Below are 57056 nucleotides of genomic sequence, written 5' to 3'. Positions count from 1 at the left end.
ACGGGTGAAAATGATCATGCAGGTCCACGATGAACTGGTGTTTGAAGTGCATCAGGACGACGTGGATGCGGTTTCGAAAAAGATCCATGAGCTTATGGAAAGCAGCACCACGCTGGATGTGCCTCTGCTGGTGGAGGTAGGAAGCGGGCAAAACTGGGATCAAGCGCACTAAGTGTTCGTGTTACAAGGCCATTTTTCTGTAAGTAAGCAACATAACTTACAGGTTTTGTGACGATCATTAGAATTCCCTATGTAAAGGTTGAAAAAAAACTACAAAAAGTGCTTTGTGCGAAAACGAAAAGGGAGTAGAGTTAAAGACGTAGGGTACAGAGGTAAGATGTTCTATCTTTCAGACCTTTTACTTCACGTAATCGGATTTGGCTGAATATTTAGCCGCCCCAGTCAGAAATGACTGGGGCGTTTTTTATTGCGCGAAAGAAAGGAAAGCGCGGTCAAATGCCGCGCAGAAAGGTTATTCTTGAGGGGATTGTTCGGTAACGGGTGGGATGGTGTTAAACCAGTTATCCAGCTTTTCGCGCAGTTTATCCACGCCGATCTTCTTCAGTGAAGAGAAGGCTTCAACCTGCACATCACCGTTAAATGCGATCACCGCTTCACGAACCATATTCACTTGTGCTTTACGCGCACCGCTTGCCAGCTTGTCTGCTTTGGTCAACAGCACCAGAATCTGCACATTACTTTCAACTGCCCACTGGATCATCTGCTGATCAAGATCCTTGAGCGGATGACGGATATCCATCAGGACAACCAGGCCCTGCAGACACTGACGTTTTTCAAGATACTCACCCAGCGCGCGCTGCCACTTGAGCTTCATCTCTTCCGGGACTTCTGCGTAGCCATAACCGGGCAGGTCAACGAGACGCTTGCCGTCGGCAACCTGAAACAGGTTTATCAATTGGGTGCGCCCTGGGGTTTTTGAGGTGCGAGCCAGGCTTTTCTGATTGGTCAGCGTATTCAGTGCGCTGGATTTTCCTGCATTGGAGCGGCCTGCAAATGCCACCTCAATGCCTGTATCAGAGGGTAAGTGGCGAATATCAGGCGCACTGGTCACAAAGTGCGTCTGTTGGTAGTTCCAGTTAGTCAAAATGGTCGTCTCCATAATCTATAGCTTGGGTGGATTATACCTGAACCCACGTAAAAGGCTGTTTTTCTCGCCAGATTACGCACGAACGAAACTTTCCCTTATTCCTGTAAGACATTTGCCATAAAACATCTGCGACTTTTCGGAGAAATTGCAGGGTCAAAAAAAGGTAAAGCAAAGTAAATCAATGAGTTGGTTTTATAGAATTTTCTGAATTTATCTTTTTTGGCCCTTTTGTTGCTTGTGAGTTTGAATTTAGCAGGTAAAGTATCTGTCAAGGCGAGGAAGCCAACAGGATGAAGACTTAAGGACAAGGGGTCGGGAGCGCCAGGAGGCGAAGACCAGGAAACTGTCAGGATGGCAGGCAAAAAGGAAAAAGGACCACGACACGGACTGTTAAATGCTAAGGGAAAAACAGGGTACGTTGTTAGCAAACAAGGAATGTCATACCCAATGAGGGTAGAGGGTCAGAAAAAAAGGCGACAGATTGCTCTGTCGCCTTTTTTCTTTGCTTGCTTTCTGCTAGATTCCGCCGCAATTCTATACTGATTGAAACCATCAAAGCTGAGCATCATGAAAAAACCTTCGACCACATCGCGCGCAAAAACGCACCGTAAAACCCGTGAAGAACTGAACCAGGAATCGCGTGACCGCAAGCGCGATAAAAAGCATCGCGGTAACGCGGCGGGTAGCCGTGCGAGTGGCGCAAGCGAAAGCTCAGGTTCTGGCAAACGTTCGCAGCAGAACGATCCGCGTATTGGCAGTAAAAAACCGATCCCACTGGGCGTGACTGACGCGCCAGTTAAAAAGCAGCAAAAACCCAAGAGCGAGAAACCTATGCTTTCACCGCAAGCTGAACTGGATTCGCTGGAAACTGATGAGCGCCTGGATGCGCTGCTGGAACGTTTAGAAGAGGGCGAAAGCCTGAGTGCCGAAGAACAAAGTTGGGTGAATGCCAAACTTGATCGTATTGATGAGCTGATGCAACAGCTGGGGCTCTCCTACGATGATGAAGACGACGAAGAAGAGGAAGAAGGGCGGGAAGATATGATGCGTCTGCTGAGAGGTGGCCAGTAACGGCTAATGCATGGGCTTACCCGTCCTGCTTATAACCCTTCCGGTTATGTGTTATCTGGTGTGGTTATTCGTTAAACTACAGCGGTTGTCGCAGCGCAAAAGGTGGCTGCGCAACCGGCTTATGACCCGAAAAGCGGTCAGGCCGGGCCGCCGTAAACGACAGCGGCATCATCGGAAGGAGTGAGCATGTCTGAGCAATGTATTGACTGGGATCTGGCCCTCATCCAGAAATATAACTATTCCGGGCCGCGCTACACGTCCTACCCTACCGCGCTCGAATTTTCTGACGCCTACGGTGAAGACGATTTCCGTACTGCCGTTGCCCGCTATCCGGGCCGTCCCCTTTCGTTGTACGTTCACATCCCGTTTTGCCACAAACTCTGCTACTTCTGTGGCTGCAATAAGATTGTCACTCGTCAGCAGCATAAAGCCGATCAATATCTGGATGCGCTGGAGCAGGAGATTATTCATCGTGCGCCGCTGTTCACTGCCCGTCGGGTCAGCCAGTTGCATTGGGGTGGCGGGACGCCAACATACCTGAATAAAGCGCAAATAAGCCGACTGATGACGCTGCTGCGTAAGCATTTCCATTTTGATGCCGACGCGGAAATCTCCATTGAAGTGGACCCGCGTGAGATTGAACTCGATGTGCTTGACCATCTTCGGGCCGAAGGTTTTAACCGCCTGAGCATGGGCGTGCAGGACTTCAACAAAGAGGTGCAGCGTCTGGTCAACCGCGAGCAGGATGAGGCGTTCATCTTCGCGCTGATTAAGCGTGCCCGTGAGATTGGCTTTACCTCGACCAATATCGACCTGATTTACGGCCTGCCAAAGCAAACGCCTGAAAGCTTTGCCTTTACCCTGAACCGGGTGGCAGAGCTCAGCCCGGACCGCCTGAGCGTGTTTAATTACGCCCACTTGCCGACCCTGTTTGCCGCTCAACGTAAAATTAAAGATGCTGACCTGCCGTCCGCGCAGCAAAAGCTGGATATCCTGCAGCAGACCATCACCTCCCTGACCACTGCCGGTTACCAGTTTATTGGTATGGACCACTTTGCCCGCCCGGATGATGAACTGGCCGTAGCGCAGCGAGAAGGCGTGTTGCACCGTAATTTCCAGGGCTATACCACCCAGGGAGATTCCGATCTGTTAGGCATGGGTGTTTCTGCGATCAGCATGATGGGTGACAGCTATGCGCAGAACCAAAAAGAACTCAAAAGTTACTATCAACAGGTCGATGAGAACGGCAATGCACTGTGGCGGGGTATTGCACTTACGCAGGATGACTGCATTCGTCGCGATGTCATTAAAGCACTGATTTGCCATTTCAGACTGGATTTCGCCGCCGTCGAAAAACAGTGGGATCTGGATTTTGAAACATACTTTGCTGAGGATTTAGGGCTGCTTGCCCCGCTGGCGAAAGACGGGCTGGTGGCAATAAACGAGCAGGGCATTCAGGTGACGGCGAAGGGGCGATTGCTGATTCGTAATATCTGCATGTGCTTTGACGTCTATTTACGTCAGAAAGCACGGATGCAACAGTTCTCTCGGGTGATTTAATCAGTGCCGCTTATCAGGCCTACAAACTGCAAACGTTCGTAGGCCTGATGCGTTTAGCTAAACAGCCCAAACAGCGCCGCGCAAAGTACGGCGGCAATGGCGGCTTGTGGTGTATGACCTGCAGCAGCGCTGATCTCAGCACCGCTCGACACCATGTTAATTAATGATTGCAGCATGATTCAGTTCCCCCGTGAACGGGCGAGATCTTACTGAACTCATCGGAACAGTAAAGCGCAAAATTGCAGCAATTTGCGCTCACTATTCATTCTTTACAAATTAGCCAGCTCTTACTCCATTCCCAACTCTTTCAACTTACGGGTCAGGGTGTTACGACCCCATCCGAGCAGGCGAGCAGCCTCTTGCTTGTGCCCTTGCGTGTGCCGAAGGGCGGTGGTGAGCAGCGTACGTTCCATCTCGGGCTGCGCTTCAGAAAGCAAATTTTGATGACCGGAACGCAGGGCACGATCGGCCCACTGCGCCAGTAAGGTTGCCCAGCTGTCCGGTAGCGTTTGGGATGGGCTGTCCGGCACGGTCGTTTCAAACAATTCTGCGGGTAAATCCTGGATTAATACTTCCTGCCCTGCGGCCATCACGGTTAGCCAGCGGCAGGTGTTTTCCAGCTGGCGCACGTTACCTTGCCAGGCCAGACGTGTCAGAGCAGCTTCCGTTTCCGGATGCAACAGCTTCGCTTCGACGCCCAGTTCGCGGGCGGCAACCTGCAAAAAGTGGCGTGCCAGGCGAGGAATATCTTCACGGCGCTCACGCAGCGGCGGTAAATGCACGCGGATGACGTTCAGGCGGTGGAACAAATCCTCACGGAATTTCCCCTCCTGCACGCGCAGTTCGAGGTTCTGATGGGTTGCGGCAATAATGCGCACATCGACTTTCACCGGTGCGTAACCGCCCACGCGGTAGAACTGACCGTCTGCCAGTACGCGCAGCAGGCGCGTCTGTACATCCAGCGGCATGTCGCCGATTTCATCCAGGAACAGGGTGCCACCGTCCGCCTGCTCAAAACGGCCCTGGCGAATGGTATTCGCGCCGGTAAACGCCCCTTTTTCGTGACCGAACAGCTCCGATTCAATCAAATCTTTGGGGATAGCCGCCATATTCAATGCAATAAACGGGGCTTTGACGCGTGGGCTGTGGCGATGCAGCGCATGGGCCACTAACTCTTTACCGGTCCCGGATTCGCCGTTAATCAGCACGCTGATGGAAGAGCGAGACAGACGGCCAATGATGCGGAATACGTCCTGCATTGCCGGCGCTTCACCAATGATATCGGTGGTTGGCCCGCTCACCTGCACATTACGCGGCTGCTGCTGTTCCTGATAGTGACTGATGGCTCGCTCAACCAGCGCCACCGCTTCATCAATATCGAAAGGCTTTGGCAGATAATCAAACGCCCCTTGCTGATAGGCGCTAACGGCAGCATCCAGATCCGAATGAGCGGTCATTATGATGACCGGTAGCATCGGATGGCGCTGTTTTATCTGCTTTAACAGAGCGAGGCCATCCATTCCGGGCATACGGATATCAGACAGCAACACGTCCGGTGTTTTGGTGGTCAGTGCATCAAGCACTTCGTTCGCATTTTCAAAGGTCGTGCAGTTCAAGCCAGCACCGGTGAGCGCGCGTTCAAGCACCCAACGGATGGAGCTATCGTCATCAACGATCCAGACTATCCCTCGTTGCATAAACACCTCTATTTCCGAATAGGCAGGAACACCGAAAACTCGGTATGGCCTGGCCAACTGGTGAATTCAATTTTGCCAGAATGTTGATCGATCAAACTGCGAGCGATAGATAAACCCAGTCCGGTGCCACCTTCGCGCCCGCTAACCATCGGGTAGAAGAGCGTGTCCTGAAGATGCGACGGAATACCCGGGCCGTTATCTTCCACATCAATGCGTGCCGCCAGGCGATAACGAACACCGTGCAGCGTCAACTGGAAGGCCGTGCGCGTCCGCAGAATGATTTCACCGCCTTCCTGGCCGAGGGCCTGTAAGGCGTTGCGGACGATATTCAGTAAAACCTGTTCAATCTGATCGGGATCGTGCGCCAGCTCAGGCAGGCTTGGATCGTAATCGCGCACCAGCGTGACGTTTTCAGGCAGCTCCATCGACACCAGTTTCACCACGCGCTCAGCCACCTTATGAATACTTTCGGTGACGTGCATGCCGGGATGCTGTGGTCCTAACAGCCTGTCGACCAGATTACGCAGCCGGTCAGCCTGTTCGATGATCACTTTGGTGTATTCCGTCAATGACGGGTCCGGTAAAGCTTTTGCGAGCAGCTGCGCCGCGCCACGTAAGCCACCCAACGGGTTTTTAATTTCATGTGCCAGGCCACGAACCAGATCGCGTGCAGCAATCTGCTGAGCGTGCTGTAACTGTTCCTGACTAAGACGTCGCTGATTATCCATCGGTGCCATTTCCAGCAGGATCAGGCCTTCAGGTAAGCGTTGCGCCGTTAACGAAAGAATGTGTGAGCGACCGTCAATCACGAGGGTCACTTCGTTATCCGTAAATCCCTGCCCGGCATTCAGGCTCTCACGCATCAGGGCGATATTGAGTGAAAAATAGCTCAGCAGTTCCGGCAGCGGGGTGCCGAATAATTTACGCGAACTTTGTGCCAGAAGCTGTTGTGCGGCCGGGTTGGCGTAATGCACCGCCAGCTCATCATCAACCAGCAAAATACTGTTGATCAAAGAATTGAGGATCTGCCCAGCATCGGGCAACGAGCCACTCGCCATTAAGCAGTCTCCCAAAGGTTGCACTGTTTTAGTGCATTATAGCGTTTTGTTGATAAAAAATGCCGATATTCAGGTCGTTGGCGGAGAAAAAAGCCCATCCGAAGATGGGCTGAAAGTTTCCACGGCAACTAAATATCCTGCGTCTTTCTCGCCCCTGCTGCGCTGGCCGCTTTCACTCACCCCAGTCACATAGGTTGCTATGCTTCTGGGGACTCGCTCAGTTGCCATCTTGCCGGGACAAGAAATACGTTGGCTATTATTACTAATGTATTAAACGCTGTAGTACAGTTCGAACTCTACCGGGTGCGGCGTCATGCGTACGCGGTCGTTTTCTTCAATGCGCAGTGCGATGTAAGCATCGATAGCGTCGTTGGTGAATACGCCACCCGCTGTCAGGAACTCGCGGTCTTCGTTCAGAGCATTCAGTGCTTCTTCCAGAGAGCCGGCAACCTGTGGGATCTCTTTCGCTTCTTCCGGCGGCAGGTCATACAGGTTTTTGTCCATTGCTTCGCCCGGATGGATTTTGTTCTTGATACCATCAAGACCTGCCATCAGCAGGGCAGCAAAGCACAGGTACGGGTTAGCAGCCGGGTCCGGGAAGCGCACTTCGATACGGCGTGCTTTCGGAGAGGCAACCACTGGAATACGGATGGAAGCAGAACGGTTACGGGCTGAGTAAGCCAGCATAACAGGCGCTTCATAACCCGGGACCAGACGCTTGTAGGAGTTCGTGGTCGGGTTTGCCAGGGCGTTGATGGCTTTAGCGTGTTTGATAACGCCGCCAATGTAATACAGCGCCTGCTCAGACAGACCCGCATATTTGTCACCAGAGAACAGGTTTACGCCGTTCTTGGACAGAGACATGTGGCAGTGCATACCGGAACCGTTATCGCCAAACATTGGTTTTGGCATGAAGGTTGCCGTTTTGCCGAAGCGATGAGCGACGTTGTGAACCACATATTTGTAGATCTGAATTTCGTCCGCTTTTTTGGTCATGGTGTTGAAGCGGGTTGCGATTTCGTTCTGACCAGCAGTGGCTACTTCGTGGTGGTGAGCTTCAACAACCAGACCCATTTCTTCCATGATCAAGCACATGGTAGAACGGATGTCCTGTGATGAATCGACTGGCGGAACCGGGAAGTAACCCCCTTTCACACCAGGACGGTGGCCTTTGTTGCCGCCTTCGTATTTGGTGGAAGAGTTCCATGCGCCTTCGATGTCATCGATAGCAACATGAGAGCCGGAGATGGACGCACCAAAACGAATGTCGTCAAACAGGAAGAACTCTGGTTCTGGCCCGAAAAGCACGGTGTCAGCAAGACCCGTAGAACGCAGGTATTCTTCAGCACGTTTAGCGATAGAACGCGGGTCACGATCGTAGCCCTGCAGGGTGCCTGGTTCCAGGATGTCGCAGCGGATGATCAGGGTCGACTCTTCGTAGAACGGGTCAATGAGAGCGGTAGAAGCGTCCGGCATCAGAACCATGTCAGATTCGTTAATGCCTTTCCAGCCGCCAATCGAGGAGCCGTCAAACATTTTGCCTTCTTCAAAGAATTCGGCATTAACCTGATGAGCTGGAATGGTGACGTGCTGTTCTTTACCTTTGGTATCGGTAAAGCGCAAATCAACAAATTTCACTTCGTGCTCATTCAGCATCGTCAATACGTGTTCAGCGGACATACTTAAACTCTCCCGGATTTTCATTGTCGTCGTGGTAACGAGGTCTGCAATACTGCGTCAATCTGACGGTGTTGCCATAAATTTTATTAAGCGAAATCTATGCCAACTTTTAAATGTCACTAAAAAGGCGCTATTATGCGCACCATAGTGCAAATGGGCTGCACCATGTTGGTTATCTTGCACCAATATAGTGCTTTAATGTGAACATTGAGCACCGCATTGGTGCAATTTATGGTAAAGCGGCCCAATTCCGCTCCGTGAAAGTGATCACAAAGCATCTCTGCAATACTTGTTTGCGGGGGATGTTTGTGATCCTGTTTTGTAGTGCGATTAATCCGTGTACAATAACGCGCTATTTCTAAATGCCTGAGGCAAAGTTGTGATCGAAAATCTGCGTAATATCGCCATCATCGCGCACGTTGACCATGGTAAAACTACCCTGGTTGATAAGCTGCTGCAGCAATCTGGTACCTTCAGTAACGAACGTGCTGAAGCCACCGAACGCGTGATGGACTCCAATGACTTGGAGAAAGAGCGTGGGATTACCATCCTCGCTAAAAACACCGCTATCAAATGGAATGACTACCGTATCAACATCGTTGATACCCCAGGGCACGCCGACTTCGGTGGTGAAGTTGAACGTGTAATGTCCATGGTAGACTCCGTTCTGCTGGTCGTTGACGCAATGGATGGCCCAATGCCGCAGACCCGCTTCGTAACCAAAAAGGCATTCGCCCATGGTTTGAAGCCAATCGTGGTTATCAACAAAGTTGACCGTCCTGGCGCGCGTCCTGACTGGGTTGTCGATCAGGTATTTGACCTGTTCGTAAACCTGGATGCGACTGACGAGCAGCTCGATTTCCCTATCATCTATGCATCCGCATTGATGGGTATCGCGGGTAACGATCACACTGAGATGGCGGAAGACATGACCCCGCTGTATCAGGCGATTGTTGACCACGTACCGGCGCCGAATGTTGATCTGGATGGTCCGTTCCAGATGCAGATCTCTCAGCTTGATTACAACAACTACGTTGGTGTTATCGGCATTGGTCGTATCAAGCGCGGTAAAGTGAAACCTAACCAGCAGATCACACTGATCGACAGTGAAGGTAAAACTCGTAACGGTAAAGTCGGTAAAGTGCTGACTCACCTCGGTCTGGAACGTATTGAGTCCACCGAAGCCGAAGCGGGCGACATCATCGCTATTACCGGTCTGGGCGAACTGAACATTTCTGATACGCTTTGCGACACGCAGAACGTAGAAGCTCTGCCAGCGCTGTCTGTCGATGAGCCGACCGTTACCATGTTCTTCAACGTCAACACCTCTCCGTTCTGTGGTAAAGAAGGTAAGTTTGTTACCTCTCGTCAGATCCTTGAGCGTCTGAACAAAGAGCTGGTACACAACGTTGCACTGCGCGTTGAAGAAACCGAAGACTCTGATGCGTTCCGCGTATCCGGTCGTGGTGAGCTGCACTTGTCTGTTCTTATCGAAAACATGCGTCGTGAAGGCTTCGAACTGGCTGTGTCCCGTCCGAAAGTTATCAACCGTATGATCGACGGCCGCATGCAAGAGCCGTTCGAGAACGTGACGCTGGACATCGAAGAACAGCATCAGGGTTCTGTCATGCAGGCGATGGGCGAGCGTAAGGGCGATGTCAAAGACATGATCCCTGACGGCAAAGGCCGTATTCGTCTGGACTACCTGATTCCGGCTCGTGGCCTGATCGGCTTCCGTACCGAGTTCATGACTATGACTTCCGGTACCGGTCTGCTGTACTCCACCTTCAGCCACTATGATGACGTTCGTCCGGGTGAAATCGGTCAGCGTAACAACGGCGTGCTGATTTCCAACGGCCAGGGTAAAGCAGTGGCGTTTGCACTGTTCAGCCTGCAGGACCGCGGTAAGCTGTTCCTGGGTCACGGTGCTGAAGTCTATGAAGGCCAGATCATCGGTATTCACAGTCGTTCTAACGACCTGACTGTAAACTGCCTGACCGGTAAGAAACTGACCAACATGCGTGCGTCTGGTACAGACGAAGCAACGGTTCTGGTTCCACCGATCAAAATGACGCTGGAACAGGCTCTGGAATTTATTGATGACGACGAACTGGTAGAAGTTACTCCTACCTCCGTGCGTATCCGTAAACGCCACCTGACCGAAAACGACCGTAAACGTGCGGGTCGTGGTGCGAAAGAAGCGTAATTTACGTTTCCTTCAGTAAAAAAAGCCGGGCAACGCTGTTGTCCGGCTTTTTTGTTTTATAAATACCGTGATGTTTACCGTTCCCCTCCTGTGAGTAACCTTCCTCTCGCCCGCGTGAGTGGGCGAACTATTCAACCTCAGACTTTCCCGCTACAGTTAACTTTCCACGGCAAACAAGGAGAGGGAAATGCTCTATATCTTTGATTTAGGTAATGTGATCGTCGATATCGACTTCAACCGGGTGTTAGGTGCATGGAGCGATTTTAGCCGCGTGCCGTTGGCAACATTGAAGCAGAGTTTCACCATGGGTGAGCCGTTTCATCAGCATGAGCGCGGTGAAATAAGCGATGAGGCGTTTGCAAAAGCACTGTGTGAAGAGATGGAACTGCCACTCAGCTATGAGCAGTTTTCGACCGGCTGGCAGGCTGTCTTTGTGTCATTGCGTAAAGAGGTGATTACCATCATGCAGAAGCTGCGTGAGCAAGGGCACCGCGTTGTTGTGCTCTCCAATACTAACCGTCTTCACACCACCTTCTGGCCCGATCAATATCCAGAAATTCGCGCTGCCGCTGACCAGATTTATCTCTCGCAGGAGATGGGAATGCGCAAACCGGAGGCAAGAATTTATCAGCAGGTGTTGGCGCTTGAAGGATTTAGCGCGGCGGATGCGGTTTTCTTTGATGATAACGCCGACAATATTGAAGGGGCTAACCAGTTGGGGATAACCAGCATACTGGTTGTCGATAAGCACACCCTTCCGGACTATTTTGCGAAGCAGCTATGTTAAAAATTTTTCGTCGCAAAGCGAAACACCACACCCGAACCCTCTGGGCGTGGCTGAAGTTACTCTGGCAGCGCATTGATGAAGACCATATGACCACGCTGGCGGGCAACCTTGCCTACGTCTCGCTACTGTCTCTGGTACCGCTGGTGGCCGTGATCTTCGCTCTGTTCGCCGCGTTCCCCATGTTTTCAGATGTCAGTATTCAGCTGCGGCATTTTGTCTTTGCTAATTTTATTCCCACTACCGGCGATGTGATTCAAAACTATATTGAGCAGTTCGTAGCAAACTCCAGCAAGATGACGGCAGTAGGGGCGTGTGGTCTGGTCGTCACCTCGCTGCTGTTGATGTACTCCATCGACAGTGCGCTGAATGCCATCTGGCGCAGTACCCGGGTGCGCCCACGGGTTTACTCCTTTGCCGTTTACTGGATGATATTAACGCTGGGCCCCCTGTTGGCCGGGGCGAGTCTGGCCATCAGCTCCTATTTGCTTTCATTGCGTTGGGCCAGCGAGCTGAACAGCGTTATTGATGATGTGCTTCGTATCTTCCCGCTGATTTTATCGTGGCTCTCTTTTTGGCTGCTCTACAGCGTGGTGCCGACGACTCAGGTACCCAACCGGGACGCGATTATTGGTGCTTTTGTCGCTGCGGTACTCTTTGAAGCGGGTAAAAAAGGGTTCGCGCTTTATATCACCACATTTCCTTCTTATCAGCTTATTTACGGCGTACTGGCTGTCATTCCCATTCTGTTTCTGTGGGTCTACTGGACCTGGTGTATCGTCTTGCTTGGCGCGGAAATAACTGTCACTCTCGGAGAATACCGAAAACTAAAAATCGCAGCAGAACAAGAAGAAGCAGACCAACCATGATTGCATTGATTCAACGCGTATCTCAGGCCAGCGTGTCCGTGGCGGGAGAGGTGACGGGCGAAATTGGCCCGGGACTTTTGGTGTTGTTAGGTGTCGAAAGGGATGATGACGAACAAAAAGCGAACCGCCTGTGCGAACGCGTTATGGGGTATCGCATTTTCAGCGACGCTGACGGCAAGATGAACCTGAATGTTCAACAGTCCGGTGGTAGCCTGCTGGTCGTGTCACAATTTACGCTGGCGGCGGATACGGAGCGGGGTATGCGCCCAGGCTTTTCCAAAGGTGCCGCCCCGGAAAAAGCTGAAGCGCTTTACGACTACTTCGTTAGCCGTTGCCGCAGCCAGCAGATAGAAACACAAACCGGACGATTCGCTGCAGATATGCAGGTCTCGCTGGTCAACGATGGCCCCGTAACGTTCTGGTTGCAGGTATGAGCCAACTTGCGGTGTTGCCCCGGGTCACAAGAGAGAATACAGCTATGTATCACCTTCGCGTACCGCAGACAGAAGAAGAGCTAGAGCTTTACTACCAGTTCCGTTGGGAGATGCTGCGCAAGCCGTTGCATCAGCCGAAAGGCTCCGAACGTGATGCCTGGGATGCCATGGCCCATCATCAAATGGTTGTGGATGAAGAAGGTCGGCTGGTGGCGGTTGGTCGGCTTTACATTAATGCTGATTATGAAGCTTCGATCCGATTTATGGCAGTACACCCGTCGGTACAAGATAAAGGCTTAGGGACACTAATGGCAATGACTCTTGAGTCCGTTGCTCGCCAGGAAGGGGTAAAACGCGTCACCTGTAGCGCCCGTGAGGATGCTGTCGAATTCTTTGCCAAGCTGGGGTTCATCAACGAAGGTGAGATAACAGCGCCGCAAACCACGCCGGTCCGTCACTTTTTGATGATCAAACCCGTTGCTACCCTGGATGATATTTTGCATCGCGGCGACTGGTGCGGACAGTTGCAGCAGGCGTGGTATGAGCATATCCCGTTGAGTGAAAAGATGGGTGTCCGCATCCAGCAATACACCGGGCAAAAATTTATTACCACCATGCCGGAGACCGGCAATCAAAACCCGCACCACACGCTCTTTGCCGGGAGTCTGTTCTCGCTGGCCACACTCACCGGGTGGGGGCTCATCTGGTTAATGCTGCGTGAACGCCACCTTGGCGGGACTATCATTCTCGCTGATGCCCATATTCGTTACAGCACCCCTATCACCGGCAAACCGAGCGCCATTGCCGATTTAGGTTCACTGAGCGGCGATCTCGACAGGCTGGCTCGCGGACGTAAAGCACGCGTGCAACTTCAGGTTGAACTGTTTGGCGATGACAAACAGGGTGCCGTCTTTGAAGCGGTTTATATCGTTCTTCCCGCTAAACCCTTTGGGTCGTTTGAAGAAGGCGGCAACGAAGAAGAGTGAGGACTGAGTCCGGCGCGTGTCGGACTCTGTTTCTTGCGTGCTTAAACCGCTAATCGCCCGGCCACATCCCGTATCACACCGCGTGCCGCTTGACTGATACCTGCCAACTGGAAGAAGCCATGTATTACCCCAAGGTGGTGCTGACAGGTGCATGCCACGCCTTGCTCGGTTAATCGCTGATAAAGCGCTTCGCCTTCGTCGCTCAGTGGGTCAAATTCTGCGGTAATGATGTGCGTGGGAGGAAGACCGTGAAAATCATCACGCCAGAGCGGGCTGGCTTCCGGGTGCATAAAATCGGTGTCGCCGAGGTACATTTCGTAGCCGCTCAGTAGTGAATCGCGAGTGATGATGTAATCCGCGCCATTACTGACATAACTTTCAAAATAAGCCGTTGCGTCCAGCATCGGGTAGATCAGGATCAATTGCGCAGGCAGTCATGTGTTTGCTGCTTTTAAGCGAAGCGCCGTGACAAGGGCCAGATGCCCTCCTGCGCTGTCACCCGCCAGAGTAATTTTTTGGCGGTCAACGCCCAGCTCGGCGGCATGGTGCCAGATAATGTCTGCCCCTTTTTGGGCGTCATCATGTGCGGCCGGGAATTGATGCTCGGGTGCGAGACGGTACTGGACTGCAATGACCCGGCAGCCGCTGTAAAAGGCCAGTTGGCGTAATTGTTTGTCGTGAGTAGCAAACTCTCCGCTGACGAAGCAACCTCCATGGTAGTAAATCAGCGTCGGTAACATATGTTCCCCATCCAGGGGAGAAAAGAGACGAAACGTCATGCCCTCGAGGTCAATATCTTTAACGTTCACTCGGGTTTCTGTCTCGCCGGCTAACACCGCGCTCGCAAGATAACCCGCCCTCCGATCATCAATACTCTGATCCCGCATTGAAGGCCGCCCGGCGGCGATAAACGCTTTTACCTGCTCTGCAATACCCTTTTCCAGCGCCATGCTTAACGTCTCTCTCTGTATGGATATACAGCTTTATAACCTGGAAAAATGCGAAAGAAAATGGCGATTTTGGAGAGGGGGCTGGTTCTGGAAAGCGGCTCGCAACGGCACAAATTCAGCGCCGGGAATGAGTCATTCGTAATACGAAAAACGTTGCCGGCATATCGGTGTGATCATGCCCTGTCAACTGTAACCGGGCGCATTCGCCACCCGGTACAGATAATGCTACTCCCCTTCACCGGGGAACAGGAACGGGTTGATCGAGCTACGGGCGAAGCCCTCTTGCTCCATGCGTGCATCAAGCACCAGCGATGACAAATCGTCGGCTACGGCTTCCACATTTGGGTCTTTTTCCTGATACAAGATCTTCAGGTAAGTACCGCAGTCGCCACAGCTTTCCGTTTTGATGGCTGCCTGCTCGCTGTCCAGCGACCAGTAATGCAGATCGCGGGTCTGCTCGCAGTTGCTGCATTTGATGCGTACCACATGCCATTCGGTCTCACATAAATTGCAGTGCAGGTAACGCAACCCCTGAGTGGAGCCAATGTGCACCATGCTTGAGACCGGCATGGAGCCGCATACCGGGCAAAACTGACGTTGCTCGCCATATTCTGCGCGGGCTTTGCCGGGAATGAGGCTGGCCATCTGTGCCCAATAGAGCGAAAGGGCTGCCCAGATAAACGGCGCTTTATCACTGCTGACCGAACCGAAGTCGGAAGCAAACAGCGCGCTCGCCATGGCTTCCAGCTCCTGCTCGGACGCTTTCTCCAGATTCTCAATAACCGCCAGCGCCGGGCCACTCATTTCAGGCTTCAACTCTGCAATCAACGAATGCAGCAACCGCTGCCAGTGTTTATCACGCGGCAGGACGTGAATATCCAGCGGCGGCTTGCCCTGGTCATTGGCTTCTTTGATGCGGGCGGTCAAATCCATCTGCAACGGGTGGTCGTACAGCACCACTTCCTGAGCATGGGCGATCAAGGCTGCGAAGCGCAGATAGTCACCCAATGGATTGTTTTCAGCCAGTTCGCGCAGACGTTCTGCGCGACGGTTATAGAGATTTTTCAGCCTGGGGAATAATAACGGCGGAATCACTTCCGCCGTGCGTTTATCGCTCTTCTCCAGCTCATCTTGCGGGATTATGCGAATACTCATTCAGTCGTATTTTCCTTTTTCTGGCGAACTTCCCGGTACCAGCGTGGATGATGCTTTTTCGCCCACGTTTTGGTAACCCAGCCTTCCACCATGGCGGTAATGGTGCCTTTAACCCATAGGGCAGCGTAAATATGCACCATAATAACCACAATTAACCCGACGGCGGCAAACGAATGCAACATGATGGCAAATCGGATAACCGGAATAGAGAATGCGGGTGCAAAATACGGGCGCCACATGATGATGCCGCTCACCAGTAGCAGTACCAACAGGATAATCGCCGCCCAGAAGACACACTTCTGACCGAAATTATAGCGCCCGGTGTCGCCCACTTCCTCGTTAACGACGATCTTACGAATATTCTTCGCCCAAAAGATATCATCCCGATTGATTAGGTTGTGATGCCAGTAGCGGAAAAACATGATGATGAACGAGGCGAACATCACCACCCCGACGAACGGATGCAGAATGCGCGCCAGCTGCGGGGTACCAAGGATATGCATCAGCCAGTTGAAGGAGGGGAAGAAAAATCCCAACCCGCTCACTGCCGCCAGCACGAAGCAGAAGGCGGTGACCCAGTGGTTAATGCGTTCCGGCGCCGTGTAGCGCACGATGGTGTCACGTCTTTTCATTTGCGCACCTCGTCTTTCTCTTCATGCAGATTATCGTCTTCTTCCTCTGCACGGTTCGGACCGACACCGACGTAGTGGAAGATACTTGCTGCAAAGGTGGCGGCGAAGCCAACGGCAGCCAGAGGTTTCCAGATACCCTTCCAGAATTTCACGGTCGCGCTGATTTCAGGGTTTTCCGGCAGCCCGTGGTACAGCGTCGGTTTGTCAGCGTGATGAAGGACATACATCACGTGCGTTCCGCCAACACCGGCCGGATCGTACAAACCTGCGTTGTCATAACCACGGGTTTTCAGCTCAGCGACACGCTCGCCTGCCAGCTCTTTCATATCCTCTTTAGAACCAAAGTGAATAGCGCCGGTCGGGCAGGTTTTCACGCAGGCAGGCTCCTGCCCGACGGTGACACGGTCTACGCACAACGTACATTTGTAGACACGATTATCGTCGGGGTTGAGGCGAGGTACGTCGAACGGGCAGCCGGCAATGCAGTAGCCACAGCCAATACACTGCTCTGACTGGAAGTCGACAATCCCATTGGCATACTGAATGATAGCCCCTTCCGACGGGCATGCCTTCAGACAGCCAGGATCGGCACAGTGCATGCAGCCATCCTTACGGATGAGCCACTCCAGTTTGTCATTTTGCTCCACTTCCGAGAAGCGCATTACCGTCCAGGATTTTGCGGTCAAATCAGCAGGGTTGTCGTAAACACCGACGTTATGCCCCACTTCATCACGGAGGTCATTCCACTCCGAGCACGCCACCTGACAGGCCTTACAGCCGATGCAGGTCGTGACATCAATGAGCTTCGCGACTTCCTGTTGATGATCCCGCGCCTGAGGCGCGGGGGTGAAATCGTTAGTCGCGGAACGACGGATAATATCTTGCGATTGATAAGCCATAATTCGTCTCCGCTATACCTTTTCCACATTCACCAGGAACGCCTTAAACTCTGGCGTCTGGGTGTTTGCGTCGCCGACAAACGGGGTCAGGGTGTTGGCAATAAAGCCTTTCTTCGCCACACCTTCATAACCCCAGTGAATAGGAATGCCGATGGTATCCACATCCTGGCCGTGCACTTTCAGCGTGCGAATTCGCTTGGTCACCACCGCTTTAGCTTTGATATAGCCACGGTTAGAAGAGACTTTTACGGTATCGCCCTGAGTGATACCCAGTTTGCCCGCCAGCTTTTCCCCAATCTCCACAAACTGTTCTGGCTGCGCGATGGCATTTAGCAACGCGTGTTTGGTCCAGTAGTGGAAGTGCTCGGTCAGACGATAGGTCGTGCCGACATACGGGAACTTATCTGCTTTACCCAGCGCGTCGGCATCGTCCTTGAAGATACGTGCGGCAGGGTTAGAGATAACCTTTGGATGCAGCGGGTTAGTCCCGAGCGGCGTTTCAAACGGCTCGTAATGTTCCGGGAAAGGCCCTTCCGCCATTTTATCGATGGCAAACAGACGCCCCAGGCCTTCGGGTTGCATGATGAACGGACCCACTTCGCTGCCCGGTGCGGCAGTACTGTAGTCTGGAATATCCACGCCGCCCCATTTTGCCCCGTCCCATTTCAGGAGCTGGCGTTTTGGATCCCACGGCTTGCCCTGCGGGTCAGCTGAGGCACGGTTATAGAGAATACGGCGGTTTAACGGCCACGCCCATGCCCAACCCAGGGTGTTACCGAGGCCTGACGGATCGGCGTTGTCACGACGCGCCATCTGGTTGCCTTCCGCTGTCCAACTGCCGGCGAAAATCCAGCAACCACTTGAGGTGGTACCGTCATCACGCAGCTGAGCGAACGAGCTTACCTGCTGGCCTTTCTTCACGATCACCGCACCCGTTACCGGATCAACCAGATCGGCCAGCGCTTTACCGTTGCTCTCCATTGCCACTTCTTCCGAAGCCGGTTCGTGAGGCGTGGAGTAATTCCAGGTCATGTTCAGAACCTGTTCCGGGTTAGCACCGCCTTCTTCGGCGTACATTTTGCGCAGGCGTAAGAAGATGCCAGCCAGAATTTCGCCGTCCGTCACTGCATCGCCCGGCGCATCCTGACCCTTCCAGTGCCACTGCAGCCAGCGACCGGAGTTAACGATAGAACCGTTTTCCTCAGCAAAGCAGGTGCAGGGGAGACGGAACACTTCGGTCTGGATTTTTGACGAGTCCACATCGTTTGACTCACCGTGGTTTTGCCAGAAGGTGGATGTCTCAGTATTGAGCGGATCGATGGTCACCAGGAATTTCAGTTTCGACAGGGCCGCCACAACTTTGTTCTTGTTGGGGAACGACGCCACCGGGTTAAAGCCCTGGCAGAGGTAGCCGTTCACCTGACCTTTGTACATCATGTCGAAATACTGCAGGACATCGTAACCTTTGTCCCATTTCGGCAACCAGTCGAAGCCCCAGTCATTCTCTTTCGTCGCTTTGTCACCATAGAAGGCTTTCATCATCGAGACGAAGAATTTCGGGTAATTGCTCCAGTAGTTCACCTGACCCTCAAGCAGCGGTTTCGGTGTGTTTGCCGTCAGATAGGTCTGGAGATCGGCCTGTTTTTCGCTGGGCAGCGTCATGTAGCCGGGCAGGCTCTGCGACAGCAGCCCCAGGTCGGTCAGACCCTGAATATTGGAGTGACCACGCAGTGCGTTCACACCGCCACCGGCCATCCCCATATTGCCAAGCAGCAACTGGATCATCGCCATGGTACGGATGTTTTGCGCGCCGACAGAGTGCTGCGTCCAGCCCAATGCATAAAGGAACGAGGCCGTTCTGTCGTGGGCGCTGGTCTCTGCAATATATTCACAGACTTTGAGGAAGTCGGCTTTAGGCGTACCACAAATGTTTTCAACCACATCAGGCGTATAACGGGAAACGTGCTGTTTCAGCAAGTTCCACACACAGCGCGGATGGGTGAGGGTGATATCACGTTTCGCGAAGCCTTTCTCGTCCAGCTCATAGTTCCAGCTGGTTTTGTCATACTTGCGTTTGTCTGCGTCATAACCGGTGAACAGGCCCTCTTCGAAGCCAAAATCTTCACGCACAATCAGGCTGGCGTTGGTATAGGCCTCGGTGTACTCACGGTTATATTTTTCATTGTTAAGCAGGTACAACAGTACGCCGGACAGGAAAGCGATATCCGTCCCGGAACGAATAGGCGCGTAGAAGTCCGCGACCGAAGCGGTTCGCGTAAAGCGAGGATCGATAACGATTAATTTAGCGCCATTGTGGATTTTAGCTTCCATCGCCCAGCGGAATCCCACCGGATGCGCTTCAGCCGCATTCCCACCCATCACGACGATGAGGTTGGCGTTTTTCATATCTACCCAGTGGTTGGTCATCGCACCGCGACCAAATGTTGGAGCAAGACTTGCTACCGTTGGTCCGTGTCAGACACGCGCCTGGTTGTCCACGGCGAGCATGCCGAGGGCGCGGGTAAATTTCTGGGTTAAATAACCGGTTTCATTACTGGAGGCAGAAGCGCACAGCATACCGGTGGAGAGCCAACGGTTAACGGTGGTGCCTTCGGTGTTTTGCGCAATATAGTTAGCATCACGGTCTTGCTTGATCAGTTTGGCGATGCGGTCAAAGGCATCATCCCAACTGATTTTCTGCCATTTATCGGAACCTGGCGCGCGATATTCGGGGTATTTCAGACGGCTTTCTGAGTGGACAAAATCCAGCAGGCCTGCGCCTTTCGGACAGAGTGCCCCACGGTTGACCGGGTGATCCGGGTCGCCTTCGATATGAATAATAGACGCTTTGGCATTTTTCGCGCCGTCGCCGAGGCTGTACATTAACAGCCCGCAACCAACGGAACAGTACGTGCAGGTGTTTCGAGTTTCACGGGTGCGCAGCAATTTATACTGCCGCGTTTCCGCCAGCGCCACCCCTGGGGCAAAGCCCAGTGCCGCTGCTGTAGTACCTGCCATACCGCCAGCGCAGATCTTAAAGAACTGCCTTCTGCTGACCTGCATGGGTTACTCCTTGTTTCGACATTGTCATACGCTTTTATTTACTTTGCGGTCGTCGCCGCAAAGGTTCAGAATTGCTGTAAATCCCCTGGTCAAAAAGGGGTATGCCTCAGAATACCACAATGCGGGTACGCCTGTTTTAATTCGGTTAATACAACGTGAACAAAATCCATACTGAACAAGACGAAATTGCTACACAGATCACAGGCTCACGCCAGGTGTCACTCTGGAAGCGAAGTGATTTACAGCATACGCAGCCCGACCATCTGGCCGAGGAAGTCCCTGTCGCTCTGGTGTATAACGGCATTTCGCATGTCGTGATGATGGCATCACCCAAAGATCTTGAGTGGTTTGCTGTTGGGTTTTCCTTATCCGAAGGGATTATAAAAAGCGCGTCAGAAATCTACGGTATGGAAGTGGTTTCCTCCTGTCATGGCATCGAAGTCCAGATCGATCTGTCCAGTCGTCGGTTTATGGGGCTTAAGGAGCGTCGCCGCGCACTGGCCGGGCGAACCGGTTGTGGTGTGTGTGGTGTTGAACAACTTAACGACATCGGTAAACCCGTCACGCCTCTTCCTTTTACGCAGACTTTTGATCTGGCAAACCTCGACCAGGCGCTTCGTCATCTGACCGATTTTCAACCTGTCGGGACCCTCACGGGTTGCACCCATGCTGCTGCCTGGATATTACCCTCCGGGCAACTTGTGGGTGGGCATGAGGATGTGGGCCGCCATGTGGCGCTGGATAAACTATTGGGGCATCGCGCGCAGGAAGCTGAGCGCTGGCTGCCCGGTGCGGCGCTGGTCTCCAGTCGGGCAAGCTATGAGATGGTGCAGAAGTCAGCGATGTGTGGCGTGGAAATTCTTTTTGCCGTCTCCGCAGCGACTACGCTGGCGGTCGAGGTTGCAGAGCGTTGTAACCTGACGCTGGTAGGCTTTTGCAAGCCGGGCAGGGCCACTATTTATACGCATCCGCAGCGTCTGATTGCGGGCTGAAATTTAAATCAATAATTTTGACAAAGAAAAGCAAATCCTTCCGCTTTTTGTTGATAGGGTTCAGGTCTAATATCTACTTCATCGAGGCACGGTGCCTTATCCAAACAAACATTCAGAAGGGTTTACATCATGAAAAGCATCAAAACTTTCGTTGCAGTTATCGCTCTGGCTACTTCTTTCGGTTCTTTTGCAGCACAAACCATTACAGCGACCTCCTCTACCATGGACGGTGCAGAAGCTAAAATCGCCGCTCAGGCACAGCAGGCGGGTGCGTCTTACCACATCACTGAAGCTTTCACCGGTGACCGTGTACATATGACCGCACAACTGACCAAATAAGCAAAATCAGTACTGTCGAAAGAGCGCCTGCGGGCGCTTTTTTCGTTTTTGTATGGTCCGAAATCCACACTGCTTTTTCAAACGGGAAAGGTTTTTAGGGTGTTGAGAATTTCAGGCTTTTTTTCCAAAAGAAACAGGAGCTTCAACGCGATGCCTGATGGCACTCTGCGCTGCTGTTCCCAACTGCGAACAAGATCCACGCTTAGACCAATCGCATCCGCGAATTCAGCTTGTTTCATACCTGCATTTTTTCGAATGGCTTTAACATCAGGCAAGATATGACGATGAATATTTTCGGGTGCAGGAATTACCTGGCCGTTCTCAATGGCCACCATCTCTTCCAGGCTAGTCACAAGATCTGCAAACAATGCTTTATCCATTTTTCTTTCCTCATAAGGAAGGCCGGGCACCCCTCAGGGCAATATCCCTTATTCCCAGAGCTGAGACAGTGTTTTCAAAATTGCTTTCTCAGACTCGTTTAAATCATCTTTTACGTTTTTCGGGTATATGAGTATCAGGTAAATTCTCTCACTCACTCTTAAGCACGATCCAGTCGCCAGCACAAACTCAGTCCACCCCGTCTTTGCAAAAATATCATCGCACAAACCGTGCATAAGTGACTGTATTTGATAAATAGTTGCAGCCAGTCTGTTGGACATTTTTGCCCCACGATATTAATTCAATAAAACTGAACAATAAATGCAAATCATTCCGCTTTCTGTTGAGTGTGAACAGGTCTATTATTTATTTCATCGAGGCACGGTGCCTTACTTAAACAAACTTACTGAAGGATACATATCATGAAAAGCATCAAAACTTTTGTCGCAGTTATCGCTATGGCTACTTCTTTTGGTTCTTTCGCCGCACAGACTGTGACCGCAACTGATTCAACCCTGTCCGGTGCAGAAGCTAAAATCGCCGCTCAGGCACAGCAGGCTGGCGCATCGTCTTACCAAATCACTGAAGCCTTCTCTGGCAACCAGGTTCATATGACCGCTGAACTCAGCAAATAAGGTTTTCCCACACTGCCGCTGTCCCTTGCTCTTCGGAGCGGGGACAGGTTCATTTCTTTCCCTCTGAACGCCTGCATTTCCCTTTCTGACGCCTCGCTATGCCTCTTTGACGGCAAAAAATGCGCGTAAAGTCACAAATTTATACTCCTGCAATTTTTTTAATCTGCGTTTTTATTCCCCGCCTGTTGATGCATTTTTATTGACTTATAACTGGATGATTAAAAAGGAATTAATAAAAATAACGTGAGTTATCTCGCGACTTTATTATGTGATGAATATCTCAAAAACAAGCCAATAAATAAGAGAGTCAATGCTTTGCCATATTAAAATTATCTAAAAAATGTGACTTTCATTGCAAATATAAGGCTTGAAGTCAGGGAAAAATAATCTCACTGACAGCCCTTGAGGAATTCGCGATGAAAATCGGAGTAGTCATTAGCGGTGGTGATGTTTCTGGTATTAATAATTTTATTTTCCAGATTGCACGGCTGGCTCAGGCTGAAATAACCCTCTTTAACGGAGGGATTCAGGGGTTACTTGAAAAAAATCATAATGAAGTAGCCTGGTGCGATCTGGTAGATTTTTCGATCGCCTCTATTCCCATTATCACTTCAGGGAGGACCACACGAAAACTGGTGCGCAGCGAATATGAAGCGATTGCGCGTAAATTAAAATCACTGCGCATCGATGTGTTAATCATGGCCGGTGGAGATGGCTCATTACAATTCCTCAATACGCTCAGTGAATTTGATGTGAATTGTTTTGGTGTAGGCATGACTATTGATAATGATGTCTACGGCAGTGATTATTCAATTGGATTTTCCACCGCCTGTGAGCAAATCATCAAAGAGGTTTCTCGCCTAAGAAATACGGGGAGAGCATTGCCGGGCCGTGTATTTATGGTGGAATTACTTGGCGGATATTGCGGTGAGCTGACGCTGCAATCCGCGCTTAAAAGCAACGCCGATATTGCCCTGATACCAGAGTGTCAAATCCCGATTAATGAGCTGGCGGAGCGCATCAAAACGCGTCTCACCAGACAAAATAGCGTCGTTATTCTCTGCTCTGAAGGCTATACACGCGAGTATTCTCCCGGGTTTCAAGGGGCTATCGACACCATGATTAAGCAGCTTGAACCCCGAATTGGGGTACGAATCCGCAAAACGATTATTGGCTATGGTTTGCGTAACGGCGACCCTACCTGCGAGGAAATATATCAGGGCACCATTATGGCCAGTGAAGTAGTTCGTTGTATTCAGACTGGCATGAAAAATAAAGCCATTATTATAAATTCAAGTAATAAACCGATTCCGATTGATCTTATTAGTATGAAAAAACGTCTGGTAGACACTGAAGGACATCCTTACAAACTGGCCAAACAACTCAATATTATTTGAGGAGATTTACATGCTTAAAGTTCTCTGCGTATGTGGCTGCGGCCTCGGCTCTAGCTTTGCTATCGAAATGAGCGCAAAGGCAGTGCTGAAAAAATTAGAAATACCGGCAAAGGTGGAACACACAACCGTTTCTGAAGCCGGTGCATTTAAATCTGACATGATTTTGACACAAAAAGTCTTTGCCGACATTTTAACAGCGGATGCCAGTGAAGAAGAAATTCGGCGCGTCGTTGTGCTCAATAAATTGACCGATAAAGAGGAAATAGAAGAGAAAATTATCGCCTTTTTAAAACTGCATGATATGAAGGTGACCGATCATGAATAGTTTTGTTGAGTTTATTGTAAAAGATTTGCTCGGACAGGCATCAATATTAATCGCCTTTATTGCCATGCTTGGGTTGATATTACAGAAGAAGTCGTTGGGCAAAATTGCCGAGGGGACATTTAAAACGTTACTCGGTTTTTTAATCATGATGGCAGGTATCAATATTATCGTTGCTACCCTGACCTTCCTGAACGATATCTTCACTCACGGCTTCGGCATGAAAGGCTACATCACCGACGTTGCCGCTATTGCCGGACTGGCGAACCGCGAACTCGGCTCTGAAGTCGCATTGACGCTGATGGTGATTTTCGCGGTTAACATTATTATTGCCCGCCTGACGCCGCTGAAATACATCTTCCTGACCGGGCAAGCGCTGCTGTGGATGGCAACCATCGGTGCGGTTATTGGTTACAAAGCGGGCCTGACCGGGCTGCCGTTAATCCTGACCGGCGGCATATTTGGTGGCGCAATGGCGGTATTGATGCCCGCGCTGGCACAGCCAGTGGTCAGACGCATTACCGGCTCTGATGATGTGGCCCTGGGGCATTTCTGCACTATCGGCTATCTGGTGCAGGCCGCGGTGGCAAAAGTCGTCGGTAAAGGCTCGCGTTCAACCGAAGATCTGGAACTACCAGACAATTTCAAATTCCTTCAGGACACCTATCTGGCGATGGCAGTGGTAATGGTACCGATGTACCTGATCCCAGCCGTGGCGGCAGGCCCGGAATACATCTCTCAGTTCTCTAACGGTGTGAACTTCCTGATGTACGCCTTTATGCAGTCCATTCAGTTTGTAGCAGGGGTCTTTGTCCTTTATAGCGGTGTACGTTTGCTGCTTAACGAACTGGTTCCCGCATTTCGTGGTATTGCCATGCGCATCGTACCGGATGCCAAACCGGCACTCGACTGCCCGGTCCTGTTCCCTTACGCCCCTAACGCGGTGATTGTCGGTTTCCTGGCGACGACCGTCGGTTCCATCATCGGCATGCTGGTCTTCCCGATGTTTGGTCTGGCGATGATCCTGCCTGGGCTGCTGACGAACTTCTTTGCGGGCGGCACGGCGGGTGTGTTCGGCAATGCGCTGGGTGGGCGTCGTGGGGCGGTCATCGGGGGTGTTGTGCATGGTCTCTTTATTACTTTCCTGCCCGCCATTCTGGTGCCGATGCTGGAAAGTTATGGCTTTACCGGCGTGACATTCAGTGATTCCGATGTCATCAGCTCCGGGCTGGTACTGGGCCATGCCTTCCAGAATAACTGGTTATTTGTTGGTCTGTTTATCATCTTCGTTGCCTTCCTTGCCTGGTTCGTTAATGGCAAGTCAGCTAAACCTAAAGGGGAGAAAGTCCATGAGTCTGCATAATTTCAATGCGCTGTTAGATATTGCTAAAGAGCGTCAGTTTAAAGCCGTCGGTTCTTTTAATTTACATTGTCTGGAAATGCTGCCTGCCTTTTTTAAAGCGGCAAAGGAAACCAATAGTCCGTTGATGGTTCAGATATCCACGGGCACGGCGCAATATCTCGGATATCAATTACTGGTCGATTCCGTCCGGTCATTATCGGTAAGCGAAAATGTGCCAGCCTGTTTGCACCTGGATCACTGCTCGGATATTAACGCGATTCAAACAGCAATAGATGCGGGATTCAGTTCTATTATGTATGACGGCTCGCACCTGGATATTGATGAGAATATTGCCAATAGCCGGATTGTAGTGGAAATGGCACGCCCACGGGGTATTTCAGTTGAAGGCGAGCTGGGCGCAATTGGCGGCTCAGAAGATGGTAAGGCGGTGGCGGTGGAAGATATCAGCTTCACCACCGTGGCGGATGCAAAACGCTTTGTCGAAGAAACCGATGTTGACATGCTGGCCGTCTCCGTCGGCACCGTACACGGCCTCTACACCGGCAAAGCGCAGATTCAACATCAGCGTTTGCAGGAAATTAGCGCCGCCACCGGTACGCCGCTGGTACTGCACGGTGGGACGGGTGTCAGCGATGAGGATATGCGCAAAGCCGTCACCGAGGGCATCAATAAGGTGAATGTAGGGACCGAGATGAACGTGCAGTGGGTCGGCCAGTGCAAATCCACCTTTGATAAAGGTAAGGTGAACGACAGCGTGCGAAAATTCCTGATCCCCGCCAACGATGCGGTCACTCAGGTGCTGATCGAGAAAATGAATTTATTTAAATAATCCCGTATTACTACATTCATTTTATTCCATAACCCTGATGCTCCGGCATCCATTGGGGCGGGAGTCAGTCATGTTTGAATCATTGAAATCGTTGTGGAAAAAAGACGAATCGGCAGTGGAAGAATATGAAAGGCAGGCCGTATTACTGTCTGAAGATATTAAGAAACTGGAAGGTAAGCTGGAAGAGGATCCACGGAACAGTGATGTACAAAAACAATTAATGTTGATGTATAACCGGGCATTAAATGTCTTTGCGAAAAGTAAAAGCCATCGCCAGGACGTGGATTCTTTATTTCTTCGTATCGATGAATTGCGCAATATTATCCGGCGTAATATTTAGGGAGAAAAGATGACGATTAAAGACCTTCTCATCGAAGCAGATGCTATTCAGGTCGGTGTCACGGAAACGGACTGGCAGCAGGTGATCCGGCTGGCTGCCAGGCCCTTAATCGACGGCGGTTATCTGGAGGCGCGCTACGGCGAAGCGGTGATCGACAGTACCCTGGAGCATGGGGCCTATTATGTGTTTGATGAAGGTGTCGCGATACCACATGCCCGCCCTGAATGTGGAGTAAAGCGGGACTGCTTCAGCCTGGTGTTACTCCAGGAGCCGATTCGCTTTGGTCAAAGTGAAGCAGCGGACATTGTCATTATGTTCGGGGCCTGCGACAGCAACGCGCATATCGAAGAGGGTATCCGGGCCATCGTTCATCTGCTGGATAACGATGAGACGATGGCGGCGCTGCGGGCGGCGCGCACAAGAGAGGAGGTAGTGGCGCTGCTATGACGACACAAACCAAAACCGTCGTGTTGGTTAATGGCATTCCGGCCTCCGGCAAATCTACGGTCACGCGGCAACTCTCTGCGCGTTTTTCCCTGCCGGTTCTTACCATTGACGGCATCAAAGAGCCCTTTATGGCGAAGTTCGATCAGATTGATCGCCCATTTAACCGGCAACTCGGTTATGCCGCCTACGAGGTTATCTGGTCCATCATTCGTGATGCCCCGCCCGGTTGCCCGTTTCTGGTTGATGCCTGGTTTGGTTTTCAGCCACGGGAGACGCTTGTCGATTACCTCGAAAAAGCGGGCGTAACGCGGGTGCTGGAAGTGTGGAATGCGGTATCGCCGGAGGTAGCCGTTGCCCGCTATGCCAGCCGCCTGGGCGAGCGCCGGATGGGGCATCCTGGAGAAGAGTATCTGCCCGAACTTGCCGTGCTGGCGGCCCAGGCCGAACCGATGGCGCTTGGCCCGGTGTTTCGCCTTGAGCAGGGGAGTGAGATCGCATTCGCCGCGCTTAACGCCTGGGTTGAGGAACATTTACACTCCTGACATGTTTCTACTGTCGAAAGAGCGCCTGGTGGCGCTTTTTTTGTGTCGTAACCATCCTAATTAATTGAAATAGATATTAAAAAATCAGTGGCGTGATTATTGCAACGACTTCGACAGTTAAAAGGAGTCCTGTTATGACGTTACGCTATCAAAACCCCATCCTGCATGCTGATTATGCCGATCCCGATGTAATAAGAGTGGGCGAGGATTTCTGGATGGTTTCATCCAGTTTTAATCAGGTCCCTGCGTTACCCCTGCTCCACTCCCGTGATTTGATTCACTGGCAGATTGTAAACCATGCCATCGACCGCCTACCGTCACCTGAATATGATCAGGTGCAGCCCGGTAAAGGCGTCTGGGCACCCTCACTGCGTTATCATGACGGCCAGTACTGGATTTTCTTCAGCCTCCCTGATGAGGGTATCTTTGTTACCCATGCACGTGATCCACTCGGAGAATGGAGCCAGCCGCTTTGCCTGAAACGCGCACCGGGCTGGATTGACCCCTGTCCGCTCTGGGATGACGACGGACGGGCCTGGCTGATACACGGTTTTGCCTACAGTCGCAGTGGTATTAAAAACAAACTCCAGTTGCTTGAAATGGCGCCGGATGCGTCCCGATTACTCGATGAAGGGCGTATTATTTTTGATGGCACCCCTTCCCACCCTACGCTGGAAGGACCGAAACTCTACAAGCGACAGGGCGAATACTGGATCTTTGCTCCCGCCGGGGGCGTTAAACGGGGATGGCAGACGGTACTGCGCGCCCCCTCTCTGGCGGGACCCTGGCAGTCTCGCGATGTACTTCATCAAGGGAAAACGTCGGTTAATGGTCCACATCAGGGAGCATGGGTGGAACTGGAAAAGGGTGAAAACTGGTTTTTTCATTTCCAGGACAAGGGCGTCTATGGAAGAGTGGTACATCTGCAACCGCTTCACTGGCGTGAGGACGGATGGCCAGCAATCGGTGAGCCACTCGACGACACGGGTAAAGGCCAGCCAGTGTTAAACTCTGTTCGTCCTTCCTTACCCACCACATATTGTGAGCTCCAGGCCAGTGATGGTTTCACACATGGCCATCCTGGTTTGCAATGGCAGTGGCAGGCTAATCCCCAACCAAACTGGCGAGGGGAGAAGGGGCGAGGGTTATTACTACACTGCGTTCCCCATGCGGGCAGCCTTTATACGATGCCTCAGTTGTTACTACAGAAATTTCCCGCCGAGCGCTTCTCGGTTATCACCTCTCTTGAAGCTTGTTTCATACAACCGGGCGATGAAGCCGGTCTGATCATTTATGGTGAACGGTTTGCTGCCTTGAGTTTGGTGCGCGATGATGTCGGAATGCAGTTGCGGTTTCGCCACGGCTGGAACAGCGATCGCGGTGAACTGAGCGAAACCCTGTTGCCGGTTGCCAATGACGTGGGATCGCGTGTCGCGCTGGGATTTCATGTCGGTTACGACGGCATCAGCTGTTTTTGTTATCGACTACCGGGTGGTGAATGGCGAGATGTGGCCCCCACCTTTTCTGCGGGTGCCGGTAAGTGGGTGGGGGCACGGTTTGGGATTTATGCGTCCGGCCATGGACCAGAGCTAAAAGGTGAAGCTCTGTTTTCATCGGTTGAGGTCAACACCTGGTAATCTGACCGGGGCGGGAACACGGCCCCGGTCATCATGACGATTAGTTGATGTAGTAGCGAATCCCGATGCGAAAGCGAACCTGATCGTCATGATTTTTATCCTGATCGAGCCAGGCGACTTCCGCATAGGGCAGCCAGTTTTTGTCCAGTCGGTAACGAGCTACGACGCTCGGTTCCCAGTGCGTTTTTTGCCCATTCGAGGCATTAAAATCATTCGCATTGACGAAAAACTCAGGATTCAACTGCAGCCAGAGTTTGTCGGTTGCCTGATAATTGAAAAACAGGTCGAACTGATGGCTGTCGTTATAGTCCATCTTACCGTTGTAATCGTGCTCTTTATGCGTCATGTGGTTGTAACGATAGCGACTCCCAATGCTAAAGGCTTTGCTGACTTTATAATCCAGGCCTAAATAGGGAGCGATCTTTGTCCCATTACTGTCGATATCTGACAATCCACCGGGCGTCAGTGTCCATTTATCACTTAGTGGAACGGGGTACCAGCCTTCATATTCCTGAAAAGTACTGCGCATCTGGTCAAAATTCTGACCAAGATCGTACATGGCTGATACCAGAATACCTGCGCCATTATCAAAAATATGTCCGGCTCCCAATTTGTACTGGTTCTTTTCCGAAGCAGTGGTATGCGCATAGCGATTATCAACCCAGGTCGCAGCGGCGAAAGTATTAACGGTAAAAAAGGTCAGTGGCAAAGCAATTGCAATGCAGTTTATTTTTTTCATGGTAGTGTTCATCTCATTATTAATATGTTTTTCATAGGGTGAAAAGTGAAGCGGGAAACGAAATTAAATATTTTATTAATATCACCGCTGTTTTTATGGTGACTCCCTTTACGCAGCTGTTTTCCATATAAAACATATTGCAAAGGGTGTGCCAATAGATAATTCATTGAATTGCATTGGTTTATTCTTTGCGGGTTTTATTTTATCGACACAAGATCGCGTTGAGTAATTAACTTAAACACTGCATATGATATTGCTCACATAATTAATTCATTATTTTGTGTTGTAGGGATTTATTATTAATTCAATGGTGAAATTCATCGACGGATACGGCATGGGTTCGCCAGCTACCGACGACGATTATGGAACGCAGCGGAAATATTTCCCAGCTTGAAAAATTATGATCCTGATGCCCCCTCTTTAAGAGAAAAGAGGGGCGTGTAATTAAATAATGCCAATGCCCGCTGCGGCAAAGCCAAAGGCGATTAAGAACAACAGGATTTTATTGGGGCTCACTTTTTTATTAAGCATCCGCAGACAGACCAGCACCAGCATCAGCGGAATTAACCCAACACAGATTTTATCGAGAATATCCTGTAAGACAAAAGGCTGCCCGGCAATAGTGGTTTTAAAGGTAGTGGTAAATTTCACCATACTGGCACTCATCGCTCCTACCATCATTAACCCCATGATGGCCGAGGCCTTCGTGACACAGCCGAGCAGCCCCGACTGGGTAGCTTCTGCAATATATTTTGACCCCAGCCGATAGCCCATCACCCCGCCGTAGTAGCGGATTAAATAACTGGGGATGTTATAAATCAGTAGAAATAACAGCGGTCCTAATGGATTGCCCTGCGACGCAAGCCCTATTGCAATGCCGGTGGCGATAATACGCAGCACGCCGTAAAAGAATGAGTCGCCAACGCCTGCAAAGGGCCCCATCAGGGCAACTTTAATCCCATTAATGCTGGAGGTGTCAAAATTGGGATTGGCTGCGTTCTCTTTTTCCATAGAGAGCGTCAGGCCCATAATAAAAGGGGCAAGATGCTGGTTGGTGTTAAAGAACTGGCTGTTGCGTTTTAACGCCTCCATATAGCGATGCGGATCCGGGTAAATCTTTTTCAGCATCGGCGCCAGCGCCCAGCCGTAGCTCAGCCCTTCCATGCGGGTAAAGTTCATTGTGCCCAGCAGGGGGAACTGGCGGATAAAGAGCTGACGAAACAACTTTTTCTCGCTTTTATCATCATCGCGGGCGGCGATGTTTTTCATGTGAATATCAGTCATTGAAGAACCCATCCTTATCATCAACAGACGCGGGCGCAGTGGTTGCGGCTTTCTGTTTGTTGGCTTTTAGCTGATTGAACTCGTTCAGACACAGGTACACGGCAACGGAGGCGGCAATAATCGCAATGCCGATGATCGGCAGCTTGAGGTACGCCGTCATTGCGAAGCCGATAAAGAAGAACGCGGCAATATTGCGATTCCACAGGGCTTTAAGCAGGATGGCGAAACCCAGCGCAGGCAGTACGCCGCCCACAGCCGTCATGCCGCGCATAACGGTATCGGGAATGCTTTCCACCAGACTGCGGATCACATCGGTGCCGAAAAGTATGCCAAAGAAGGCGATCACGGCAAAAGGCACGCCATAGAAAAAGGTCATGCCGAGCACCAGACCTAACGCCGCGCGATCTCGTCCCTCTTCAAGGAGGGCGTCATACTTTTCCACCAGTCCCGTATAGACCAGTTTTAGGACCTGGTAGACAAAGACGGCCAGGAGGCTGATAGGTAAAGCGAGGGCCACGGCCACCGGAGGTTCTGCTTTCGTCAGAATGGTAAATGCGGTTGCCAGTACCGAGCCGACAGCAAGATCTGCCGGGACAGAACCACCAATCGTAATGGTACCGAGAAAGATAAGCTCCAGCGTGGCGCCAATGATGATTCCCTGCTGAAAATCACCTAACACCAGACCGACCAGCGCACCGCAGATAAGCGGGCGTTCAACCAGCGGCTGACCCAGGGTGTGATCGGCGGTCTTGACGAGGAACATCACCAGAGCAACGAGTAATGCGGACGTTAACATAGCGGCCTCTCTTAACCGGCTTGGTTCAGCATTTCAATCAGGTTTTTGACCGGATGAGACGGTAAAACCTGATAGTCGACCTGCACACCACGTTCGGCGATGGCATGAAAATCAGCCACATCTTCGGGGGTGACGTATACGGTGTCGCTGATCCGCTTTTTGGCCGCGAGGTTGTCGGTAATACGTCCATAATTGGCGACGTTGAGCCCTTTTATCGCCGGAACCTGCTCAATCAGCCGACGGGCATCGGCAGCATTGTTAACGATGACCATAATTTTCATCGCTTCGGAGCGCGGATCGTTAAGGACATCCCCCGCATCGCTGACCGCCATGATGGCGCATTTCGCCGTGTCTGGTGCCGCCATGCGTAGAGACATTTTCTGTACCTCGTTGTTCACAATCTGATCGTTGGCAACCAGGATACGATTGACGCCCAGGTGCTTAGTCCAGACAACAGCCACCTGACCGTGGATTAATCGATCATCAATTCTTATTAGTGAAATCATTCTTACGTACTCCTGTTTTTATATTTACCAGTAGGGTGTCCAGACGCGGGAAAGGCGTACCAGGGCTTCGAACCAGAAATAGTCGCCCCAAAGATTCGGTACGTTGATGCCCATATCACGGCCAAAGTTATAAACGCCTTCACGCAAAAGGCCGTCTTCGTTATGCGCAAAGTAGTTAGCCTGCAGATTACGCATCATCAGGCTAATCGCATTGAGGTATGCCGGGCGTAAGGGATCCGTCAGCGGTAACTGTTTGAGAAGCTCAGCGATTCCACAAACGCTGATAGCGGCTGCTGAAGTGTCGCGGTATGCGTGGTCTTCCTGGGTAAAGATGAGGTCCCAATAGCAGACATAGTCTTCCGGCAGGCGATTAAGAAAATAGTGGGTCAATTTGCGCGATAACTCAGGCAGCGCAGCATTACCGGTATGGTGATAACCTAACGCAAACCCATAGATGCCCCAGGCCTGACCGCGTGCCCAGCATGAGCTGTCGCTGAATCCCTGATGGGTGTCGCCACGTAGCGCTTTGCCCGTGTGAATATCCAGGTAAAAAGTATGGAAGGTTGAGCCATCATTGCGCACCAGGTAACGTGCCGCTTGCTCAAGATGGCGTGTTGCCGCCTGGCGATAATCGGCATTACCGGTCTCGTTCGCTGCCCAAAAAAGCAGTGGGACGTTGAGGTTGCAGTCAATAATCATGCGCCCCTGGCGGGCGGGATCGCGTAAATCCCCCCAGGCCTGAATGACTCCTGCGGTGGCGTTAAAGCGGCAGTAAAGTAAATCAGCCGCCCGAAGCGCCAGCGAGCGGGCGCGCGTATTGCCGGTAAGACGCCACGCATTAACGCAGGAGAGCAGGTATAAAAAGCCAAGATCATGCGTGTCGACTTTTATTTGCTTATCCAGGCGCTCTTCAAAGTTGTCGAGAAACCCTTCTGCCACCCGGCGATATTTATCTTCCCCGGTGACCTCCCAGGCGAGCCATAGCAAGCCCGTCCAGAAACCCTCTGTCCAGTCTACTTTCGCTACCTCGGTATAACGTCCTTCCAGAGTATTTGCTGCCGGAAAAGTATGGCTAAAGCGAGGTAACAGAGCGTCGATGCTGCTAAGCACGTCCCGGATGGCAGAATCAATCCAGTCCTTGTCCAGCACATCCTGTGGAGAAAAATAGCGACGGTCTAAGGTTTCCAGAGCAATAGTCACAGGCTGCCTCCGGTAGCAAAAAAGTCGTCGGCATCATCACGGTGTGCTGCCAGCGTGGCCTGACGTGCGGCCATAATTTCAGGCAGAACATTCATGTACTGCATGGCATTCGTGGCGGCGGCAATCGCGTCCTGTAAACGGGCTTCGGTGCTTTCCTGCTCTGACATGCAAAACTCCATTAGCATGATCAAATTGGCACCGCTAATGACGTGCATATGAGGGTATTTCACCATCAGTTGCACAGCGGTGTTGTTGACGCTGCCACCCTGCATATCCGTAAACAGCACCAGTTCATTGCCACGACGAGCGGCTTCACTGGCGATACCTTCAACGTATCTTCCTAACTCGGCGGTGGAACCTATTTCGCCGCAATAGGCACAAATGGGCGTCACGCCATGCTCTTCACCAATCAGTAAATTCAGGCCGGAAATAATGCCTTCGGCATAGCGGCCATGACTGGCGATATAAATTTCTCGCATTACCTGTTCCTTTCTCTTTAACCGGACGCTGAGTGTTATTTGCTAATAGTACTCAGCAAAGGACGTGCCAATTATTTAACATATTGTAATTTAATGATTTTTATTGCATCCTGGACGCTTTGATTACTGTTGAATTCGTGAATTTAGCGTAGCGTCGAAATGAAAACGCTGGCCTGGGCCAGCGTGAGAAGGGTTACAGGGGATCTGTTGCGATCCAGGGTTCCATGATTTCATAAATCATCAGCACTTCGGTCAGGGGCACCGTCAGATGATATTTGCGGTTTAGTGCCTGGAAGAAGGTGTCATGAACAGCCACAAAAGCTTGTTGCTCAAGCGTCAGTGAGGCGTCGTCCCGATGGCGCATGCCGGTATTCACCATCACGCGCTCAATCATCAGCGCGATATGCATGAATAAGTTGATACGCAAGTAGCTCTCAAAATGGATTTTATAAAAAGATTCATATTGCTTAATCACTGATTCGACTTCGTCAATGATGATAACGGGGTTCAGAAAGTTCAGTCGGCTGGCCACTCCTTCAACGGTAAAGAGCTTCACCACTTCTTCCACCATCGGCTCAAGGCTACCTTCAGTCACCAGGTCGGTGAAGTAGTCGCGTCGCAGCACCTGGGTTTTCTCTTTAATGAGTTGTTCGACGTTCAGCAGCGGGATGTAACCGGCATCGAGGTCGGTGGTGGTAATAATCAACCGGGTGCCATGCAGGGCAGGATCGGCGCGGGCAATTTTCCATTTCAGATCGTCATATTCCATCGTCACGATATCTATCTCTTCTCTGGCGAGATAACGACTTAAAATATCTTTGAGCTTTTTCGAAATTCCCTCACCCGAAATACAGGAAATTATGATTTTATTGCCAGGCAATACACCTGCGTAATAGCGCGTTTCGATTTCATAAGCCCCTTTCACGCTTTCAATAATGTCTTCCATCGGCAGCTGGCTTTGAATTTTTGCCGCAATATCCAAAGCCATCGCCGTACTGACGTTATTAATCACCAGCAGCTCGCCATGCAGGTGAAGCTTAATTTCTTCGTAAATCTCTTTAAGCGAACCCATGTCCACCAAAATAATGAGTCCGGCTCCTTGCTTAAGGGCGGCAAGATGGGCAATCAACAAGGTAATAATGTCGCTGGTGGAGGTAGACCAGGGCATGTCGAAGGCCTTAAAGAAATAGCCACCAGTTAGCTGGTTGGCCATCCCTGCGATGCTGGACGCAGTTGAACGACCGTGTGAGACAATGACGCCCTGTATCGCATCGTCTTCGCCCGCCAGTTTATTCAGCGCACAGCTCAGTAATGGCATAAGCATGGGAAGCGGGCTGGGCGTGACATGCTTTTGCAGCAGGTCGATGCAGCTCTCTGCGAGCAGGCGCGCTTTGCAGGAAACGTAATCAGTGATGGCCTGTAACTCTGCGACCTGCGCGTCATCATGCTGAATATGCAGCGCCCAGATAAGGCTTAGCCATATTGCTTTGCGTAACTCCTGCTGGCATGTGATGCCCGTCAGCGCTTCCAGCTCATTGATGGCATGCATCGTGTTTTGCCAGAGATAGCCGCTGAAGATCTGTTCCGTGCTCAGCACGCCATGCACGGTCGTCAGGAGCTGTTCCAGCTTGCGGTTCAGCAGTAACACATTGCCACTGTGGCAAAACTCACGAAAAATAACGTCATCACGCATGGCTTTTGGTAGCAATACAGCGACATCCAGTGGGGCGCATTTTTCTTTGGCTGTAATAACCAGAACTTCACCGCTGGGGTGAGTGGTATGTAGCGTGATAAAGGCATTTTGCTTCTGTTCACTCCACGCGCTGGCCGCCATCACCTTGAGTTGGTTTTTAAGTTCGCCAATGTTTCCGCGCACCGGGGACATCACCAACTGATGCATCAGTTGGCTATCCAGATGAATGTCTCTGTTCAGGCTGGCGGCTTCCTCATGCAGGAAATGCTCGACCTGAGCAATACGCTCGGTTAACGGGCGAGAGATATAGTTAGGCAGAGTGACACGTACCGGTATGCGTCGGCGAAACGTGTTAAGTAGCGCGGTATCAATATTTTCCGTAGTGGCAAAGATAAACCGTAACGTGGCGGGACGACGGGTACGATTATCACCCAGGCGATAAAAATAACCTTTATCCATAAAAAGAAATAACTTCTCTTGATTCTCAGCCGAGAGACGATGCACTTCATCCAGAAAAAGGAAACCGCCATCGGCTTCATCGAACGCGCCGCGCTTTTCCCGATCGGCGCCAGTGAAAGCGCCCCGGGTGTAGCCAAACAGCGTTGCCGACAGTAATTCGGGATTATTGGCGTAGTCTGCACAGTTAAGCTCAATGAATGGGCCATTGGCAGAAATTACTCCACGCTCAAGCGCATATTGCCAGATAAGCGAAGCCAGATGACTCTTACCCACGCCGCTCTCACCCGAGAGTAAAACAGGCAAGCCCTGGGTGGGATAGTCCACGGCGGAGCGGCACAATGAAACTGTTTCTTTCAAACTTCCTTCAGCACCAATCAATCGACAGAAGGCATCATGATTTTTCGACACTAAAGCCGGGCGAGTGAGAGGGGCATCACCGATAGTGTTGACAAAGAAACGAACCGGCCGGGTATTCTCTTTTAATAATTTACCGTCATCACACAGTCGGTTTAAGTAATGGCTAATGACGCTGCGATTCACCTGCATAAAGTCCGCGCAGTCCTGAGCGGTAAAGCCAGCCGTATAACTAGCGTAGTGCGTTAATATATTCTGAAAGAGTTTTTCTTTGGCAGAGAGTGCCATGGGTATGCCTCACAAGCGCAGTGTGCATCCAGTGTCGATTTTATTCGACACTAGACACTAAGAAATTCATTAAACACTGATTACTTTCTACCGCCCTGAAAGAAAATGAAACCCTGTTTTAATCAGAATGTGACGGGACTCGCAGCCGTTATTGCACCCCCGCAAGGCGCAGCAATGCCGTTACCACCGCGGCGGAAATAATCACCACAATTAGCGGCATCTTGCGCCAGGCAAGAAACAGGGCAAACATCACGCCCAGCACGCGGGCCAGGCCTGCGAAGTGTTCGCCTTCGTAGAGCGTTGCAGCCAGCGCCACCGCAAACAACAGCGTGGTGGCCGCATCGGAGAGCAGCGCCTGCGCGCGTTCCGACAGGGCCAGCGTGTTGCCGAGCTTCGCGCCGCCCAGGCGCATTAGGTAGGTGCCCGCCGATAAAATCGCAATGCCACAAATGATGAGCGTCGTGTTCGCCATTATTTCTTCCTCGTCAGCAGGCCAAGTAAGGAGAGCAGTACCGGCAGCCCCACCGGCGTAAAGGGCACCGCGGCCAGTGAGATCAACGCACCGCTTGAGGCGCGAATCAGCGTAGTTCGCTTCTTCAGAGCGGGCAGCACCAGCGCCAGCAAAATGGCGGGAAAGACTGCATCCAGGCCGATGGTTTCCGGGGCGGGCAACAGTTTTCCGACCCCGGCACCGACCAGCACGCCCACCGGCCAGAACAGGGCCACACCCAAACCACAGAGCCAGTAAGCCGCTTTGCGCTGTTCCGGTGCAGGCTGGGATAAACCAAACACCACGCTTTCATCGTTCATGATGTGGCAACCCAAAAAGCTTGCCGCACGGCTGCCGACCAGTTCACGCACCGTCACGCCAAACGGCAGGTGACGCGCGTTCACCAGCAAACCGGCAACGGCGGCAGCCAGCGGATTGCCACCGCTGGCCACAATCCCGATAAACATAAACTCGGAAGCACCGGCCAGCACCAGCATAGAGAGAGCGAGGGGGACCCAGAGCGGGAAACCGTAGGCCATCGCCAGCGATCCATAGGAGACGCCCACCACGCCAACGGCGAGGCAGACCAGGAAAATGGCTCTGATGGTGTCGCTTTTAAGACTTGAAAAGTGATGTCTGAACATAGGTTTTTTAGCTATATCGAACGAGAATCCATTATAATGAACACACTGACATCGTTTTTCAAGAAGAACGACTCGTTCATTATATAGAACACTGGAGCCGTGTCATGACACAGCCTATTAGCGTCATTGCCAAAAGCCTGGTGCGGGAACGCCTGCGAACCGGGCTGTCGCTGGCGGAGATCGCCCGCCGTGCCGGGATTGCGAAATCGACGCTTTCGCAGCTTGAGGCCGGGAACGGCAACCCCAGTATCGAAACCCTGTGGTCGCTATGCGTGGCGCTGGACATTCCTTTTGCGCGCTTACTGGAACCACAGGCTGCAAAAACGCAAGTCATTCGCCGTGGCGAAGGTACTAAAATGCTGGCGGAACATGCGAACTATGAGGCGATCCTGCTCGCCACCTGCCCGCCGGGCGCGCGCCGCGATCTCTATATTCTGACCGCCCAGCCTGGCGCTGACCGTGTTTCGCAGCCGCATCCGCCGGGTTCCGTTGAGCATATTATTGTGACCCGTGGTCGTGCGATGGTCGGGCTGACGGAATCGCCGGAAGAGCTAAGCGCTGGCGACTATATCTGTTACCCGGCCGACCAGGCGCATATCTTTAAAGCGCTGGAGCCGGACACCGAAGCCGTGATGATGGCTGAACAGAACTGAGCCATTGCGCTGGACTCAGCCAGGGGCTTACAGGACACTAGCGCTAATGCTGTCCGCAGACAGGGAAAGGTATGTCACTTAAAGCAATCGCAAAACAACTCGGTATCTCCGTCACCACCGTCAGCCGTGCGCTGAATGGCTACGATGATGTGTCGCAGGAGACGCGCGCCCGTGTGCAGGCCGAAGCGGACAGACGCGGCTATCGCCCCAATACCCTGGCCCGTCGTCTGAAAATGGGCAAAATCGATGCCGTCGGGCTGGTATTTCCGGTGCATCCGGTGCCGCTCAACAACAGCGTGTTTATGGAGATGGTGGGCGAAATCAGCCGGGAGCTGGCGAACCATGATATCGATTTACTGCTGATTGCTGATGATGACCTGGCGGACAAACACAGCTATTTGCGCATGGTGCAAAGCCGTCGTGTGGATGCGCTGATTGTTGCCCACACGCTGGATAACGACGCCCGGTTGGCGCAGTTGCAGGCCACCGGTTTTCCCTTCCTCGCGCTGGGGCGAAGCCAGCTTGCCAGGCCCTATGCGTGGTTTGATTTTGATAACTACGCCGGAACCTATCGCGCCACCCGCTACCTTATTGAAAAAGGGCATCAGCGCATCGCAATGCTGGGTGAGAACAATAATCAGGCCTTCATCACCCAGCGACGCCAGGGCTACCTGGATGCGCTGCAGGAGAGCGGCCTGTCCGATGAATGGCTCCGCATGCTGCCGCCTTCACGCCGTGCGGGCTATCAGGCTGTTGACGCGCTGCTGGCCCTGCCAGCGCCGCCGCAGGCCATTATTACCGACTGCAACACCCACGGAGACGGGGCCGCCATGGCGCTTCTCAGGCAAGGTAAGTTGCTTGGCGACGATAGGGTGGCGCTGGTGGTGTATGACGGATTACCCGACGACAGCATTGTCGACGTGGATGTCGCCGCCGTGGTGCAGGCCACCCGCGAAGCGGTAGGGAAGCAGATTGCCGACATGGTACTTCAGCTTATTGCAGGCGAGCCTGTAGACCAACTTCAGGTGCTCTGGCAGACCGAATTTCGCCCCGGTATCACCGCCTGATTCTCCATTAAAGCATCAATAAAGTTTTGTGCAGATCACATAACCAAAACGTTTCGGTTGTTACCCGAAACGTTTCGGATCAAGGATAGCGGTATCCCGAATCTGGAGACGCCTAATGGAAACTCGCTATCTGCGCCTTGAAAGCGCCACGACCGATGTCATTATCAAAACCCACCCGTTTGCGGAAATCATCTACTGGGGGCCGCATCTCCAGCATTTCTCAGCACAAGATGCCCAAAGCCTGATCCGCCCCGTTGCTAATGGCCGACTGGATGTGGATTCTCCGGTGACGCTGATGGCGGAATCCGGGCATGGCCTGTTTGGTTCGCCGGGGCTGGAAGGGCATCGCAATGGCCTCGACGGCTCGCCCATTTTTACCACCGTTGACGTGCAGCACAACGGGCAGAGCCTGACGCTTATCAGCGAGGACGAGGTCGCGGGGCTGCGCCTCACCAGTGAGCTTTATCTTGATGTCAGCGGTGTACTGCAGGTACGCCATGGTCTGACCAATCTGGCCGACTCGGCCTGGCAGGTGAATCGTCTGGCCGTTACGCTGCCGGTGGCGGAATACGCCCGCGACGTGATGGCGTTTCATGGACGCTGGATCCGCGAATTTCAGCCGCACCGCGTCACCCTCGAACACGACAGTTTTGTGATTGAAAACCGTCGCGGGCGCACCTCCCACGAACATTTCCCGGCGCTGATGACCGGCAGCCGCCATTTTAGTGAATCGCAGGGCAGCGTCTGGGGCGTGCATCTGGGCTGGAGCGGCAACCACCGCCTGCGTGCAGAGGTCAAAACCGACGGCCGTCGCTATGTTCAGGCCGAGGCGCTCTACCTGCCTGGCGAAATGGCGCTGGCAGTCGGGGAGACGTTATGGACGCCATGGCTTTACGGCAGCCACTCTTCGCAGGGGCTGAACGGCATGAGCCAGCAGTTCCATCAATTCCTGCGTGCCAACGTCATCCGCTTCGTCGACAACAAACCGCGCCCGGTGCATCTCAACACCTGGGAAGGTATCTATTTTGACCACAATCCGGCGTATATCATGAAGATGGCGGATGATGCAGCGGCACTTGGCGTAGAGCGTTTCATCATTGATGACGGCTGGTACAAAGGGCGTAATGACGACCTTGCCGCACTCGGCGACTGGTACCTGGATGAGGGAAAATACCCGGATGGGCTGCGGCCCGTTATCGACCATGTAAAAGCGCTGGGCATGGAGTTCGGCATCTGGATTGAGCCGGAGATGATCAGTCCGAACTCAGATTTGTACCGTGCCCACCCTGACTGGGTGCTGGCGCTGGAGGGCTATTCGCAGATCCTTGGCCGCCATCAGTTGGTCTTAAACATCACCCTTCCCGAGGCTTTTGATTATCTGCTGGCGCGCATGAGCTGGCTGCTTGGCGAGCATGAGATTGACTACGTGAAGTGGGACATGAACCGCGAGCTGGTGCAGCCGGGCCAGGGGCGCCGTGCCGCCGCGGATGCGCAAACCCACGCCTTTTATCGTTTGCTCGACACCCTACGTAGCCGGTTCCCGCACATTGAATTTGAATCCTGCTCGGCCGGAGGCGGGCGCATCGATTATGAGGTGCTGACCCGTTGCCATCGCTTCTGGGCGTCGGACAACAATGATGCCCTGGAACGTAATATCATCCAGCGCGGCATGGGTTATTTCTTCCCGCCGGAAGTGATGGGCGCGCACATTGGCAATCACCGCTGCCATGCGACGTATCGCCAGCACAGCATTGAATTCCGTGGCCTGACGGCATTGTTTGGTCATCTGGGGCTGGAGCTGGATCCGGTGAATGCGGATGCCAAAGAGCGTGAAGGTTATCGTCATTACGCCGCGCTGTATAAACAGTGGCGCGAAGTGATTCACAGCGGCACGCAGTGGCGCATTGATATGCCGGATAGCACCACGCTGGTACAAGGGATAGTGAGTCAGGATAAACGCCAGGCGCTGTACACCGTGAGCCAGCTTGCGATGCCGGACTATACGCTGCTGGCCCCCCTGCGGGTGGCCGGTCTGGAGGCACAGGCGCGGTATCGCATTACGCTTCTCGATCACCCGAACATCCGTATTACCGACGAGGGCGGGCACACCATGCGCCAGCTTCCGGCCTGGATGACGGCGCCGCAAATCGCTGGCGGAGAGTGGTTGATGCAGGCGGGGCTTGCGCTGCCGGTGCTCGATCCGGAAAGCGCTATTTTGGTAGGTTTTGAACGCGTGTGACCCTAACGGGGCCGCACTGCGGCCTCAACTCTGAGGATAATAATAATGAACACGACCCCCTGTACCCATAAAAACAACCCGACGTTCTGGATCTTTGGCTTATTCGTTTTCCTGTATTTTTTCATCATGGCCACCTGTTTTCCGTTCCTGCCTATCTGGCTCTCGGATGAAATTGGCCTCAGCAAAACCCACACTGGCATTGTCTTTTCCTGCATGTCGCTCTCGGCTATCTCTTTCCAGCCGATTCTGGGGGTGGTTTCTGACAAGCTTGGGCTGAAGAAAAATATGCTGTGGGTGATCGTCAGCATGCTGGTGCTGTTTGCCCCGTTCTTCCTGTATGTTTTCGCCCCGTTGTTGAAATTTAATATCTGGGCCGGTGCGCTGGCCGGGGGCTTATACATTGGCTTTGTCTTTTCTGCGGGCTCGGGGGCGATTGAAGCCTATGTGGAGAAGGTAAGCCGCCACAGCCATTTCGAATATGGTAAAGCACGCATGTTCGGCTGCCTGGGGTGGGGGTTATGCGCCTCGACGGCGGGCATCTTGTTCAGCGTTAACCCGGCGTTTGTCTTCTGGATGGGCTCGGCGGCAGCCGTCGTATTAATGGTGTTGCTGGCGCTGGCGAAAGTCACTTCGCAGGAAACGATCTCTTTTGCAGGCGACGGCAGCCGCCCATCAACCATTAACACCCGAATGGTCATCGACCTGTTCCGCATGAAAAAAATGTGGATGTTTATTCTGTACGTGGTGGGTGTGGCCTGCGTCTATGACGTGTTCGATCAACAGTTTGCCACCTTCTTTAAGTCCTTTTTCGATACCCCGCAGGCCGGCACAAAAGCCTTTGGTTTTACCACCACGGCTGGGGAACTCTGCAACGCGGTCATCATGTTCTGCTCGCCGTGGATCATTAACCGCATCGGTGCCAAAAACACGCTGCTGATTGCCGGGTTGATGATGACCACACGCATTATTGGTTCGTCGTTTGCCACCACGGTTTATGAAGTCATCGCGCTGAAAATGCTCCATGCGCTGGAAGTGCCGTTCCTGCTGGTGGGGGCGTTCAAGTACATCACTGGCGTCTTTGATACCCGACTGTCCGCCACTATCTACCTGATTGGCTTCAACTTTGCCAAACAGCTGGCGGCGATTTTCCTTTCGGCGTTTGCTGGCAATATGTATGACCGCATCGGCTTCCAGGACACCTATTTACTCCTCGGCTGTTTCGTTCTGGCCATCACGCTGCTCTCCGCCTTTACGCTCAGCGGCAGGCAACCTGCGGTGGTGGCGGGCAATACGCTGGAGGCGAGATAAAGCCGAAAAACGCAGCTCTTAGGGTGGCAAAACAGCATAAAGCTGTTTTAAAATGTAAGAATAGTTCTTACATCTGGAGCAGGTATGGCACGTACAATGACTGTAGATCTGGGCGATGAACTTCGTGAGTTTGTTGAGTCGCTGATCGCTACCGGGGATTATCGAACGCAAAGTGAAGTGGTTCGTGATTCCTTAAGACTGCTACGCGAGCAGCAGGCGCAATCGCGTTTAAATCAGCTAAGAGCGTTGTTAGCTGAAGGGCTGGAAAGCGGTGAAGCGAAAAAATGGGAGCAGGATGCTTTCCTCAGAAACATCAAAGCCAGGGTGGCGACAAAGGATGAGAGAGATTGAGTTAATATTCTGGCAATAGCTCTCCTGCGGGGCTGAGAGATCTCCACAAAAAAATGCGAGCACGGACAGTCCCCTCTCCTCTTTGGGGTGAGGGCAAGGGTGAGGGGAAGCATGCGGCTCTGGTGGTCATTCCGTTCACCTTATGTTCCTTGCTTTTCTATCGCTCCAGAACCCGTGAACGTGCCAGGGTGGTTCACCGCCACCACCCTGGCGACCCGGGCTCCCGGCCATCGCTTTAACTGCTGTGTTCTCATGGCGCAGTGTTATCGCTGCAAAACGTAATACCACAGGGGAGTCCTCAGCTCCCCCTGCGGGGAGCTATTACGTTTTTACGCCAGGTAAAACACTTCGTTAAGCTCTGCGCTCACCGGGCTATTGTCCGGGTTGGAGGGCATTACATCACTCATGTGTTTCCACCAGCGCTGGCAGACGTCGGTGTTGGCCACCGCGTTCCAGCGCTCTTCGGACTCAATTTCCACCGTCGCGAACAGCAGATTACGGGCTTTATCGAGATAAATGGCGTAATGGTGCGCGCCATGCGCTTTCAGCACCGCTTCCAGCTCGGGCCAGATGGGGTTATGGCGACGTTCATACTCTTCGTGTGCATTGGGGTTCACCTGCATCACAAAGGCTTTGCGGATCATAGTGCCTCCAGGTAGAGCTCGCGAACTTCGTCACGGCTGGCGGTGCGCGGGTTGCACGGTGCGCAGGGGTCCGCCAGCGCTTTGTCCAGCCAGCCTTCGATATCTTCTTTGGTGACGCCCAGCTTACTGAACCCAGAAGGAATGCCCACGCGCGCGCTGAGATCGCGAATCGCCTGAATCGCCGCCATGCTCGCCGCTTCGTCGCTCATCCCTTTAGTATCGACACCCATCGCCTGCGCCACGCGGGCAAAGCGGGCAACGGCATTCGGACGGTTAAAGTTTTCGATGATTGGCAGCAGGATGGCATTGCAGACGCCGTGCGGCAGGTTGTGCGTTGCGCCCGGCTGGTGGGCGAGGGCGTGAACCAGGCCCAGACCCGCGCTGTTAAACGCCATGCCCGCCAGGTACTGACCAAAGGCCATCTGCTCACGCGCTTCAATGTTATGACCGTCGTCGACGGCTTCAGGCAGCCACAGGTTGATCAGGCGAATGGCTTCCAGCGCGTTGGCATCGGTCAGCGGATGCGCGCCCACGGAAACATACGCTTCTACCGCGTGGGTGAGGGCATCCATCCCGGTTGCGGCGGTGACGGACGCCGGGATATCCAGCATCACGCTGGCATCGTCAACGGCAATATCCGGGATGATGTTCGGGTCGATGATGACCTCTTTCACCTGACGCGCAGAGTCAATGATGACCGCGTTGCTGGTCATCTCGGCAGCGGTTCCGGCGGTGGTGTTGATGGCGACCAACGGCACGCCCGCATTTGTCACTTTGCCCACTCCAGAGTAGGCCGTAGACGGGCCGGGGTTAGCGGTGAGGATTTTCACGGCTTTGGCAGTGTCGATCGGGCTGCCGCCGCCGAAAGCGATCACGTAATCGCAATCTGCAGCTTTGTACGCCGCATAGCCTTTTTGCACCAGCTCTTCGGTCGGATTAGGGAAGACGTCATCAAACAGGTGATAAGACATCTGATGTTCGTCGAGGGCAGCGAAAAGGCTGTCCAGCAGGCCGAGTTTGACCAGTTGCCCGTCGGTCACAATCAGTGCTTTACCCCACTGTTTGTTGGCGACCAGCTTGACCATATCACCGATAGCACCTGCGCCATGCAGGCTGATTTTGGGAAGGGCTAACATAAAGCTCATCATATTCTCCTTAACATTGATTTTGGGAAATCCAGTTCCCCTCACCCTAACCCTCTCCCCAAAGGGCGAGGGGACTGTCCGGTGCGGTCCCGTGCTCGGGAGCCAAACAACGGCTCAGCGCGGTTTTCACCCTCTCCCCAAAGGGGCGAGGGGACTGTCCGGTGCGGCCCCGTGCTCGGGAGCCAAACAACGGCTCAGCGCGGTTTTCACCCTCTCCCCTTTGGGGAGAGGGCAGGGGTGAGGGGCAAATTAAAGGCGCCTGCGCTGCATGATCCGGCGGTAGATAATCGGCAGTGAAATCACCACGATCAGCATCGCGCCGACGATAATCGACATCACAATGCCCGGCACGTTGAGCAGGCTCAGGCCAAAGGTCACCAGCCCCATCAGGAAGGCGGCAATCACCACGCCCACCATGCTGCCGGACCCGCCGAGGATATTGACCCCACCCAGCACCGCCATCGTTACTACCGCCAGTTCCCAGCCCATCGCAATCGTCGGGCGGGTACTGCCCAGGCGCGAGGTCAGCAATACCGACGCCAGGCCCGCCATTAACCCCACCAGGGCAAACAGGATCAGGTTGTGGCGCTTCACATTGATGCCGGAGTACCACGCGCCCGTTGGGTTGTTGCCGATGGCGTAAGTGCGGCGACCGAAGTTGGTACGATGCAGCAGGAAGGCGAATACGACGGCGAGAACAATAAACAGTGCAAACTCAAACGACAGTGCCCCAAAGACATAGCCCTGACCGAACCAGGCAAAGCTGTCCGGGTAAGCGTTAAGCGCCTGATCGCCGAGCAGGATGTAGGTGATGCCACGGTACAGGCTCATAGTGCCGATGGTGATGACGATGGACGAGAGGTTAAAGCGCGTCACCAGCAGGCCATTGAACAACCCGCACAGCAGACCCACACCCAAGCCGACGCAGACCAGCAGCGGCGTGTCCAGGCCCGCTGCGGCGCAGAAGCCCATCACCGTGGAACTCAGCGCGATGGTGGACGCCACCGACAGGTCAATTTCACGGGCAATAATCAGCATCGCCATCGGCAGCACGATGATCGCCTTTTCCGTGAAGTTGAAGGTGGCGTCAGAAAGGTTCCAGATATTCAGGAAATAGGGCGAGGCCAGCGAGTTGGCTATGAACACGGCCAGCGTCACCGCCAGTAAAAAGCCTTCCCAGCAGAGCACGCGCTGCCAGAAGGGGGTTGCGGTGGGAACCTTGTTCACCGCATTGGACGTCAGCATTTTGGTCATGATTTCACCGCCACTTTCTGTCGCGCCAGGGCCGCATCGCGCAGGATAAGACGCCCTTTGCGTTTGTTGCCACGTTCATTCAGCAGAACCGCAATGACAATCACCGTGCCGGAGATCGCCATCTGCCAGAAGGGGGAAACACCGATGACGGGCAGCGCGTTGTTGATGACGCCGAGGAACAGCGCACCCAACAAACAACCCAGCACCCGGCCTGTTCCGCCCATGGTACTGATGCCGCCAATCACACAGGCTGCCACGACCTGCAGTTCAAAACCGTTAGCCACGTCGACATACGCCACGGCGAAGCGGGAAATCCACAGGTAACCGCAAAACCCCGCCAGCGCACCGGACAGGCAGAAACTGACGAACTGCATTTTCCCGGCGTTGATCCCGGTGTAGTACGCCGCCGTGGCGTTGCCGCCTGCGGTGTAGAGGGCGCGCCCTGTCCGGCTGTAGCGCAGGAAATAGCCCACCACCAGCAGCGCGGCAATCGCACACCAGCTCAACAGCGGTAAACCGAGCAGAGAGGCGCGCGGCAGGCCGAGGAAGTCGGCGCTCATCTGGTGGGAGTTGATCCAGCCGCCGTCCGAGAGCAGGAAGATAATGCCGCGATAAATACTCATGGTGCCGAGCGTGACCACGATGGCCGGAATGCCCATCTTCCAGACCAGCAGGCCGTTGATCATCCCCATGACCAGTCCGAGCGCGGTTGCCAGAATCAGCAGTGCCCAAACCGGAATGGCTGGGTAGTGGAAATTCAGCAGGGCAACAATCATGCCGGTCAGCGCGAGGTTTGCCGCCATCGACAAATCAATGCCTTTGGTCAGCAGGACCATCATCTGCCCGAGCGCGAGGATGATAAGAATGGAGGTGTCGTTAAACATCTCCACCAGGTTACCGGGGCCGATAAACGACGGCACGCGGCTGCCGATGGCGAGCACCATCAGCACGATCACACCGCCCAGCAGGGCTTCGCGGTGTTTCAGGAGTTGTTGCCACATTATGCTGCCTCCTTACCGGCGCCGCTGGCGGCGCTGACGATGGTTTCCGCTGTCGCCTCACCGGCCTGATACTCTGCGACCATCAGCCCTTCGTGCATCACGATGATCCGGTCCGCCATGCCCATCACTTCCGGCAGCTCCGACGACACCATAATCACCGCCAGCCCGTGGGAGACCAGTTCAGACATAAACTGATGCACCGCCGCTTTCGAGCCGATATCAATGCCTTTGGTCGGTTCGTCGAGGATGATGACGTCCGGGTGAGTGGCGAGCCATTTGCCAATGACGACTTTTTGCTGGTTGCCGCCGGAGAGCGTTTCAACCGCCTGTTTCCAGCTAAAGGCCTTCACCTGCAGGCGTTTGGCATATTCATCCGCCAGCGCCCACTCTTTGGCATCGTTGAGCACGCCGTTGGGGTTGAGTTTGCCAAGCTGCGGCAGGCTGATGTTCTGGGCAATCGGCATTTCGATAATCGCCCCCTGCTTCTGCCGCTCTTCCGGCACGCAGACAATCCCGGCCTGAATCGCATCCGCAGGCTGGCGGAAACGTACCGTTTTGCCATTGAGCACAATTTCGCCAGAGGAAGGGCGGGAAACACCAGAGAGCGCCTGCATTAACTCGGTACGCCCGGCACCCACCAGCCCATAGAAGCCGAGGATTTCCCCTTTACGCAGGGAGAAGTCAATATGGGCGAACTCGGTAGGATGGCAGAGGTCTTTGACTTCCAGCACCGTGTCGCCCCTTTCGCAGGCGACTTTCGGGTAGGTCTGGGTAATGGCACGCCCCACCATCATCGCCACCATGCGCTCTTCGGTGATCTCCTGCATGGCGCCGGAGCCGATGTACACGCCGTCGCGCAGAATGGTGTAGTAGTCCGCCAGGGCGAAGATTTCATCAAACTTGTGCGAGATAAACAGGATGGCTTTGCCCTCTTGTTTTAATCGCTCAACGATTTGATAAAACTCCAGAATTTCATGTTGCGACAGGGCGGCGGTAGGTTCGTCGAGAATAACCACCTGCGCTTCAAACGACAGCGCACGGGCAATCGCCACCATATGACGCTGGGCGATGCTCAGCGTTTTGAGCGTGGCACGTGGGTCAATCTGCACTTCGAGGCGGGTCAGAATATCCCGCGCTTTCTGGTGCATGGTGGGCCAGTCGAGCTTTTTCAACAGACCTTTATAGATGTACTGACCGACGAAAATATTCTCCGTAACGGACAGTTCGTCGAACAGCACGGTTTCCTGGTGTATGGCGGTGATCCCCACCTTGTGCGCAGATTCCGGGGTCGGAAGCTGAATGGGAATGGCTTTATAAAGGATTTCGCCCTCTTCAGGCTGGTAAATACCGGTCATGACTTTGACCAGCGTGGACTTGCCCGCGCCATTTTCGCCGATGAGGGCGGTGACGCTACCGGGCCAGAGGTCGAGCTGTACGTTCTCAAGAGCACGCACACCAGGGAAGATCTTGGTGATGCCCTTGAGCGACAGCAGGGGTGTGGATGCCGTCATGATGTTCTCCATATATCCCCTCTCATCTCGGGAAAGGGTCACAGTGAGGGCGGCGTGCGGCCTGATGCCCTCACCCCGACCCTCTCCCACTGGGAGAGGGAGAAGGGATTAGAAAATTTTCGAGAACTTATCAATGTTGCTGGCATCGTAAACGAACGGCTCTGCCATTGCGCCACTGCCGTCAGCATCCAGTTTCACCTTGCCGAGTTTGCCCATATTGGCCTCGGTTTTGGTTGCTGTGCCTTTAACCAGATCATCCGCCAGGTAGGTTGCGGCGTAGCCCAGATCGATCGGGTTCCAGATAGCGAAGCTTTTCGTTGCCCCGGATTTGACCGCTCCCGCCATTTCAGACGGCAGGCCCAGGCCGGTGACATACACTTTGCCAATCTTGCCCTGGTCTTTTACCGCCTGTGCCGCGGCCACAATACCCACGGAAGACGGGGAGACAATCACTTTCAGGTCCGGGTAAGATTTGAGCAGGCCGACCGCTTCGCGGTAGCTCTTATCGGAGAGATCGTCACCGTAGGCGACGGTCACCAGATTGACAGACGGGTACTTCGGCAGCACCTTTTTCATCTCTTCAATCCAGATATTCTGGTTGGTAGAGGTTGGCGTTGCGCTGAGGATCGCTACATCGCCTTTTTCCACATTCAGCGCTTTCAGCGCATCGGCCGCCAGCTTGACGTTGGTTTCGCCAATCAGGGCATTGTTAGACGGGTTCAGGTGAATCTGACGCCCGCCTTTCGCCACCCCGGAATCCCAGGAGACGACTTTAATGCCACGCTGCATGGCTTTTTTCAGTACCGGGACCACGGCATCCGGATCGTTCGCGGAAATGGCGATCGCATCCACGCCCTGAGCGATCAGGCCGTTAAGCACTTCGATCTGTGCTTCTGCGGTGGTGGTGGTGGGACCGGTATAGATAACTTTGACATCACCTAACTCTTTGGCGGCTTCCTGCGCGCCGGTGTTTGCTGCTTCAAAAAAACCATTTCCTAATGATTTCGCTACGAGCGCGATTTTGACTTCTGCTAAAGCGGAACCGGACAACGCCAGAGCGGCAACGGTGAGGATTAAGCTTGTCTTTATTTTCATTGCTTTTACTCCACTGAGTTAGATTCCCGTCGTCTTTCACATTGCAGGTGCGTTGGCGTTCTCACGAACCCCAGTCACTTACTCTTGTAAGCTCCTTGGGATTCGCTGCGACGCCGCCTTCCTGCACTGCGAAATCCATAGGGAATAGATTGTTTGCAGGTAACAGAGTTTCCCCTTCGGATCGTTGCCCGAAGGGGTTATTAGACGTTCTTATTGGTACAGCTCTAGCGCACTGGCCAGCGGGGTGACGCCAAAGCGTTTACCCAGCGCGATCAACTCTTCCCGGGTGATGGTCTGTTTCATGCCCCCCATGGAATAGACTTTTACCAGCACTTCTGCGGATTTCTCCGCGGTATCGATGAGACCAAAGGTTTCATCAAGATTGGGGCCGCTGCCGAAGACGCCGTGGAACGGCCACAGCACCAGAGAATGCGTATTCATGGCCTCTGCGGTAGCCTGACCGATTTCATCAGTACCCGGAACCATCCACGGCAGAATGCCGACGCCATCCGGGAAGACCACCAGACATTCGGTGCTCCCTTCCCATAGTTTGCGGGTAATAAGGTCAGAATCATTTTCCAGCACGTAGGTCAGGGCGATCAGGTTAGTGGCATGACAGTGCATGATGACACGATCTTTGCCATCGGTGGCCTTGATGCGCTCGCAGTGTGACAGGAAGTGGGCCGGCAGTTCAGAGGTCGGCACCGCTTCGTTCGTCAGACCCCATAGAATGTGGTAGCCCGCGCCGTCGCTGTCCACTTTGACCACGCCGAGGTTGGCGGTCGGATCGAGCTGGACGTTACGGAAGAATTTGCCGGAACCGGTAACGATAAACGGCGTGTTGGCGAGCAGCGGCATCGGCTGGCTCAGCGCGATGTAACGCGGCTCAGCATGAAAATCAGCTTCATACGGGGCGATGTCCGCATCATCCAGACGCAGCGTGAGGTTGCCGCCGTTGCGCTCATCCCAGCCTTTGAGCCAGGCATCAGAGGTCGCTTTGATCATGCCCTGGGTGAACCAGGAATCGGTAATGGTCTGCATAGTCTTATGGTTCCTGTTGTATCGGTGAGGTTTTTCCCCTCACCCTAACCCTCTCCCCAAAGGGGCGAGGGAACTGTCAGTGCGGTTTTCTCCCTCTCACCCCGTAGGGGGGAGGGAACTGTTCGGTTTTCTCCCTCTCCCTTTTAGGGAGAGGGCCGGGGTGAGGGTCAATCACCCACGCTTGTTTAATATCTCTTTCTCATACGCACGCACGCTCTCCAGCCACTGGCTGCCGGCCGGGGTGTCGTGACGCTGGCAATACATCTCCCACACGGCCTGCCACGGTAAGCATTTCTGCTCTTCCAGCAGCGCCAGGCGCGCGGTGTAATCACCGTCTGCTTCCAGTTGGCGCAGTTGCTCAACCGGCTCCAGCAGGGCGCGTAGCAGGGCTTTTTTCATGTTGCGGGTGCCGATCACCCAGGCGGCGATACGGTTGATAGAGGCATCAAAGAAATCGAGGCCAATGTGCACACGGTCGAACAGGTTGTGGCGTACGATCTCGCTGGCGATCGCCTGGGTTTCGTCATCCAGCAGGACGACGTGGTCGCTATCCCAACGTACCGGGCGGCTGACGTGCAGCAGCAGGCGCGGCACATAGAGCATGGCGGCGGAAATTTTGTCGGAAATCACTTCGGTTGGATGGAAGTGACCGGCGTCCAGACACAGGGCGGTCTGGCGGCTGGCGGCATAGCCCAGGCAGAATTCGTTGGAGCCGACGGTATAGCTCTCCGCCCCAATACCGAACAGTTTGCTTTCCACAGCGTCGATGTGGTGAGCCTGGTCGAACTTCTCGCTCAGCGCTTCGTCAAGGGCTGCCATCAAACGCTGGCGCGGCGCCAGGCGATCAACGGTGATGTCTTTCATGCCATCCGGCACCCAGATGTTCATCACTGATGGGGTTCCCAGTTGCTCACCGAAGTAGGCAGAAACGCGGCGGCTGGCTTTCACATGATCAATCCAGAACTGGCGAATCTCGTCGTTCGCATGAGAGAGAGTAAACCCGTCTGCGCTGAGCGGATGCGAGAAACAGGAGGGGTTGAAATCCAGACCCAGTTTGTTGGCTTTTGCCCACTCCACCCAGTTTTCGAAGTGCTCAGGCTTGATGGCATCGCGGCTGACTGACGTGCCGGCCTCGTGGTAAATCGCGTGCAGATTCAGGCGTTTCGGGCCGGGGATCAGGCTCAGTGCCTGCTCCAGATCCGCTCGCAGCTCGGTGGCGTTACGCGCTTTGCCTGGGTAATTACCCGTTGCCTGGATGCCGCCGGTCAGGCTGCCTTCCGGGTTTTCAAAACCGGCGACGTCATCACCCTGCCAGCAGTGCATGGAGACCGGCAGCCTGTCGAGCTGGCGCAGCGCCTCTTCGACATCAATGCCTACCGCGGCGAAACGCTGTTTAGCAATTTCCCAGGCTTGTTCAAGTTGAGTGGTCATGCGCAAAGCTCCTTAGTCTGTCGTTTTTGCTGAAACCGCACGACGTAGCGGGCAATTTCGTTATCAGGATTCGGGGTGTAAGTGGTCAGCGCGTAGCTGGCGGTCACCACCTCACGGAACATGTCGACGCTGGTGAGTTCATTGAGCGTCATCAGTTGCACACCGATGTTGCCGAGGGTCGAGGCTTCAATGGGGCCAGCCACTACCGGCAAGCCGCAGGCGTCGGCGCAAAGCTGGTTCAAAAGCTGGTTCTGGCAGCCGCCGCCCACAATATGCAATTGCGTGAAGGGCGTGCCGCGAAGCAGGGCCAGTTCACCGAGGATGTCGGCGTAGAGCAGCGCCAGGCTGTCAAAAATGCAGCGTGCCAGTTCGGCATCGCTTTGTGGGACAGGCTGGTGGCTTTCGCGACAGGCGGCCTGGATCTCGTCACTCATATTGAGCGGGTTAATAAAGCGCTCATCATTGGGATTGATGACGAAACCGCAGGAGGGCAGGGCACGGGCGTCGGCAATCAGCGCAGGCAGGTCGTCTACGTTGCGCTCTTTCAGCACCCGCTGGAGCAACCACAGGCCCATGATATTTTTCAATACCCGGTAGCGGCCTTCAGCCCCGCCTTCATTGGTAATGTTGGCCGCCAGCGCATCGTCACCGGTATAAGGCGTGGTGCTTTCAAAGCCCATCAACGACCAGGTGCCGGAAGAGAGGTAAGCGGAATCGGCATGTTTAAGCGGTGAGGCGATGACCGCGCTGGCGGTGTCATGACTGGCAACGCCCACCACCGGGATGGCTTCACCCTGCGGGCTTTGCCAGTGTCCAATCATGTTACCGGGATGCGTCGGTGTGCCAAACCAGGACGCGGGCGCCCCCGTCCAGTTAAGCAGCGTCTCGTCCCAGCTGTCGGTTTCAATATTCACCAGTTGGGTGGTGGTGGCGTTGGTGTATTCCCAATTCAGTTTGCCGGTCAGGCGGAAGCTGAAATAATCGGGGATCAGCAAGGCATGCGCGACGGAGGTCATCACCTCCGGTTGCTGTTGGGCGAGGGCGCGAAGCTGATACAGGGTATTGAAGGGGAGAAACTGGATCCCACTGCGGCGGTAGATATTGGCTTTGCCAAGCTGCTCCTGCGCGCAGGACATGATGCCATCGGTGCGATGGTCGCGATAAGAGATGGGTAATCCGACGCGCTCCCCATGCTTATCGATCAGCACATAATCAACGCCCCAGGTATCGATACCGATGCTGTCGATGGTCACCCCCTCGGCACAGGCTTTTTCCAGCCCCAGGCAGATTTCATCTTCGAGCGCATCGATATCCCAACAGTCGACGCCGTGCTTTTTCTCCAGATAGTTGGCAAAGCGGTGAACTTCACGCAGCGTGAGCGTCCGCTGTTCTGTCGCGTAGCAGGCCAGCATTACCCGACCGCTGGAGGCACCTAAATCGACGGCGACACAATGGCGAAAAGTCATGGTGAGGTCCTTGTGAGAGTGGTTACCCCCAGTCTAAAAAAAGGACGTCGTTGTAACCTTCTTGCCAATGACAGCCCTCTGACGGGACTGGCAAGAAAGCAAAGGTGAAAGTGAGGGAGTTCACAATTTCCAGTAAAAGCGGCGGATTTAAAGGGTGTGACGCATGCCGCAATTCCTGATCTTTCCTGCCTTTTCTTGAAAAACCGACAGGCTTTGCCACGTTTGCGGTTAAAAATTCAAGGTGCGATTGACCACCCTTAATTACTATTTTGAGAACATTTCTCATTAGTGAGTGGGGCAATCATGACCGTATTACACAGCGCGGATTTTTTTCCTTCGGGCATCACGCCAGTTGCTATCGAACCGCGATTGCCCCAGGCGGCGTTTCCTGAACATCATCATGATTTTCATGAGATTGTGATTGTTGAGCACGGCACCGGTATTCATGTGTTTAACGGTCAGGCATATACCATCAGCGGTGGAACGGTCTGTTTCGTTCGCGATCACGACAGGCACTTATATGAACATACTGACAACCTTTGCCTGACCAATGTGCTCTATCGCTCACCGGATGCGTTTACGTTCCTCGCCGGGTTAAACGAACTCTTGCCGCAGGAGCAGGATGGGCATTACCCCTCCCACTGGCGTGTTAATCAGTGTGTCCTGCAGCAGGTGCGGCAGATTATTGGTCAGATGGAAACCCTGGGTGAGGCGCTGGATATGCCGACTACCGCCAACCGCGAAATTCTCTTTATGCAGTTGCTGGTGCTGCTGCGTAAAAGCAGTCTGGAGGAGGGGGCGTTCAGTAATGATGCGCGGCTTAATCAGTTAATGTCCTGGCTTGAGGACCATTTTGCCGAAGAGGTGTGCTGGGAGTCACTGGCAGATCGCCACGCGCTGTCGCTGCGGACTCTGCATCGTCAACTCAAAAGCTATACCGGGCTGACCCCGCAGCGCTATCTCAACCGGCTGCGACTCATCAAGGCACGCCATATGTTACGTCACGGCGACGATAGCATTACGGATATCGCTTATCGCTGCGGTTTCGGCGACAGTAACCACTTTTCGACCCTTTTTCGCCGCGAATTCAACTGGTCGCCGCGCGATATTCGTCAGGGGCGTGATGTGCAATTGCAATGACGGTAACGAGAAGGCTGTCACCGATTTTTCGTCGCAAATCAGCTAATACTTATCGGTTGTTTAAGGCTGAGGTGACGTCGTGGCAAGCCAGTTAATTCTTCGTAGCGCCGATTTTTTCCCCCGGCCCGGGCAGACCGTTGCCGTGGCGGATCGCTATCCGCAAAATGTGTTTGCCGAGCATACGCATGAGTTTTATGAGCTGGTGCTGGTCTGGCGTGGCAACGGCTTGCATGTGCTCAACGACCGGCCCTATCGCATCACCCGTGGCGATCTGTTTTACATCCGCGCGCAGGACAAACACTCCTATGCCTCGGTCAACGATCTGGTCCTGCAAAATATCATCTACTGCCCCGATCGCTTGTCGCTCAATCTTGACTGGGCCGCGCATATTCCCGGCCTGAATGATGAACAGTGGACCTCGCACTGGCGCATTGGCAGCACCGGAATGACCCAGGCGCGGCAGGTGATCACGCAGCTCGAACAGGAAAGTAGCAAAAATGATCCGCTGGCGAACGCCATGGCGGAAGCCTTATTCGCTCAGTTGGTCATGACCCTTAAACGCCATCGCTTTGCCGCTGATAACCTCGCCGCCGCTAACAGCGAACCGCTGCTGGATAAACTTATCACTGCGCTTTCAGGCAGTCTCAATCGCAGCTTCCTGCTGGAGCAGTTTTGTGAACAGGAGCGGTGCAGCGAGCGCGCGCTACGTCAGCAATTTCGCACCCAGACCGGGATGACCATCAACCACTACCTGCGCCAGCTGCGGATTTGCCACGCGCAGTACCTGTTGCAACATACGGAGTTGATGATAGGTGAGGTATCTACCCGTTGTGGCTTTGAAGACAGCAATTACTTTTCGGTGGTTTTTACCCGTGAAACCGGCATGACGCCCAGTCAGTGGCGGCAGCGCCATAACGAAGCGGCATAGAATCCTTGCCACCCGACATTTCCTTATGCCGCATAGACTTGTTTACATAACAGAATGTTATAACCATAATAAAACTACGGCATTGATAAACATTTTCAATAGCATTTAACTAACTATAATGAACCAACTGCTTACGCGGCGTTAACATACCCGCCGCCCGACAATAATGGAGATTAGTATGAGCTATACACTGCCATCCCTGCCGTACGCCTACGATGCACTTGAGCCTCATTTCGACAAGCAGACGATGGAAATCCATCACACTAAACACCACCAGACCTACGTTAACAACGCCAATGCGGCGCTGGAAAGCCTGCCAGAATTCGCTAACCTGTCTGCGGAAGAGCTGATCACCAAACTGGATCAACTGCCGGCTGACAAAAAAACCGTTCTGCGTAACAACGCGGGCGGTCACGCTAACCACAGCCTGTTCTGGAAAGGCCTGAAAAAAGACACCACCCTGCAGGGCGACCTGAA

At 53.3% G+C, this 57056-nt stretch carries 56 protein-coding genes and 1 pseudogene (2 of these 57 running past the window's edge); 28 read left to right on the top strand and 29 right to left on the bottom strand.

Annotation, left to right across the window (positions count from 1 at the left end):
* On the top strand, positions 1-172 hold the final stretch of the coding sequence (polA, locus tag ACUY4Q_RS23905) for a DNA polymerase I (protein ID WP_458045087.1). 2618 nt of this gene lie to the left of the window's left edge; only the last 172 of its 2790 coding nucleotides appear in the window; its start codon lies off the left edge, out of view; the stop codon is at positions 170-172.
* Positions 173-337: 165 nt separating this feature from the next.
* Positions 338-385: a small protein SpfP gene (gene spfP / locus ACUY4Q_RS23900; RefSeq protein WP_071892919.1), complete on the top strand. Its 48-nt coding sequence runs from the start codon at positions 338-340 to the stop codon at positions 383-385.
* Positions 386-472: 87 nt separating this feature from the next.
* On the opposite strand, the gene yihA is transcribed toward spfP, so the two are convergent.
* Entirely contained in the window at positions 473-1105 is a 633-nt protein-coding gene (gene yihA / locus ACUY4Q_RS23895; RefSeq protein ID WP_458047434.1) for a ribosome biogenesis GTP-binding protein YihA/YsxC, read from the bottom strand.
* Positions 1106-1675: 570 nt separating this feature from the next.
* On the opposite strand from yihA, the gene yihI reads away from it, so the two are divergent.
* The gene (gene yihI, locus ACUY4Q_RS23890) at positions 1676-2179 is read left to right on the top strand and encodes a Der GTPase-activating protein YihI (protein ID WP_458045086.1); all 504 of its coding nucleotides are present in this window, start codon (positions 1676-1678) and stop codon (positions 2177-2179) included.
* Positions 2180-2365: 186 nt separating this feature from the next.
* A complete protein-coding gene (gene hemN, locus ACUY4Q_RS23885; RefSeq protein WP_458045085.1) occupies positions 2366-3739 on the top strand; it encodes an oxygen-independent coproporphyrinogen III oxidase in 1374 nt (457 codons plus the stop codon).
* Between the two features lie 53 nt (positions 3740-3792).
* Here the strand turns inward: hemN and ACUY4Q_RS23880 are convergent, their stop codons facing one another.
* From ACUY4Q_RS23880 to glnA, 4 genes are all read right to left on the bottom strand, one after another.
* On the bottom strand, positions 3793-3915 hold the full coding sequence (locus ACUY4Q_RS23880; protein ID WP_458045084.1) for a YshB family small membrane protein: 123 nt from the start codon (positions 3913-3915) through the stop codon (positions 3793-3795).
* 111 nt (positions 3916-4026) lie between these two features.
* Positions 4027-5436 carry a nitrogen regulation protein NR(I) gene (glnG, locus tag ACUY4Q_RS23875; RefSeq protein ID WP_458045083.1) on the bottom strand — a complete coding sequence of 470 codons (1410 nt, stop codon included), beginning with the start codon at positions 5434-5436 and terminating at the stop codon, positions 4027-4029.
* 8 nt (positions 5437-5444) lie between these two features.
* Positions 5445-6494 (bottom strand): nitrogen regulation protein NR(II), encoded by a 1050-nt coding sequence (gene glnL, locus ACUY4Q_RS23870; protein ID WP_458045082.1) that lies wholly within the window; start codon positions 6492-6494, stop codon positions 5445-5447.
* 270 nt (positions 6495-6764) lie between these two features.
* Complete coding sequence (gene glnA / locus ACUY4Q_RS23865; RefSeq protein WP_458045081.1) at positions 6765-8174, bottom strand: glutamate--ammonia ligase; 1410 nt, start codon at positions 8172-8174, stop codon at positions 6765-6767.
* Between the two features lie 379 nt (positions 8175-8553).
* Here glnA and typA point away from each other — a divergent pair, with 379 nt between their 5' ends.
* From typA to fabY, 5 genes are all read left to right on the top strand, one after another.
* Positions 8554-10380, top strand: coding sequence for a ribosome-dependent GTPase TypA (typA, locus tag ACUY4Q_RS23860; RefSeq protein WP_458045080.1), 1827 nt, complete (start codon positions 8554-8556; stop codon positions 10378-10380).
* 187 nt (positions 10381-10567) lie between these two features.
* The gene (yihX, locus tag ACUY4Q_RS23855; protein ID WP_458045079.1) at positions 10568-11167 is read left to right on the top strand and encodes a glucose-1-phosphatase; all 600 of its coding nucleotides are present in this window, start codon (positions 10568-10570) and stop codon (positions 11165-11167) included.
* The gene (locus ACUY4Q_RS23850) at positions 11161-12033 is read left to right on the top strand and encodes a virulence factor BrkB family protein (protein ID WP_458045078.1); all 873 of its coding nucleotides are present in this window, start codon (positions 11161-11163) and stop codon (positions 12031-12033) included. Before yihX ends, ACUY4Q_RS23850 begins: the two co-directional genes overlap by 7 nt.
* Positions 12030-12467 (top strand): D-aminoacyl-tRNA deacylase, encoded by a 438-nt coding sequence (dtd, locus tag ACUY4Q_RS23845; RefSeq protein ID WP_458045077.1) that lies wholly within the window; start codon positions 12030-12032, stop codon positions 12465-12467. The genes ACUY4Q_RS23850 and dtd overlap by 4 nt, the downstream gene beginning before the upstream one ends.
* A gap of 44 nt (positions 12468-12511) precedes the next feature.
* Positions 12512-13453 (top strand): fatty acid biosynthesis protein FabY, encoded by a 942-nt coding sequence (gene fabY, locus ACUY4Q_RS23840; RefSeq protein WP_458045076.1) that lies wholly within the window; start codon positions 12512-12514, stop codon positions 13451-13453.
* A 41-nt stretch (positions 13454-13494) separates the two neighbouring features.
* Here fabY and ACUY4Q_RS23835 read toward each other — a convergent pair.
* The 5 genes and pseudogenes from ACUY4Q_RS23835 to fdnG form a co-directional block, all read right to left on the bottom strand.
* A pseudogene (locus ACUY4Q_RS23835) lies at positions 13495-14403 on the bottom strand (alpha/beta hydrolase).
* Between the two features lie 225 nt (positions 14404-14628).
* The gene (gene fdhE / locus ACUY4Q_RS23830; RefSeq protein ID WP_458045075.1) at positions 14629-15558 is read right to left on the bottom strand and encodes a formate dehydrogenase accessory protein FdhE; all 930 of its coding nucleotides are present in this window, start codon (positions 15556-15558) and stop codon (positions 14629-14631) included.
* On the bottom strand, positions 15555-16190 hold the full coding sequence (gene fdoI / locus ACUY4Q_RS23825; RefSeq protein ID WP_458045074.1) for a formate dehydrogenase cytochrome b556 subunit: 636 nt from the start codon (positions 16188-16190) through the stop codon (positions 15555-15557). The genes fdhE and fdoI overlap by 4 nt, the downstream gene beginning before the upstream one ends.
* Positions 16187-17089, bottom strand: coding sequence for a formate dehydrogenase subunit beta (gene fdxH, locus ACUY4Q_RS23820; RefSeq protein WP_458045073.1), 903 nt, complete (start codon positions 17087-17089; stop codon positions 16187-16189). Before fdxH ends, fdoI begins: the two co-directional genes overlap by 4 nt.
* Before the next feature lie 12 nt (positions 17090-17101).
* Positions 17102-20152 carry a formate dehydrogenase-N subunit alpha gene (fdnG, locus tag ACUY4Q_RS23815; RefSeq protein WP_458045072.1) on the bottom strand — a complete coding sequence of 1017 codons (3051 nt, stop codon included), beginning with the start codon at positions 20150-20152 and terminating at the stop codon, positions 17102-17104.
* Positions 20153-20307: 155 nt separating this feature from the next.
* Here fdnG and fdhD point away from each other — a divergent pair, with 155 nt between their 5' ends.
* A complete protein-coding gene (fdhD, locus tag ACUY4Q_RS23810) occupies positions 20308-21144 on the top strand; it encodes a formate dehydrogenase accessory sulfurtransferase FdhD (RefSeq protein WP_458045071.1) in 837 nt (278 codons plus the stop codon).
* Positions 21145-21273: 129 nt separating this feature from the next.
* The gene (locus tag ACUY4Q_RS23805) at positions 21274-21483 is read left to right on the top strand and encodes a YdgH/BhsA/McbA-like domain containing protein (protein WP_458045070.1); all 210 of its coding nucleotides are present in this window, start codon (positions 21274-21276) and stop codon (positions 21481-21483) included.
* Positions 21484-21560: 77 nt separating this feature from the next.
* Here ACUY4Q_RS23805 and nadS read toward each other — a convergent pair whose 3' ends face one another.
* Positions 21561-21863, bottom strand: a complete 303-nt coding sequence (gene nadS, locus ACUY4Q_RS23800; protein WP_458045069.1) for a NadS family protein — start codon at positions 21861-21863, stop codon at positions 21561-21563.
* A 420-nt stretch (positions 21864-22283) separates the two neighbouring features.
* On the opposite strand from nadS, the gene ACUY4Q_RS23795 reads away from it, so the two are divergent.
* The 9 genes from ACUY4Q_RS23795 to ACUY4Q_RS23755 all read left to right on the top strand — a co-directional run bounded on the left by ACUY4Q_RS23795 (position 22284) and on the right by ACUY4Q_RS23755 (position 29373).
* Positions 22284-22496 (top strand): YdgH/BhsA/McbA-like domain containing protein, encoded by a 213-nt coding sequence (locus tag ACUY4Q_RS23795; RefSeq protein ID WP_458045068.1) that lies wholly within the window; start codon positions 22284-22286, stop codon positions 22494-22496.
* 416 nt (positions 22497-22912) lie between these two features.
* Entirely contained in the window at positions 22913-23893 is a 981-nt protein-coding gene (locus ACUY4Q_RS23790) for a 6-phosphofructokinase (protein ID WP_458045067.1), read from the top strand.
* A 10-nt stretch (positions 23894-23903) separates the two neighbouring features.
* Positions 23904-24218: a PTS sugar transporter subunit IIB gene (locus tag ACUY4Q_RS23785; protein ID WP_458045066.1), complete on the top strand. Its 315-nt coding sequence runs from the start codon at positions 23904-23906 to the stop codon at positions 24216-24218.
* A complete protein-coding gene (locus ACUY4Q_RS23780; protein ID WP_458045065.1) occupies positions 24211-25578 on the top strand; it encodes a PTS sugar transporter subunit IIC in 1368 nt (455 codons plus the stop codon). The genes ACUY4Q_RS23785 and ACUY4Q_RS23780 overlap by 8 nt, the downstream gene beginning before the upstream one ends.
* Positions 25565-26407, top strand: coding sequence for a class II fructose-bisphosphate aldolase (locus tag ACUY4Q_RS23775; RefSeq protein ID WP_458045064.1), 843 nt, complete (start codon positions 25565-25567; stop codon positions 26405-26407). The genes ACUY4Q_RS23780 and ACUY4Q_RS23775 overlap by 14 nt, the downstream gene beginning before the upstream one ends.
* Before the next feature lie 70 nt (positions 26408-26477).
* Positions 26478-26747 carry a hypothetical protein gene (locus ACUY4Q_RS23770; protein ID WP_458045063.1) on the top strand — a complete coding sequence of 90 codons (270 nt, stop codon included), beginning with the start codon at positions 26478-26480 and terminating at the stop codon, positions 26745-26747.
* Positions 26748-26756: 9 nt separating this feature from the next.
* Entirely contained in the window at positions 26757-27194 is a 438-nt protein-coding gene (locus tag ACUY4Q_RS23765) for a PTS sugar transporter subunit IIA (protein ID WP_458045062.1), read from the top strand.
* Complete coding sequence (locus tag ACUY4Q_RS23760) at positions 27191-27736, top strand: P-loop nucleotide/nucleoside kinase family protein (RefSeq protein WP_458045061.1); 546 nt, start codon at positions 27191-27193, stop codon at positions 27734-27736. Before ACUY4Q_RS23765 ends, ACUY4Q_RS23760 begins: the two co-directional genes overlap by 4 nt.
* 134 nt (positions 27737-27870) lie before the next feature.
* A complete protein-coding gene (locus ACUY4Q_RS23755) occupies positions 27871-29373 on the top strand; it encodes a glycoside hydrolase family 43 protein (RefSeq protein WP_458045060.1) in 1503 nt (500 codons plus the stop codon).
* A gap of 40 nt (positions 29374-29413) precedes the next feature.
* Here ACUY4Q_RS23755 and ACUY4Q_RS23750 read toward each other — a convergent pair whose 3' ends face one another.
* From ACUY4Q_RS23750 to ACUY4Q_RS23710, 9 genes are all read right to left on the bottom strand, one after another.
* Complete coding sequence (locus ACUY4Q_RS23750; protein WP_458045059.1) at positions 29414-30112, bottom strand: oligogalacturonate-specific porin KdgM family protein; 699 nt, start codon at positions 30110-30112, stop codon at positions 29414-29416.
* A gap of 444 nt (positions 30113-30556) precedes the next feature.
* Positions 30557-31396, bottom strand: coding sequence for a PTS system mannose/fructose/sorbose family transporter subunit IID (locus ACUY4Q_RS23745; RefSeq protein WP_458045058.1), 840 nt, complete (start codon positions 31394-31396; stop codon positions 30557-30559).
* Positions 31389-32192 carry a PTS mannose/fructose/sorbose/N-acetylgalactosamine transporter subunit IIC gene (locus tag ACUY4Q_RS23740; protein ID WP_458045057.1) on the bottom strand — a complete coding sequence of 268 codons (804 nt, stop codon included), beginning with the start codon at positions 32190-32192 and terminating at the stop codon, positions 31389-31391. Before ACUY4Q_RS23740 ends, ACUY4Q_RS23745 begins: the two co-directional genes overlap by 8 nt.
* 11 nt (positions 32193-32203) lie before the next feature.
* Complete coding sequence (locus ACUY4Q_RS23735) at positions 32204-32698, bottom strand: PTS sugar transporter subunit IIB (protein ID WP_458045056.1); 495 nt, start codon at positions 32696-32698, stop codon at positions 32204-32206.
* 24 nt (positions 32699-32722) lie between these two features.
* Positions 32723-33898: a glycoside hydrolase family 88 protein gene (locus ACUY4Q_RS23730; protein WP_458045055.1), complete on the bottom strand. Its 1176-nt coding sequence runs from the start codon at positions 33896-33898 to the stop codon at positions 32723-32725.
* Positions 33895-34377 (bottom strand): PTS sugar transporter subunit IIA, encoded by a 483-nt coding sequence (locus tag ACUY4Q_RS23725; protein WP_458045054.1) that lies wholly within the window; start codon positions 34375-34377, stop codon positions 33895-33897. Before ACUY4Q_RS23725 ends, ACUY4Q_RS23730 begins: the two co-directional genes overlap by 4 nt.
* 193 nt (positions 34378-34570) lie before the next feature.
* Positions 34571-37171 (bottom strand): sigma 54-interacting transcriptional regulator, encoded by a 2601-nt coding sequence (locus ACUY4Q_RS23720; protein ID WP_458045053.1) that lies wholly within the window; start codon positions 37169-37171, stop codon positions 34571-34573.
* 148 nt (positions 37172-37319) lie between these two features.
* Entirely contained in the window at positions 37320-37643 is a 324-nt protein-coding gene (locus ACUY4Q_RS23715; RefSeq protein WP_458045052.1) for an AzlD domain-containing protein, read from the bottom strand.
* On the bottom strand, positions 37643-38305 hold the full coding sequence (locus tag ACUY4Q_RS23710) for an AzlC family ABC transporter permease (protein ID WP_458045051.1): 663 nt from the start codon (positions 38303-38305) through the stop codon (positions 37643-37645). The genes ACUY4Q_RS23715 and ACUY4Q_RS23710 overlap by 1 nt, the downstream gene beginning before the upstream one ends.
* A gap of 104 nt (positions 38306-38409) precedes the next feature.
* Here ACUY4Q_RS23710 and ACUY4Q_RS23705 point away from each other — a divergent pair, with 104 nt between their 5' ends.
* From ACUY4Q_RS23705 to ACUY4Q_RS23685, 5 genes are all read left to right on the top strand, one after another.
* On the top strand, positions 38410-38958 hold the full coding sequence (locus tag ACUY4Q_RS23705; protein ID WP_458045050.1) for a helix-turn-helix domain-containing protein: 549 nt from the start codon (positions 38410-38412) through the stop codon (positions 38956-38958).
* A gap of 71 nt (positions 38959-39029) precedes the next feature.
* Positions 39030-40025: a LacI family DNA-binding transcriptional regulator gene (locus tag ACUY4Q_RS23700; protein ID WP_458045049.1), complete on the top strand. Its 996-nt coding sequence runs from the start codon at positions 39030-39032 to the stop codon at positions 40023-40025.
* 115 nt (positions 40026-40140) lie between these two features.
* Positions 40141-42264, top strand: a complete 2124-nt coding sequence (locus tag ACUY4Q_RS23695) for an alpha-galactosidase (protein ID WP_458045048.1) — start codon at positions 40141-40143, stop codon at positions 42262-42264.
* A 45-nt stretch (positions 42265-42309) separates the two neighbouring features.
* On the top strand, positions 42310-43572 hold the full coding sequence (locus tag ACUY4Q_RS23690) for an MFS transporter (RefSeq protein ID WP_458045047.1): 1263 nt from the start codon (positions 42310-42312) through the stop codon (positions 43570-43572).
* Between the two features lie 84 nt (positions 43573-43656).
* The gene (locus tag ACUY4Q_RS23685; protein WP_458045046.1) at positions 43657-43923 is read left to right on the top strand and encodes a type II toxin-antitoxin system ParD family antitoxin; all 267 of its coding nucleotides are present in this window, start codon (positions 43657-43659) and stop codon (positions 43921-43923) included.
* Positions 43924-44252: 329 nt separating this feature from the next.
* On the opposite strand, the gene rhaM is transcribed toward ACUY4Q_RS23685, so the two are convergent.
* From rhaM to rhaB, 9 genes are all read right to left on the bottom strand, one after another.
* Positions 44253-44567 carry an L-rhamnose mutarotase gene (gene rhaM, locus ACUY4Q_RS23680; protein ID WP_458045045.1) on the bottom strand — a complete coding sequence of 105 codons (315 nt, stop codon included), beginning with the start codon at positions 44565-44567 and terminating at the stop codon, positions 44253-44255.
* On the bottom strand, positions 44564-45712 hold the full coding sequence (fucO, locus tag ACUY4Q_RS23675; protein WP_458047433.1) for a lactaldehyde reductase: 1149 nt from the start codon (positions 45710-45712) through the stop codon (positions 44564-44566). The genes rhaM and fucO overlap by 4 nt, the downstream gene beginning before the upstream one ends.
* Before the next feature lie 249 nt (positions 45713-45961).
* A complete protein-coding gene (locus ACUY4Q_RS23670; RefSeq protein WP_458047432.1) occupies positions 45962-46957 on the bottom strand; it encodes an ABC transporter permease in 996 nt (331 codons plus the stop codon).
* A 5-nt stretch (positions 46958-46962) separates the two neighbouring features.
* Entirely contained in the window at positions 46963-47967 is a 1005-nt protein-coding gene (locus ACUY4Q_RS23665; RefSeq protein WP_458045044.1) for an ABC transporter permease, read from the bottom strand.
* Positions 47967-49478 carry a sugar ABC transporter ATP-binding protein gene (locus tag ACUY4Q_RS23660; RefSeq protein WP_458045043.1) on the bottom strand — a complete coding sequence of 504 codons (1512 nt, stop codon included), beginning with the start codon at positions 49476-49478 and terminating at the stop codon, positions 47967-47969. Before ACUY4Q_RS23660 ends, ACUY4Q_RS23665 begins: the two co-directional genes overlap by 1 nt.
* Before the next feature lie 108 nt (positions 49479-49586).
* Entirely contained in the window at positions 49587-50573 is a 987-nt protein-coding gene (gene rhaS, locus ACUY4Q_RS23655; protein WP_458045042.1) for a rhamnose ABC transporter substrate-binding protein, read from the bottom strand.
* Between the two features lie 210 nt (positions 50574-50783).
* Positions 50784-51614 (bottom strand): rhamnulose-1-phosphate aldolase, encoded by an 831-nt coding sequence (gene rhaD, locus ACUY4Q_RS23650; protein ID WP_458045041.1) that lies wholly within the window; start codon positions 51612-51614, stop codon positions 50784-50786.
* Between the two features lie 171 nt (positions 51615-51785).
* On the bottom strand, positions 51786-53045 hold the full coding sequence (locus ACUY4Q_RS23645; RefSeq protein ID WP_458045040.1) for an L-rhamnose isomerase: 1260 nt from the start codon (positions 53043-53045) through the stop codon (positions 51786-51788).
* The gene (gene rhaB / locus ACUY4Q_RS23640; protein WP_458045039.1) at positions 53042-54511 is read right to left on the bottom strand and encodes a rhamnulokinase; all 1470 of its coding nucleotides are present in this window, start codon (positions 54509-54511) and stop codon (positions 53042-53044) included. Before rhaB ends, ACUY4Q_RS23645 begins: the two co-directional genes overlap by 4 nt.
* Positions 54512-54814: 303 nt before the next feature.
* On the opposite strand from rhaB, the gene rhaS (ACUY4Q_RS23635) reads away from it, so the two are divergent.
* The 3 genes from rhaS (ACUY4Q_RS23635) to sodA all read left to right on the top strand — a co-directional run.
* Entirely contained in the window at positions 54815-55651 is an 837-nt protein-coding gene (rhaS, locus tag ACUY4Q_RS23635) for an HTH-type transcriptional activator RhaS (protein WP_458045038.1), read from the top strand.
* A gap of 79 nt (positions 55652-55730) precedes the next feature.
* The gene (rhaR, locus tag ACUY4Q_RS23630) at positions 55731-56579 is read left to right on the top strand and encodes an HTH-type transcriptional activator RhaR (RefSeq protein WP_458045037.1); all 849 of its coding nucleotides are present in this window, start codon (positions 55731-55733) and stop codon (positions 56577-56579) included.
* 178 nt (positions 56580-56757) lie between these two features.
* Positions 56758-57056, top strand: partial view of a superoxide dismutase [Mn] gene (gene sodA, locus ACUY4Q_RS23625; RefSeq protein WP_458045036.1) — the 5' end (the start) only. The gene runs 322 nt beyond the window's last position; only the first 299 of its 621 coding nucleotides appear in the window; it begins with the start codon at positions 56758-56760; the stop codon falls past the right edge of the window.

Source organism: Phytobacter cepae (assembly GCF_054165735.1).
The sequence above is the reverse complement of the archived record's forward strand: the minus strand, read 5'-3'. Positions and strand labels throughout refer to the sequence as shown.

Excerpts from the sequence above, each read along its gene's own strand:
- yihI (WP_458045086.1), top strand. The coding sequence starts at position 1,676 with ATGAAAAAACCTTCGACCACATCGCGCGCAAAAACGCACCGTAAAACC.
- hemN (WP_458045085.1), top strand. The coding sequence starts at position 2,366 with ATGTCTGAGCAATGTATTGACTGGGATCTGGCCCTCATCCAGAAATAT.
- ACUY4Q_RS23880 (WP_458045084.1), bottom strand. The coding sequence starts at position 3,915 with ATGCTGCAATCATTAATTAACATGGTGTCGAGCGGTGCTGAGATCAGC.
- glnG (WP_458045083.1), bottom strand. The coding sequence starts at position 5,436 with ATGCAACGAGGGATAGTCTGGATCGTTGATGACGATAGCTCCATCCGT.
- glnL (WP_458045082.1), bottom strand. The coding sequence starts at position 6,494 with ATGGCGAGTGGCTCGTTGCCCGATGCTGGGCAGATCCTCAATTCTTTG.
- glnA (WP_458045081.1), bottom strand. The coding sequence starts at position 8,174 with ATGTCCGCTGAACACGTATTGACGATGCTGAATGAGCACGAAGTGAAA.
- yihX (WP_458045079.1), top strand. The coding sequence starts at position 10,568 with ATGCTCTATATCTTTGATTTAGGTAATGTGATCGTCGATATCGACTTC.
- ACUY4Q_RS23850 (WP_458045078.1), top strand. The coding sequence starts at position 11,161 with ATGTTAAAAATTTTTCGTCGCAAAGCGAAACACCACACCCGAACCCTC.
- dtd (WP_458045077.1), top strand. The coding sequence starts at position 12,030 with ATGATTGCATTGATTCAACGCGTATCTCAGGCCAGCGTGTCCGTGGCG.
- fabY (WP_458045076.1), top strand. The coding sequence starts at position 12,512 with ATGTATCACCTTCGCGTACCGCAGACAGAAGAAGAGCTAGAGCTTTAC.
- fdhE (WP_458045075.1), bottom strand. The coding sequence starts at position 15,558 with ATGAGTATTCGCATAATCCCGCAAGATGAGCTGGAGAAGAGCGATAAA.
- fdoI (WP_458045074.1), bottom strand. The coding sequence starts at position 16,190 with ATGAAAAGACGTGACACCATCGTGCGCTACACGGCGCCGGAACGCATT.
- fdxH (WP_458045073.1), bottom strand. The coding sequence starts at position 17,089 with ATGGCTTATCAATCGCAAGATATTATCCGTCGTTCCGCGACTAACGAT.
- ACUY4Q_RS23805 (WP_458045070.1), top strand. The coding sequence starts at position 21,274 with ATGAAAAGCATCAAAACTTTCGTTGCAGTTATCGCTCTGGCTACTTCT.
- nadS (WP_458045069.1), bottom strand. The coding sequence starts at position 21,863 with ATGGATAAAGCATTGTTTGCAGATCTTGTGACTAGCCTGGAAGAGATG.
- ACUY4Q_RS23795 (WP_458045068.1), top strand. The coding sequence starts at position 22,284 with ATGAAAAGCATCAAAACTTTTGTCGCAGTTATCGCTATGGCTACTTCT.
- ACUY4Q_RS23790 (WP_458045067.1), top strand. The coding sequence starts at position 22,913 with ATGAAAATCGGAGTAGTCATTAGCGGTGGTGATGTTTCTGGTATTAAT.
- ACUY4Q_RS23785 (WP_458045066.1), top strand. The coding sequence starts at position 23,904 with ATGCTTAAAGTTCTCTGCGTATGTGGCTGCGGCCTCGGCTCTAGCTTT.
- ACUY4Q_RS23780 (WP_458045065.1), top strand. The coding sequence starts at position 24,211 with ATGAATAGTTTTGTTGAGTTTATTGTAAAAGATTTGCTCGGACAGGCA.
- ACUY4Q_RS23775 (WP_458045064.1), top strand. The coding sequence starts at position 25,565 with ATGAGTCTGCATAATTTCAATGCGCTGTTAGATATTGCTAAAGAGCGT.
- ACUY4Q_RS23770 (WP_458045063.1), top strand. The coding sequence starts at position 26,478 with ATGTTTGAATCATTGAAATCGTTGTGGAAAAAAGACGAATCGGCAGTG.
- ACUY4Q_RS23765 (WP_458045062.1), top strand. The coding sequence starts at position 26,757 with ATGACGATTAAAGACCTTCTCATCGAAGCAGATGCTATTCAGGTCGGT.
- ACUY4Q_RS23760 (WP_458045061.1), top strand. The coding sequence starts at position 27,191 with ATGACGACACAAACCAAAACCGTCGTGTTGGTTAATGGCATTCCGGCC.
- ACUY4Q_RS23755 (WP_458045060.1), top strand. The coding sequence starts at position 27,871 with ATGACGTTACGCTATCAAAACCCCATCCTGCATGCTGATTATGCCGAT.
- ACUY4Q_RS23750 (WP_458045059.1), bottom strand. The coding sequence starts at position 30,112 with ATGAAAAAAATAAACTGCATTGCAATTGCTTTGCCACTGACCTTTTTT.
- ACUY4Q_RS23745 (WP_458045058.1), bottom strand. The coding sequence starts at position 31,396 with ATGACTGATATTCACATGAAAAACATCGCCGCCCGCGATGATGATAAA.
- ACUY4Q_RS23740 (WP_458045057.1), bottom strand. The coding sequence starts at position 32,192 with ATGTTAACGTCCGCATTACTCGTTGCTCTGGTGATGTTCCTCGTCAAG.
- ACUY4Q_RS23735 (WP_458045056.1), bottom strand. The coding sequence starts at position 32,698 with ATGATTTCACTAATAAGAATTGATGATCGATTAATCCACGGTCAGGTG.
- ACUY4Q_RS23725 (WP_458045054.1), bottom strand. The coding sequence starts at position 34,377 with ATGCGAGAAATTTATATCGCCAGTCATGGCCGCTATGCCGAAGGCATT.
- ACUY4Q_RS23720 (WP_458045053.1), bottom strand. The coding sequence starts at position 37,171 with ATGGCACTCTCTGCCAAAGAAAAACTCTTTCAGAATATATTAACGCAC.
- ACUY4Q_RS23715 (WP_458045052.1), bottom strand. The coding sequence starts at position 37,643 with ATGGCGAACACGACGCTCATCATTTGTGGCATTGCGATTTTATCGGCG.
- ACUY4Q_RS23710 (WP_458045051.1), bottom strand. The coding sequence starts at position 38,305 with ATGTTCAGACATCACTTTTCAAGTCTTAAAAGCGACACCATCAGAGCC.
- ACUY4Q_RS23705 (WP_458045050.1), top strand. The coding sequence starts at position 38,410 with ATGACACAGCCTATTAGCGTCATTGCCAAAAGCCTGGTGCGGGAACGC.
- ACUY4Q_RS23700 (WP_458045049.1), top strand. The coding sequence starts at position 39,030 with ATGTCACTTAAAGCAATCGCAAAACAACTCGGTATCTCCGTCACCACC.
- ACUY4Q_RS23695 (WP_458045048.1), top strand. The coding sequence starts at position 40,141 with ATGGAAACTCGCTATCTGCGCCTTGAAAGCGCCACGACCGATGTCATT.
- ACUY4Q_RS23690 (WP_458045047.1), top strand. The coding sequence starts at position 42,310 with ATGAACACGACCCCCTGTACCCATAAAAACAACCCGACGTTCTGGATC.
- ACUY4Q_RS23685 (WP_458045046.1), top strand. The coding sequence starts at position 43,657 with ATGGCACGTACAATGACTGTAGATCTGGGCGATGAACTTCGTGAGTTT.
- rhaM (WP_458045045.1), bottom strand. The coding sequence starts at position 44,567 with ATGATCCGCAAAGCCTTTGTGATGCAGGTGAACCCCAATGCACACGAA.
- fucO (WP_458047433.1), bottom strand. The coding sequence starts at position 45,712 with ATGAGCTTTATGTTAGCCCTTCCCAAAATCAGCCTGCATGGCGCAGGT.
- ACUY4Q_RS23670 (WP_458047432.1), bottom strand. The coding sequence starts at position 46,957 with ATGCTGACGTCCAATGCGGTGAACAAGGTTCCCACCGCAACCCCCTTC.
- ACUY4Q_RS23665 (WP_458045044.1), bottom strand. The coding sequence starts at position 47,967 with ATGTGGCAACAACTCCTGAAACACCGCGAAGCCCTGCTGGGCGGTGTG.
- ACUY4Q_RS23660 (WP_458045043.1), bottom strand. The coding sequence starts at position 49,478 with ATGACGGCATCCACACCCCTGCTGTCGCTCAAGGGCATCACCAAGATC.
- rhaS (WP_458045042.1), bottom strand. The coding sequence starts at position 50,573 with ATGAAAATAAAGACAAGCTTAATCCTCACCGTTGCCGCTCTGGCGTTG.
- rhaD (WP_458045041.1), bottom strand. The coding sequence starts at position 51,614 with ATGCAGACCATTACCGATTCCTGGTTCACCCAGGGCATGATCAAAGCG.
- ACUY4Q_RS23645 (WP_458045040.1), bottom strand. The coding sequence starts at position 53,045 with ATGACCACTCAACTTGAACAAGCCTGGGAAATTGCTAAACAGCGTTTC.
- rhaB (WP_458045039.1), bottom strand. The coding sequence starts at position 54,511 with ATGACTTTTCGCCATTGTGTCGCCGTCGATTTAGGTGCCTCCAGCGGT.
- rhaS (WP_458045038.1), top strand. The coding sequence starts at position 54,815 with ATGACCGTATTACACAGCGCGGATTTTTTTCCTTCGGGCATCACGCCA.